Source organism: Thioclava sediminum (genome assembly GCF_002020355.1).
Classification (GTDB): Bacteria; Pseudomonadota; Alphaproteobacteria; order Rhodobacterales; family Rhodobacteraceae; genus Thioclava; species Thioclava sediminum.
Genome location: NZ_MPZV01000005.1, coordinates 110049 through 166257, shown reverse-complemented (window position 1 = coordinate 166257; position 56209 = coordinate 110049). Strand labels below are relative to the sequence as shown.

The following is a 56209-nucleotide window of genomic DNA, read 5'->3' as shown; positions in this document are numbered from 1 at the left end:
GTGGCTCGCAGGTGCGATTGACGGGGAGGTGCTCTGGCTGACCGCGATTTCCGTGCCGCCGATGGCGCTGGGCACCTGGGCGGGCACGGCGGCCTTCGCGCGGCTCGATCATGCGCAATACCGCAAGATCGCGATCGGGGTGATGGCGATCTCGGCGGTGCTGGCAGGGTGGCGGGGCCTCTCGGTCTATCTGTGATCGGCCCCGCGTAACTTCAGTCGCGGTGGATCTGGAACGGCGCCCAGCTCTGGCTCACCGGCATGATCTCGATCGAATTGATATTCACATGTGCGGGCAGGGCGGCCACCCAGTAGATGCTCTCGGCGATATCCTCGGGCTGCAGCGGATCGGCCCCTGCATAGAGCTTGTCATAGGCCGCCTTGTCGCCCCCGGTGCGCACGAGGGTGAATTCGCTCTCCGACAGGCCCGGCTCGATCGAGGTCACGCGCACGCCGGTGCCCGACAGGTCCGAGCGCAGCCCGAGCGAGAACTGCTGCACGAAGGCTTTCGTGCCGCCATAGACATTGCCGCCCGGATAGGGCCAGTTCGCCGCGATCGAGGCGAGGTTCACGATCAACCCCCGGCGCGCAATCAGCCGATCCAGCGTGAGCCGCGTCATCACTGCGAGCCCGGTGATATTGGTGTCGATCATCGCGCGCCAGTCATCCAGATCGCAGTCCTGCGCAGGCGCGGTGCCGCGCGCGAGGCCCGCATTGTTGATCAGCGCGTCGATCTGCGCGAAGCCTTCGGGCAGGCTGTCGAGCGCTGCACGCGTCGCCGCCTCGTCGCGGATGTCGAAGCACAGCGGATGCGCGACCTCCGGTCCGCCGAGCGCCTCGACCAGCGCGTCGAGCCGTTCCTGACGGCGCCCGGTCACGATGACCTTCCAGCCCTCATGGGCGAAACGGCGGGCGATGGCGTCGCCGAACCCTGCGGTGGCTCCGGTGATGAGGGCGGTTTTAGTCATAAAGGGGCCTTCCTGTCTTGCTGCCTGTCGGGCCGCGCATCTCGGCACGGCGGTCGCGGCCAGTCTGTCTTCGTGGTCTGCCGGTGCGACAGGGCCAGTCGGGGATTTCCCATGGGGCCAGTCCTGCGCGCCCGCGCACCGCTTGCCGCGGCACGATAGGGGCAGGGGGCCGGAACTGCAATTTCACTGGCGCGTGACTGCGACTGTGTGATCCGCGTGGTGGCGGTCCGTTCTCGGGAGGCGGGGCTGCCGAACGGATCGAAGCGCACCGCGCTAGTGTGCTATCCTCAAGTTCGGGACGGCGCGCAATTGGCGCCTCGCGGATCGGACATGGAAAGGGAGAGACGCTGCATGGCTCTTTGGGTTCTGGCCATTGTCGCCATCGGGCTTTTCGGTCTGTTCGCAAGGCGACGTCTCGACCTGCGGGCAGATCGGGCCGAGATGGCGCGCCTGAGTGCATTTCAGCCCACCGATCCGCCGCGCTTCTCCGCCGATATGGTCGCCGATCTTCCCGAGCCCGCGCGCCGGTTTTTCACCTTCGCCATCGCGGAAGGAACGCCGCTCTACACCGTCGCCCGGCTGAAGATGCAGGGGCAGTTCGGCATGGGTGACAAATCCGCCCCCGGCTACATGCCGATGCGCGCCACGCAGGTGCTCGCCGCGCCGCACGGCTTCGTCTGGGCGATGTCGGGCGAGTCCGGCGGGATGCGTCTCAGCGGCTCCGACAGCGCCAAATGGACCCGGTTCTGGATCGCGGGGCTCGCCCCCGTGGCCCGGTTCGGCGGCAGCGCGGATCACAAACGCTCCGCCTTCGGGCGCTACGTGGCCGAGGCGGTGTTCTGGACGCCCGCCGCCGTGCTGCCGGGCCCGAATGTGACGTGGGAGCCGATCTCGACGAACATCGCCCGGATGACGATGCGCCATAACGGGCTGGAGCAGGCGGTCGATCTCACCGTCGCCGCGGATGGCCGCCCTGAGCAGGTCAGCTTCCAGCGTTGGAGCAATGCGAACCCGCAAAAGCGCCACCAGCTTCAGCCCTTCGGCGGCTTTCTCTCGGAGTTTCGCGAGGTCGAGGGCTTCCGCTTGCCGACCCATGTGAAGGCGGGGAACAACTTCGAGAGTGAGGCCTATTTCCCGTTTTACATCGCCGATGTCACCGACATCCGCTTTCCCAGGTGACGGCGCCTACCCGTGCCTCATAACCGCGCTTCACCGGGGATCACTTCGGTCACGGCGCCTTCGCGCGTGAACATCATGTCGCGCTTCCACCAGACGACGATCGCGGCGACGCCCACCAGAATCCACGTGTCCCAAGGCTGCGCATCCGGCCAGAACGGATTGATGAGCTGCCAGTGGAACAGCATCGGCAACAGCAGGCTGCCGCGCGTCGCGTTGAAGATCGGCGTGACCAGAACCGCGAGGGTGATGTTGCCGATGAAGAAGGGCAGGAAGCTCCATTGCGCGAAGACCACCCCGGCGAGGTAGAAGGCGGGCAGGTGCCAGACGCCCCAGATCGCGCCGATTAGCACGCCCGCCCAGAACGGGGCGACATGGCGCTGCAACAGCGGTTGCGCGACGCCGCGCCAGCCGAACTCTTCGATCGGGCCGAGAAGTAGCATCATGAACATCACGCTGACCATCGCGCCCACGCCCTCGGGTGGCATCGGCGCAAGCAGGGGGCCGCCCTTGATCAGCGAGCCCGCCATGAAGACGAGCGGGATCACGAGCAGGATGAAGCCCCACCACGGCGCGGGGCAGCGCCAGATCAGAAGGCGCGACAGGAACCGGCGCAAGCCGCCTAGTCCCGCGGTGGTTTCAACCACCGTGAAAGCCGCGATGGCCGGGGCCCAGGTGGCCAGAAAGAAGAGCGGATGCGCGCCGCTGACCTGGCCGAACCGCGCGGCCATGGCGTCAGGCCAGAAGATGTAGCTGCCGATCACGCCCCAGGTGATCGCGAAGGTCAGCGCGAGAAAGGCAAGCAGGGCGCGCGCCGTGGATTTCGGGGTACGGTATTCGCGCGCGACAGACATTGGGTTGGCCTTGGAGCGTGACGTCAGGAAACGCGTCACCGTCGCCGCTTTTCGCGCGGGTTTCCTTGTTCTGGGTCAACCGGGTCGATCCTCGGACGCCCACGACAGGCTAAGGGGCCATGAAGCGCCGCCGCGCCTCTACCGCGATGTTATAGCGCTGCTCCAGATCGGCGATCAGCGCCATCGCGACGCGCTTGGCATCGTCGCCCTCGGCCTCCCGGTAGCTCTCTTTGGCGGCCTCCAGCAGCTTCTTGAGCTTGAACTCCTCGGGCAGCGCGCCGGCTTCGGCCATGATGCGCGACGCCACGGCCGTCGCCATATCGGTGAACGCCTCGCCCGAGCGATCCGGGAGCGGTTTGCCCTCGCCGGAAAGCCCGCTCAACTGTCCCTCCGCGAGGGCCTTCTGGATTTGCCGCTCGACGAGGCGGTTCAAGGATTGGGTCATGCGACGGTCCTGCCTGTTCCGGCGCCGCGAGAAGTGCGGCACTGCCGCGAGCATAGCGCGCTTGTGGCGATGCGAACACTCAGACTTCTGTGCGAAACCTGTGAAAGGACGGTGCGCGGGCTCAGGCCGGTCGCGCGAATTGCGGCAGAACCCAAAGACCGTCCGAGGCCGCCGCGCCGACCTGCAACTCGCATCCATAGGTGCGACTGAGGACCGGCCCGCGCATCACCGCCTCGGGCGACCCATGCGCCTCGATCCGGCCTTCGCGCATCAGCACCATCTCGTCGGCGAGCTGCGCCGAGAGGTTGAGGTCATGCATCACCGCGACCACGCCGCCGCCCGCATCGGCGAAGCGCCGCAGGATCGCCATCACCTCGAGCTGATGCGCGATATCGAGGCTCGCGACCGGCTCGTCGACCAGAAGCCAGCGCGGCCCCGCATGGCTGACCGGCTGCCAGACCTGCGCCCGCACCCGCGCCAGATGGGCGCGGGCCTGCTGGCCGCCCGAAAGCGACTGGATCGGGCGATGGGCCAGATCGCTCAGCCCGACCTCGGCCAAAGCGGCGGACACGATTTCGGGGTGACCCGCCTCGATCCCGGCATGCAGCCCCATCCCCACGACCTCGGCCACGGTGAAAGGAAAGGCGACGCTGTTCGATTGCTCCAGCACGGCGCGCAGCGCGGCCAGACGCCAGGCGGGCGTCTGCGCGATCTCATGGCCTTGCAGAGTGATCCGCCCGCGATAGGGCAGCGCCCCCGAGGCCGCTTGCACCAACGTCGACTTGCCCGAGCCATTCGGGCCGAGGATCACCGTCACCGCGCCCGGTTTGGCGGTCAGCGAGAGGCCCTGCAACACGTCGCTACGCCCCCGCGCGACATACAGGTCGGAAATCTCCAGCATAGTCAGACCCCTCCCAATCCCTGACGGCGGATCAGGATCCACAAGAAGATCGGCGCGCCCAGAATGGCGGTGACGATCCCGATGGGCAGTTCCGCAGGCGCGACCACCAGCCGCGCGATCAGATCGGCCAGCACCAGAAGCGCCGCGCCGAGGAGGGCGGCATCCACCAGCAGCGTCTTGTGATCCGGCCCGCCCGCGATGCGCAGCAGATGCGGCACCACGATGCCCACGAAGCCGATCCCCCCCACCATCGCGACCGCCGCCCCCGCCAGCGCCGCGACGCCGATCACCGCGCGATGCTTGAGCCGCTCGATATCGTGGCCCATATGCGCCGCCGTCGCCTCGCCCAGTGCCAGCGCGTTCAGTCCGCGCGCAAGCCGCGGGATCAGGATCAGCGCAGGCCCGATCAGCAGCCCGCCGACCAGCAGCTTCATGTCGCTCGCGCCTGCCAGCGAGCCCATGCCCCAGAAGGTCAGGTCGCGCAGCTGCGTGTCATCGGCGAGGTAGGTCAGAATGCCGGTCAGCGCGCCCGCCAGCGCGGCCAGCGCGATCCCCGCCAGAAGCAGCGTCGCGATGGAGACTTGGCCGCCCCGGCTCGCAACCCGATAGAGCAGGAGCGTGGCCGTCCACGCCCCGCCGAAGGCCGCGACCGGCACCAGCCATGTGCCGAAAAAGGCGGCGATGGCGGCGGGGAGAAATCCGCTCAGCACGATCATCGCGACGGCGCCGAGGCCCGCACCTGCGCCGACGCCGATGATACCGGGATCGGCGAGCGGGTTGCGAAACAGCCCCTGCATCACCGCGCCCGCCACCGCGAGCGCCGCCCCGACCATCAACCCCATGACCAGCCGCGGCAGCCGGATATCGAGCAGCACGACGCGGTCGCGGGTCGAGATTTCTTCGCCGGTCAGCCATTGGCCCAGCACCTGCGGCAGCGAGACCCCCGCAGCCCCGGTCCCGAGCGACAGGGCCGCCGCGATCACCAGCAGCGCGATCAGCCCGAGCCGCAGCGGCGGGCAGGGTCGGCGCATGGCGTCGGGCAGGGCGAGGGAGGTCATCGCCATCGCCTCAGCCCTCGGCCTCGGGATAAAGCGCTGCATGCAGAGCTTGCGCGGCCTGCGGCGTGCGCGGCCCGAAGCCCAGAAGCAGCATCCCGTCCATCGCGACCAGCGCGCCGTCTCTGGCTGCGCGGGTCTGCCCCAGCGCGGGATGGGCGAGGATGTCGCGCTTTGTCACCGCCATCTCGCCCTCGCGATCCATCGTCAGGATCACATCCGGATCGGCGGCGAGGATCGCCTCGTCGGTGACGGGCTTGTATCCGGCGAAGCTCGTCGCGGCATTCACCCCGCCCGCAAGCTCGATGATCGCCTCCGCCGAGGAGTCTTCGCCCCCCGCCATCACGCGGCCATTCTGCAGAGACAGCACGAAGAGCACCCGCTTGGGCGTGGCGACAGCGCCCGCCGATTTGCGCACCGTGTCCATCTCGGCGTCGAAACTGGCGGTGAGCCGTTCGGCTGCCTCTTCGCGGTCAAGCGCGGCGCCCACGACCGCGATCTTCTCGCGCACGCCCTGCACGCTCGGATTGCCCGGCAGCGCGACGAAATCGACGCCCGCCGCCTTCAGCGTCTCCACCGCCTCGGGCGGGCCTGCCGTGGCTTCGGCGAGGATCAGGTCGGGAGCGAGCGCCAGCACACCTTCCGCCGAGAGCGCGCGGACATAGCCCACATCGGGCAGCTCGGTGATGCGCTCGGGATATTGCGAGGTGGTGTCGCGCGCGACGAGCCGATCTTGTGCGCCAAGCGCCACGACGATCTCTGTCACCGCCCCGCCGAGCGAGATCACGCGGGCGGGCTCGGCCAGTGCGGGGCCTGCAGTGAGGAGGGCGGCGATCAGGGCAAGGCGCTTCATGCCTGACCCTCCAGACGCGGCAATGCGCGGATCGTCGCGTTGAACGCCTCGACGCCGCCATCCTTGCGCGAGGCGAAGATCTGCGTGATCAGCGCGCCGTGCTTGTCGAAGGCTTCGAGACTGAGCGCGGGGCCGTTCTTCGTCGGCTTGTCGACCAGCCAAACCTCGGCGATGTGATCGCCGCGCAGATGCAGGTTGAAGCGCGGGTCGAGCACGTTGATCCACGGGCCCATCGGCTTCACCGTCTCGATCGTGCCGCCGTGGATCTCGATGCAGCCCGCATTGCCGACGAAGATCATCAGCGGCGTCTGATCAGTTGCGCAGCGGGTCAGCAGCGCCTCGACCGCATCGGGGGCCATCTCTGTGGCATAGGGCGTGCCCGCGATCCGGTAGGCGCCAAGCCGGTTCATCTTCAGTTTCGAGACCAGCCGCAGGAACTGATGCGTGTCGGTCAGCTTGTCCCATTCCGCGCGCAGGGTTTCGGTCTTCTCGGGCAGCGATTTCGCGGCCTCGACCTTGGTGCGGGGCGCAAGGTCGAGCTGATCCGACTGTTCGGGCAGGCGCAGCGCCGCGACCAGCGCGTGGAAGGCCGTCACGTCGCTCTCGGGTTTCAGATGCACCTTGTGGATCGCATCGCCCGCCCGGTCGAACACCTGGATCGAGCGTTTTTCGCCATCCTCCAGCGCGAAAGCAAAGGCCCAGTGCTGCGCGAAGAGACGTAGGTCGATCTCCTTGCCGAGCATCATCTGTGCATGCGCGCCCGAGTGATACTCTTCGTAAGTGCCGCGCCGCTCGATCACGCAGCTCTCGTTGCGGGTCAGCGCCATCACGTCTCCAAGCGCGGTCAGGCGCGGCATGATCGCATCGGGATGGGCTTCGATCGCGGTGGCGGTGGCGCCGATCTGGGCGGCGACCAGTTCGGCTTCCGCGATGCCATGCTGCGAGGCGAAATCGCGCGCGCGCATATCGGGGCGTTCAGCGCGCAGCGCGCGGATACCTTCGGGGGAAAGCTGTTGGGGCAGGGTGCCGTCTGCGGGCATGGGGGAGTCCTCTCGTCGTTTTCGCAAAGGGCGCGAATCTGGCGAGAGGGCGGGGCCTCGGGCTGGGCGCGGATGGGATCAAATATATCTCAGGAATATACTTGACTAGTTTTGTCGGATTCTCTAGCTGGTCAAATCATCGAAATCAAGACAGTTTCTGCGCTGCCAGCGTCACGCCAGCCCCATGCAGACCACGAAGGGGACAACCATGGCTACGACGCCTCGCGCCGCGCGGATGCGGCTTTTCACGACAGTTACCAGCCTCGCGCTGATCGCCGCCGCAGGTCCGGCACTCGCACAGGAAAGCGGGTCCGATGACGGCTACACGATGCTGGGCCGCCTGATCTATGGCTGGGGTACGCCGAAAGTAGCGATCGACACGCCCCAAGCGGTGACGGTGATCGACCAGCAGGACCTCGACAAGGAACAGCCCCGCACGATGGGCGACCTGTTTGCTGACGTGCCGGGCGTTCAGGCGGCGGGCGCCTCGGCGCGGATGCTGGGGCAGGCCTTCAACATCCGCGGTATCGGCAATGCCGAGCAGACCGGCAGCCAGAACCGCATCATCATCACCGTCGACGGCGCGGTGAAGTTCTTCGAGCAGTATCGCACCGGCTCCTTCTTCGGCGATCCCGAGCTTTACAAGCGCGTCGAAGTGCTGCGCGGTCCGGCTTCGTCCACGATGTATGGCTCGGGCGCGATCGGCGGCGTGGTGAATTTCACCACCAAGGACGCCACCGATTTCATCCCCGAGGGGCAGACCGGCGCGGTCCGGCTCAAGGGCGCGTATGACAGCAATGGCGACGGCAAGATCGGCACGCTGACCTATGCCCAGAAGCTGGGCGAGGATGCGGATATGTTGTTCAGCTATTCGCAGGGCACGTCCGACGACATGGAAGACGGCGCAGGCGAGACGATCCCGGCCACCGCAGGCGATCGCTGGTCGGCGCTGCTGAAATCGAACTACTATTTTGGCGAGAACCGCGATCAGCGCCTGACGTTTTCCGCCTCGCGCACCGATAGCGACCTGAAGGATGCGGCCGTCGCGCAGACCGGCGGGGCGCTGGCCTCGGCTTTCGGCACCTCGGATCTGCATGCGATCGACGACACGCTCAGCCTGACCTACGCCAATGAAGGTGTGGGCAACCCGTGGCTCGATCTCGAAGCGCAGCTGAGCTACTCGAAAACCTCGACGGAGCGGGACAATTTCTCGCTCGGGATGATGTGTTCGGCGGGCCGTTTCTCGGTGCTCTGCCCCAATACGGCGAGCTACGAGACCACCGCGCTCAAGCTCGAGAACACCGTCGAGATGTCGCGCGGCGCGTGGGAGAATTACCTCACCTTCGGCACGCAGCTCTCGCATCAGAACCGCTACGCGAATTCCTCGGTGGGCGAGCCTGCCTTCCACCCCGGCGGCACTGAGGACAAGCTGGGCCTCTATGTGCAGGGCGAATTCGTCTGGAACGACAAGCTGACGATCACGCCGGGCCTGCGCGTGGACCGGGCGTGGCTCTCGCCCGATGCGGCGGCGGCGGCCCAAGGCGGCACCGATCAGGACGGCACGGCGATCTCGCCTAAGATCGCGGCGCTTTATCAGTTCAACGACACTTGGGGCGTCTTCGGCTCGCTCGCGCGGACCGAGCGGATGCCGACGCTGGACGAGCTCTATCAGACCGACGGGATCGGGGCGGCGGGCCGCACCGCCAGCCTCAATCTCGACAAGGAGAAAGCCACCACGGTCGAGCTGGGCGTGACCTATCAGACCTCGGGCCTGCTCTCGGAAGGCGACAGCCTTTCCGCGAAAGCCACGCTGTTCCACAACGATCTGACCGATCTGATCGCGGCCAACCCCTCCGGCTCGGTCGGCGTGCCCTATTTCCGCAACGTCGATTCCGCGAAAATCTGGGGCGGCGAGATCGAGGCGTCTTACGAGGCCGATCGCTGGTTCGGGCAGCTCGCCTATTCCAAGGTGAAGTCGAAAGACGAGGCGACGGGCCAGACCCTCACCGACACGCCCGCCGAGAATATCGCGCTGACGTTGGGGGCGAAATTCCCCGATCAGGGCGTGCGCACAGGCTGGCGCGTGCAGGGCTTCAGCGGGATCGAGACGGCGTCCGCCTCTACCTCCGCGCCGGGCTACGCCACGCATGATCTCTTCGTCAGCTGGAAACCTGAACGGCTCGCCGGGATCGAGGTGAACCTGACGGTCGAGAACGTCTTCGACCGCGAGTATCGCAACAACCTCTCGCTCGACAACGCGCCGGGCCGGAACGTGAAACTCTCTGTCGCCAAGGCCTTCACATGGTGAGGGCGGCGTTTCTGACACTGCTTTGCGCGTGCCTCCCTAATGGCATCTCCGCGCAGGGCGCGCCCCGGCTCAGCTTGACGCTGGCCGGGGCAACCGAGGCCGAGGACGCTTGCCGGTTGAGTTTTCTGGCCGAGAACGGGCTGGGGAGCGATCTCGATGCGCTGGTGGTGGAAGCGGTGGTCTTTACCCGCGCGGGCGCGGTCGAGCGGTTGTTGCTCCTCGATTTCCGCGACCTGCCCGCGGGCAAGCCCCGCGTGCGGCAATTCGATCTGGCGGGGATGCGCTGCGAGGCGCTTGGCCAGATCCTGATCAATGGCGTCGAGAGCTGCGAGGGCGCGGACGAAGCGGCCTGCGCGAGCGCTCTGGAAACCGGCTCGCGCGTCGACGGAACGGAGGTGACGGGATGATCTCTCTTGCGGCAATCCAACAGGGTTTGAGCGATTTCGTCGCGCTCGGCGGCTGGGTCGTGGCGCTGCTGCTATGTGTCTCTGTGATCGCCGGGGCGGCGGTGCTGTGGAAGCTCTGGCATCTCGCAAACCTGCGGATCGGTGCTCACGCGCGGTTGGCGGCTGCGCTCGATCTGTGGCAGGCGGGCCAGCGCGGGGCGGCGCGCCAGAGCCTCGCGTCCGCCCGCGGTCCGCTGGCCGAGCTGACCCGCCGCGCGATGGCGGCCCCCGAGCCGCAGGCTCTGCGCTCGCGTCTGCAGACCGAGACCGAAATCCAAGCCGCGCGCAGCGAAGCCGGGATGCGGCTGCTGGACGCCATCGCGCAGACCGCGCCGCTTCTGGGCCTGTTCGGCACGGTTCTGGGCATGATCGAAGCCTTCCAGACCTTGCAGAGCGCAGGTGCTTCGGTCGATCCGGCGCAGCTTGCGGGCGGAATCTGGGTGGCGCTTCTGACCACCGCGCTCGGCCTCGGGATCGCGATGCCGGTCTCGCTGTTTCTGTCCTTCGTCGAGAGCCGCATCGCCCGCGAAAGCCAAACGGCGGCGCTGATGATCGAGGCGCTCTGCGGCCCGGCGCTGCCCGAGGGCGCACGTGCCCGGGCCGAACGCAATCGCGCCGTGCAAACCGCCGGGGAATGACATGCGCAAGCCGCTTCGCCGCCGCAGCCTGTCGATGACCTCGCTGATCGACGTGATCTTCCTGCTGCTGATGTTCTTCATGCTGGCCTCGAGCTTTTCGCGCATGACCGAATTGCCGATCGCGGCGCGCGGGGCAGGGGGCGCGGCTGCGCCCGAGAGCAAGCTGGCCTTCCTGCAGCTCGGACCAGAGCGGCTCAGCCTGAACGGCGAAGCGGTGGAGTTGGACGCGCTGGAGGCGGCCTTGCGGGACGATTTCGGACAGCCCCCGCCGCGCCTGCTGGTCAGCCTCGAGCCTGACACGTCGAGCCAGCGGCTGGCCGATCTGTTGGTGCGGCTGCGCGCGGTGCCGGGGCTGCAGGCGGAGGTGCTGGGATGAGCGCGCGTTTCACCCGCCGGCGGAGCGAGCCGATCCTGACCCTGATCAACGTCGTCTTCCTGCTGCTGGCCTTCTTCCTCGTCGCCGGCACGCTGGCCGCGCGCCCGCCCGCCGATCTGCAACTGGTCGCATTGCCGGAAGGCGCTCGCGCACCAGAGCCGGGCCGGGTGGCGCTGAGCGCGCAGGGCGATATTCTCTGGCCCGAGGGCGTCGCGGATGCGTCCGCCTTCATCGCGCAGCTTCCGCCCGAGGCAGGCGGCGTGGCCCGTATCCTGCCCGATCGCGCGGCGCCCGCGCCCGCGCTCGTGGCGCTGGCCCGCGATCTCAGCGCGGCGGGGGCGCAGGGCATCCGCCTCGTGGCGGAACGGGGAGAGGCACCATGAACCGGGGCGCGCTCATCGCCTGCGCGGCGCTTGCGATTTCCGCCGGGCTGCATGCGCTGGGACTGGCGCAGACGCCTGTCGCCGCGCCGGAGCTGCCGCCCGCAGGCGGGCAGGCCGCGCAGGAGGCCCCGCTTCTGGGCAATGATTTCGCCGATCTCGCGGCAGGACGCGCCACGCCTGTTACGCCGGAGCGCGCCGAACCGATTGCCCGAGAGGTCTCGCGCCCCGTACAGCCGGTGACGCCCGCCACACCAGATGCGGCACGCCCGTCCGCGCCCACAGCGCCAGACCGCCTCGCCGCCGTCACCCCTACGCCCGAGACTCTGCGCGCCCAGAGCACGCTCGCCCCGCAGCAAAGCCAGCGCCCCGAGGCACGCCCCGAACGCCCCGCGCCGCAGCAGGTCGCCAAGCCCAGCAAACAGGCCCAAAGCGAAGCGAGGCCCACACCCCCAAGCAACGCGGGAAATGCCGCCCGCGATGCCCGACGCGGCTCCTCGCAAGGCGCGACCAAGGCGCGCAACACCGCCGATAAAGGCCAGCCCGCCAAGGCCCCGAGCGCCGCCCGGTCCGGCCAATCGCCCCGACAATACGCGGCCTCGGTGATCCGCAAGATCCAGTCCACGCCGAAGCGACGCGGGCAGGGCCGGGGGCGCGCGGTGGTCGGCTTCGTGATCTCAGCAAACGGGCGGCTGAGTACGGTGCGCATCCTGCGCGGCTCCGGCTCCTCGGGCCTCGACGCGGCGGCGCTCGACCATGTCCGCCGGGCCGCGCCGTTCCCGCCGCCTCCGAAGCCGGGAATGAAGTTCTCCTTCGAATTTATCGCCCGCGGTTAAGGCCGCGGCCCTAAAACGACCCGGAGGGCAACTTGCACAGGTCAGTCAGAACCGGATTCATCCGGTAAAACAGAGCTTTGCGCGGCGCTCTTGCCAGCGCTTGAATTCCGTTTCGCGCGGTCGCATTCTCGACGGCAAAGGGTGGAAAGCCATGTCCGAGACACTGTCGGCACTGGGCGGAATCGGGTTGTTCCTGCTCGGCATGAAGATAATGACCGAGGCGCTGCGCGAAGCGGCTGGCGCGAACCTGCGCCGCCTGCTGGCACGGTTCACCACCACGCCGCTCAAGGGCGTGGCGAGCGGCTTGGTCACGACGGCAGTGATCCAGTCGTCTTCGGCGACCACGGTGATGACGGTCGGCTTCGTCGGCGCGGGGCTTTTGAGCTTCACACAGGCGCTCGGCGTGATCTATGGCGCCAATATCGGCACCACCGTCACCGGCTGGATCGTGTCGCTGGTGGGCTTCAAGCTGAAGCTCGGCGCGGTCGCGATGGGGCTTTTGTTCTTCGCGAGCCTGACGCTGTTTCTCTCGCATGGTCGCGCGGCGCGCATCGGGCGCGTGCTTGCGGGCTTCTGCCTGCTCTTCATCGGGCTCGACATGATGCAGCAGGGCATGTCGGGGGCTGCGGACTGGATCACGGTGGAGCGCATCCCCGGAACCGGGGTGGGCGGCTTGCTCGCGATGGCGGCGCTGGGGCTGGCGGTCACGGTGGTGATGCAATCCTCCTCGGCGGCGATTGCGGTGGTGCTGGTGCTGGTCAGCAATGGCGCGCTGCCGCTCATTCAGGCGGCGGCGGCGGTGATCGGGATGAACCTCGGCACCACCTTCACTGCGCTGATCGCCGCTTTCGGGGGATCGCGGGCGATGCAGCAGACCGCAATCGCGAACCTGCTGTTCAATTGCGGGACGATGGTGATCGCCTTCCCGCTGCTACAGCTGATCGCGGGCCCGCTGGAGGCGCTGGCCGCGCGCACCGGGGTGGATACCGCGCTGGTGCTGTTTCACACCGGCTTCAACCTGCTGGGGACGCTGGTCTTTCTGCCCGTCACGCGCCAATTCGCCACGCTCGTCGCGAAGCTGCGCCCCGATCTGGGCGGGCGCGCACCGCCCGAACTCGACCGCCACCTGCTGAGCGACGAGGGCGCGGCGATGCAATCGGCCCATGCGATGGTGATCTGGGCCGCGCGCGAGGTCTTCGCGGCCTATTCTCTGGCCATCGGCCCGGCGCGTGATCTGCGGCGGATGTCGGCACTGGGCCCGCGGGTCGGGATCGCGCTCGATGAGCTGAAGGATTACATGGCGCAGATTTCGGTCCCGCGCGACAAACCCACCGAGGCCGCCGCCTTCGCCGCGCTGATGCATCAGGCCGACCATCTGATGCGGCTGGTGGAGCAGGCCGAACATCGCGGCTACATCGCGATCCTGCTGCGCGGCAAGATCACGCCGCGGCCCGCGCAATGGTTCGCCGCCTGCCTGTCGCCCGAGCGTCCGCTCGATCTGCCGCAGATCGGGGCGCGCATGGCGCTGATGGCCGCGCCGGTGGCCCATCGCTTCGCGCGGCACCGGCGCGGGCTTCTGCTTGGCGAGCATGTCGGGCTCTATACGATGCAGGAGACGTTTCAGGCGACCGACGCGATGCGCTGGTTCACGCGGATCATGCACAACGTCCAACGCGTCGGGGAATATGAGCGCGAGGTTCAGAGCAATCTGGGCCATGAGGCCGTCTCAGCCCCCGAGGCCGCGCCGCCGCCTGCTGCCGAACTCGCTTGATGATATCCCGAAGCGGGCCGATCCGTCCGCTCATGCGGCATGGCGCGCGCATCCCACTGTGCCCCGTCACTTACCCACGGAGGGTTCGTCTAGGGGCTTTGGGGCATCCCGAAGTGGATGACGTATCGACCTGCCATCCAATAATTAGATCCACAACGTTCGTCGAGAATAGCCATATGCAGATCGAGCACGTGGTCCCGCGCTTTCTTCGCTGCAGTCAGCTAGGTCGAGGTAGAAACCCAATAATCGACGTGACGAAGCGCACGCTCGCGCTCCACGAGGGAGAGGAGCACCGTCAGAAATTCCGGGAAGAGCATCAGGATAGCCGTCTCGATGCCGCATGTTGGGCGATTGCTTCAACCTGCAACCCTCGGCATGAACGCTACCCGGGCGCCCGTCTCGGCCGGTTGGATGACCCGGGGCTGGTCAGCCAAGCGTTACTCCCGAGCGCGAGGGGTCAGCCAGCGGGAAGCAGTCTCAGCCCGCGGATCGGACGGCGTCGAGAATTCGGTTCTCCGCGTCTCTCAGGCCGCGTTGGGGCGATTTTCCGTTGAAGACGATGTCGTGGATTTCTTCCCCGAGCGTGCGTTCGATCAGGTTGAATTCCGGCACCGGCGGGCGCGCCCAGGTCACCAGCTCGTTCTTGCGCGCCATCCGGTCGACCATGCTGACGATGGGCGAGGAGGCCAGCGCCTCCGGGTCGGCGCAGACCGAGAAGCGCGGAGCCACGGGGAAGCCGTTCTTTACGTGCTCTTTCATCGCCTCGGGCGAGACCATCCATGCGATTGCATCGATGATCTGCTTCTGCCGCGCGGGCTCCACATAGGCGGGGATCGTCAGAAGGAAGCCGCCGATCGGGGCCGACACGCGACGCATCCGGCGCGACGGTGGGGGCAGGTAGGCGACACGTCGTGCCACCCGAGAGCTCAGCTCATGCTCGAAGCGCGCCGCGCGCATCGTCCAGCAATAGGCAAGCGCGGTCTGACCCGACATGAAGTAGTGGATCCGCCGTTCCCAATCCATCGTCGCGATGTCGGGGGGCGACACCTCGACGAGCTGCTTCATGTATTCGATCACTTCGAGCGCGTCTTCGGTGTCGATCTGAAGCTTCAGCTTCTCGAACGTGTCGAAGCTCCAGCTCTCCTGATTGCGCAGCGGCATGTCGATGACGGTAGTCCGGCAGGCCGCGAGGAAGAACATGAAGGAGTTCGCGATGGGCATGCCGCGCTGACCGTTCCACGCGATGCCGTAGAAGTCGTCCTGCGGGTTATGGAATTCCCGCGCGGCGGCGATCGTCTCGTCGAAGGTCTTTGGATAGGCGAGGCCGCGGCTCTCGAACAAATCCTTGCGGGCCGCGAGAATCTCGATCGTGCAATAGAGCGGGATGCCGTATTGCGTCCCTTTCCAGTTGCCGGTCCCCCAGACCGAAGGATGGAAATCCAGCGCGTTGATCGCGGCATCCGAGATCAGATCGTCCAGCGGGGCGAGCTCCCCACGCTCCGCGAATTCCCCGAGCCACGGCATGTTCATCGCGACGACGTCATAGCACGGCGACATTTCCGAAAGGGTGCGCCGCGTGTTGGCATAAAGGTCTGGCAGACGCTGAAGATCGAAGCTGCTGCGCTTGCCGAAATCGTTGCGGAAGTCGGACCACATATTGCGCATCGCGATGAAGTAGTTGTCGTCGTTCAGCAGGAACTTGATATCGCCAAGGTTGATCGAGGAGATGTCCTCCCCGCGTACGGGGGAGATGATCTGCGAGGCGAAATAGCTGCCGCCGAAATAGTATTCGCTGGTCTCCATCCCGCGCCGCAAACCGAAGGTCTTCGCCAGGTGCCCCTTCACGTAGCTCGCGTAGTCCATGAAGGTGTTGAGCAGGGTGTCGGAGGGTTCGAGGAAATGCGTCTTCAGGCCGTTGCCGCGCGGCACCTGCCGGATCAGGCCGTCCTCAATCATCTTCAGGATCATCCGGTTGCCGGTGCTGTAGGGCACATCGGCGAGGCTGATCAGGCCCGACTTGTCTATCGGGTTCACGCGCAGATGCGCATCGACCAGTTCGAGTGTGATGTTGAAATACACGTCCGGTTTGCCACCGGGCATGTTCGCGTCGAAAGGCGCACGAAGCTGCCGGAGGAAATCGACGATCCGGGACAACTCGTGACTTGTGAGTTCAGCATCCTGAGGTTGCATAGCCTCCGAATGCTGCTCCGCCAATTTCATCTTGTCGACAACTTTTCCTGCCATTTCACCAATGCGAAGAAATCTTCGTCCTGCATACCCGCGTTCGAGGCGCTTCTATAAAGCTCGAGGATCAGGCCGGTTGTCATCAGCGGCACGCTGTTGCGTCGGGCGGCTTCGCTGATGAGCGTGAAGTCCTTGATCATCTGAGACACTGTGAAAGCGGGCGTGAAGTCATCTTCGACGACCGGCTTCTGCTTATATTTGAACAGCGGCGAGGCCACTGCGCTTTCGCAAATTACATCCATCATATCGGCTCGGGTCAGGCCGCCGCTGGCGCCTATGGCCAAGGCTTCGGAGAGCACCGCGGAAGAGGCGCCGACCAGAGTGTTCAAAACGAGCTTCATGTAGCGCGCTTCTTCGCCATTTCCGAGGAAAAATTGCCGTGCAGAGAGTTTGCGGATGTAGGGGAGCGCTTCGTCCCAGCCCTCGCGGTCGCCCGAGGCGAGCACGGTGAGCGCGGCACTCGCCGCCATGTCTGTGCTGCCGGAAAGCGGCGCTCTGACATAGTTGATTTTCTTGGCTGCGAGAACCTTCGCAACGCTTTCGGAGCATTCGGGGGAGACTGTGCTCATCTCGACCAGCGTCGCGCCCGCGGGCAAGGTGGTTGCGAGGCCTGCGTCTTCGCCATTGCCGACGACATCCAGCAAAGCCTGATCGTTCGGCAGCGTCGAGAAGACGATACCCGCATTAGCAAAGTCCGAGATCGACGCGGCCTCGGATGCGCCCAATGCGGTCAGCCGATCGCGACTGTCCTTCGCCGGATCGGAGACAAGAAGTTTCGCGCCACTCGCTACGAGGTTGCGCGCCATGGGGCCGCCCATTTTGCCCACGCCGATCCAGCCAAGCGTCTGCTGCGTATCGATCTGATCAGTGTCTGCCACCTGGGTCTGGCTCATGCTTATATCTCCCACTTATGTGTTGGGCCGACATTACGTCGCCAAAACGGTGGTGATGGATGTAATTTATCCGAAGCGGAAATTTTTCTGCAGTGATGGCCGGATTGGTTTGTTACGAATCGTCGCAGCCAAATGGCGATCTCGATGTCGGGGTGATCCCGGCAGACCCAGAGGATCGCGAGACTTGGAAAGGGAGGAAAAGCTTTGAAAGCTGTTCGTTTTCACGGAGCGAAGGACATCCGCGTCGAGGATGTCGAAGAACCGTCGAGCAAACTGGCGCCGGATGACGTTCTGGTCGCGCCGATCGTGACCGGCATCTGCGGCACCGATCTTCACGAATATATCGCGGGGCCGATCGTCACCCCGTCCGAACCGCATATCTATACTGGCGCGTCCAACCCGCAGATTCTTGGCCATGAATTCTCCGCCAAGGTTCTCGCAGTGGGCGACGAGGTCAGCAATGTCTCGGTCGGCGAGCGCATTTCGGTTCAGCCTCTCGTGGCGCCGCGCAATGACTACTATGGCAAGCGCGGCCTCTATCACCTCTCGCCGCAACTGGGCTGCATCGGCCTGAGCTGGGCCTGGGGCGGCATGGGCGAGAAAGCCGTCATCAAGGATTACAACGCGCAATCCGTGCCCGAGGGGCTGACGGATGACCAGGCCGCGATGATCGAGCCGGCTGCGGTTGCGCTTTACGGCGTGGATCGCGGCGGCGTCGAGGCGGGCTCGACCGTTCTTGTCTCGGGTGCCGGTCCGATCGGTGCGCTGACGGTGCTGTCGGCCCGGGCGGCGGGTGCGAGCACGATCATCGTGTCGGAGCCGAACCCGAACCGTCGCCGGATCATCTCGGAAATCGCGCCCTATGCGCATGTCGTCGACCCGCGCAGCGGCGAGCTGCCGACCGTCGTCGGCGATCTGACCGAAGAGGGCGTCGGCGTCGATGTCGCGCTTGAATGTGTCGGGCTCGAAGCCTCGCTCAACGCCTGCGCCGAAGCGGTGCGCCGCCAGGGCAAGGTCGTGCAGGTGGGGCTGCACATGAAACCCGCCAGCATCGATGCGATGCTCTGGGCGCTCAAGGACATCTCGGTCGAAGCGACCTGGTGCTACCCGACGCAAATCTGGCCCCGGATCGGCCGCATGGTCGCCTCGGGCAATTTCCCGATCGAGAAAGTCATCACCTCGCGGATCGCGGCGGAAGATGTCGTCGACAAGGGCTTCGAGGCGCTTCTCGATCCTGCCGGGGAACATCTGAAAATTCTCGTCACCACCTGACGAAACGGAACTGCAAGAAAGGGGCGAAGACCCATGGCTGAACAGAATATTGCGTTGATTGTCGGGGCGACCGGCCTCTCGGGCAGCTACACCGCGCGCGAATTGAAATCTCACGGCTGGACGGTTGTGACGGTGTCGCGCAGCGATGTCGATCTCGAGTGGTCCGACCGGCACATTGCCGCAGACCTGACCGATGCGGAAGCCAGCAAGGCCGCGCTGGCTGCGGCCAAGGACGTGACGCATGTGTTCTATTGCACCTGGTCGCGTCAGGCCAACGAGGAAGAGAACGTCCGCGTGAACGGGATGATGGTGCGCAACCTCTTCGAGGGCATCGCAGGCGCGCCGATCAAGCACGGCGCGCTGGTGACGGGCCTCAAGCATTACCTCGGTTCGTTCGACGACTACGCCAAGGTCACGCCCTACACGCCTTTCCTCGAGTCGAGCCCGCGTCTGCCGGGGCCGAACTTCTACTACGCGCAGGAAGATGTGCTGCTGGAGATGGCCGAGAAATACGGCTTCACCTGGTCGGTGCACCGCCCGCACACGATGATCGGCTTTACCGTCGGCAACTACATGAACATGGCAGTGACGCTCGCGGTCTATGCCTCGATCTGCAAGCACACCGGCAAGCCGTTCCTCTATCCCGGTTCGCCCGAGCAATATAACGCGGTCACCGATGTGACCGATGCGCGCATCCTCGCCAAACAGTTCTACTGGGCCGCGACGACGCCGGAAGCTGCGAACACACCCTTCAACACCGCAAATGGCGATGTCTTCCGCTGGACGTGGCTCTGGGCGCGGATCGCCGAGTATTTCGGCCTCGAGGTCGCGGAATACCCCGGTCACACGACGCCGCTCGAAGAGCAGATGGCGGATGCGCCCGCAATCTGGTCGGAGATGGTGGCTCAATATGGGCTGCAGGACATCCCTGTGACCAAGCTCGCCTCGTGGTGGCACAGCGACGCCGATCTCGGCCGCGAGCTGGAATGCTTCACCGATATGACCAACAGCCGGAAGCTGGGCTTCGACGCCTATCAGAGCACGCCCGACAGCTTCTTCGACGTCTTCGAAGAGCTGCGCGAACGCAAGATCATCCCGGCGAAGTGAGGAGACTGAGATGCATTACGTAATCCATTGCCTCGACCATGACGGCGCCGTCGATAAGCGGCTGGCCAATTACGAGGACCACAAGGCCTATCTGGCCCAGGCACCGGTGAAAACGGTGATTTCGGGCCCGCTTCTGGGCGACGACGAAGAGACCATGATCGGCAGCTGCTTCGTCCTGGAGGCCGACAGCCTCGCCGAGGTCGAAGAGTTCAACCGCAACGACCCCTTCGCGAAGGTCGGTCTGTGGAAGTCCGTCTCGATCCGTCCGTTCTCCAAGCGCGTGGATAACCGCTGATGTCGGGGCCGGTAAAAATCGCCCTTGTGGGCATGGGTTGGTGGGGGCAGAAGATGCTCGCCGTTCTGTCGAGCGCCCCCGACGACATCACGGTCGTCCGCGCGGTGGAGCCGAACATGGACGGGGTGCGCGATCTCTGCGCCGAGAAAGGCGTGACTCTCAGCGCGGATTACGCCGATGCGCTGAACGATCCCGAGGTCGAGGCTGTCGTGCTGGCGACGCCGCACTCTCTGCACACGGATCAGATCGCCAAGGCGGTCGCGGCAGGCAAACATGTCTTCTGCGAAAAGCCGCTCGCACTCACCGCCGAAGAAGCCGCCCGTTCGGTCGCGCTTTGCGCCGAGGCCGGGTTGGTTCTCGGCATGGGCCACGAGCGCCGCTGGGAGCCGCCGATCGCCGAGATGCTGGCGAAGGCCGATGCAGGAGAGCTGGGCCGTATCCAGCAGATCGAGGCCAATTTCAGCCACGACAAGTTCGTCGGCATGGACCCGAGCAACTGGCGCGTTCAGGCGAGCGAAGCACCCGCAGGCGGCATGACCGCGACGGGCATTCACCTGCTCGATCTGTCGGTCCGCCTTCTGGGCCGCGCGGAAAGCGTGCTGTGCATCTGCGAGCAGCTGTCTTCGGAACTGCCGCAGGGCGACACGGTCGCGGCCTATGTGAAATTCGCCGGGGGAGGGACCTCCTACGTGTCGGCTTCTCTGTCGAACCCGTTCATGTCCCGCTTCACGGTCTATGGCTCGAAAGGCTGGATCGACATCCGCGACAAGGCGCATGTCGAGGCGCCGGATGGCTGGATCGTCACCTCGGCTATGGCTGGCGGGCCGATCGAGACCGTCGAGATCGGCAAGGCCGAGCCCGTGAAGGACAACCTGGTGAGTTTCGCCCGCGCCGTGCGCGGACAGGAAACCTACCCGATCACCGCCGATCATCTGGTCGACAATATCGCGCTGCTCGAGGCGGTCTTCGCCTCCTCCCGCAGCGGTCAAATCGAACGCGTGGCGCAACCCGCCGCAGCGAAAGTTGGAGCCTGACATGAAAGCCCTGATCTTCGACGAACCGAACAAGCCCATCGTGACGCAGGTGCAGACGCCCGGCATCACGGACAACGAGGTGCTAATCCAGTCGCGCCGCGTCGGGATTTGCCACTCGGATTACGAGCTGCTGGCCGGTCAATACATCATCCCGATTTCCTATCCGGTCGTTCCGGGCCACGAATGGGTCGGCGAAGTCGTCGAGGTCGGGAAGAATGTCGACGGGCTCAAGCCCGGCGATCGTGTGGTCGGCGAATGCGTGATCAACACGCCCGAGCGTATCCACCACTTCGGCTTCTCGATGGACGGTGCGGATCGCGAATTCTTCGCGGCACGTCCCGAATGGCTGCACAAGCTGCCCGATGCGGTGGACGACGCGAAAGGCGCGCTGATCGAACCCTTCACCTGCGGTTATTACGCGGTGCTGCGCCATGGTGGCGTCTGCGCGGCGGATACGGTCGTCGTCTCGGGCGGCGGCACGATCGGCCTCGTCTCGGCTGCTGCCGCGATCGGCATGGGCGCCCGCGTGATCGTGGTCGACCCGGTGCCGCTGCGCCGCGAGATCGCGATGAAGCTCGGTGCGGACGGCACGATCGATCCGACCGACGGCGATCCGATCGAAGCGGTGCAGGAGATGACCAAGGGCGGCGCCGATCTGGTGGTCGAATGCGCGGGCCATCCGGCCTCGCTGGCCAATGTCTTCGACTATGCCCGCGACGACGGGGATGTCTCGATGGTCGGCATCAATATCGGCCAGAAATTCCCGGTCGAGCTGGGCAAGATCCAGATCAAGAACCTCAACGTGAAAGGCTGCATCGGCTCGCCCGGCGTCTGGCCGGCGGCGATCCGGTTCCTGGAACGCACCGGGCTCGATCTCTCGCCGATCCAGACCCACAGCTACAAGATTGATGACGCGATGACCGCGCTGGATCTGGGCAAGTCGCCCGACAAGGCGGTCAAGGTCACCTTGGAAATCAGCTGAGACGCGACGCGAGGGAGGAGGAGAAAACATGGCTGAGACGACGCCGCATAGCTTCGGAGGTTCGATGGGACTTTCTTCGATGTCCCTGTCGAAGGGCTTCGTGACCATCGTCGCCTCGACGCTGGCGCTCATCCTCCTTTGCATCATCTTCGCACCCTCGGCGGTCACCGCCGGGTCGCTGATGGGCAGCCTGCCTTTCGCGGCGGTGCTTGGCATCGTCGGGCTCGGCCAGATGCTGGTGGTGCAGCAGGGCGGCTTCGATCTGTCGGTGCCGGGCTCGGTATCGCTCGCGGTGGTGATCGCGACCCACATGCCCAATGGCCAGGATGCGGGACTTCTGCCTGCACTTATTATCGCGGTCGGTTTCGCGCTCGCCGCGGGGGTGCTCAATGGCATCATGGTCGCTTATTTCCGCCTGAACGCGATCGTCGCGACCATCGGAATGAACGCGCTTCTGTTCTCGGCTGTCTTCGCGATCTCGGGCGGCGTGCCGCGGATCACGACGAACTTGCTGGCCCATATCGCGGGCGGTCAGACCCTGGGTATTCCCCATTCGGTGCTGTTCGCACTCGCCATTCTGGCCCTCGTGTCCTTCGGCCTGAAAAAGACGGTGGTTGGCCGTCGCTTCGAGGCGATCGGGGCCAATCCCAAGGCGGCCCGCGCGGCGGGGCTGAGCGTCAAACCCTATCAGGCGATGGCCTATGTGGCGGCGCAGATCCTTTACTGCACCGCGGGCATCCTGATCGCAGGGATCACCCGCGAACCCACGGCATTTCAGGGCAACAGCCTGCTTCTGCCCTCGGTCGCCGTCGTGGTGCTGGCAGGGACATCGCTTCTGGGAGGGCGCGGCTTTCCGATCTCGGTCGTGATCGCCGCCTTCTTTCTCAATCAGCTCAGCCAGTTCGCTCTGTCGATCGGTGTGCCTTACTCGGCGCAGACCATCGTGCAGGCGCTCGCTCTTGTATTCGGCATCGGGGTCTACTCGATCGAATGGACGACCCGTTTCAAGAAAGAACAGACAAGTTCTACAGAGGAGGAGAACCATGAAACTGTCTAACCTGAAAGGATGCGCTGCCTATATGGCGCTGGGGCTTGGAATTGCCCTTTCGGCCTCGGCGGCCAGCGCAGAGGACGCACCCTCCTGGTGCGGCCCGAACAAAGCCTCGCTGGCGCTGCTCGACGGTTTCGGGGGCAATAGCTGGCGTCTGGTGACGACCGCTTCGGGCAAGGAGGAAGCCGCGAAGTGTCCGAGCATCACCGACTACTACTATGCCGACGGTCAGGGCGACACGCAGAAGGCGATCTCCGACATCAACTCGATGGCGGCGCGCGGTGTCGACGCGATGGTCGTCTTCGGCGATGCCGGCCCGGCAATCCTGCCCGCGTTGACCAAAGCCTATCGCTCCGGCGCGGTCGTCGTGCCCTACCGCGTGAATGTTGGCGGTGAGGCTGGCAAGAACTACACCCGCTTCGTCGGTGCCGACTTCGTCTATGATGGCGAAAGCTGGGGCAAGTGGATCAAGGAGAACTTCCCGGACGGCGCGAACATCCTGTTCCTGTCGGGCCCGGCGGGCAACAGCCAGGGTCTGGACGAGCTCAAGGGGATGAAGAACATCCTCGACGACAGCTACAAGTTCCTGAACCCGGACCCCTTCGCGGTCACCAACTGGGATCCGTCCCTGACGCAGCAGGTGCTGTCGGCCGCCATCGCGCAGCATGACAATATCGACGTCATCGTGTCCGACTTCGGTCCGTCGCTCGTGGGCGCTCTGCCGGTGTTCGCGAATTTCGACCGCTCGATCCCGGCGCTCGCGACGTCCGACGGCAACTCGCTCGGCTGCTTCTGGGAGAAGACCCACGCGGACAACCCTGATTTCAAGCTCTTCACGGTCGCGACCGGCAACGACAACGTTCGTCTCGCCGTGCAATGGGCGATCGCAGAAGCGACCGGTGGCACCCCGCCGTCGGAAGAAATCTTCAAGGCTCCGAACTTCGAGGACTCGACCGATGGGGATCCCAACCCCGTCCAGTGTCGCTCGGATCTGCCCGGCGCGATCTATCTCTCTGCTCAGCTTTCGGGTGACGAGCAGGCGAAGGCCGTCGGCCAGTAACCTCCCCTGTCTCCGGGCGGCGCGATCCGCCCGGAGATACCCGCGCCAACCCCTCAGATCGGCGGAACTAAACGGATGATAGCATTGGCTGAAATCGAACCGATGGAGAAGGCGGACGGGCTCCGCGAAACGTCAACGGGCACCCCCGTGATCCGCTTGCGCGGCGTGTCGAAATCCTTCGGGGCGGTCCGCGCCCTGAGCGACGTGAGCGTCGACATTCACGCGGGCGAAGTGCACGCGATCCTGGGTGAGAACGGGGCCGGGAAATCGACCCTGATGAACCTGATCACCGGCGTTCTGCAGCCCAGCACCGGCCGGATCGAATTCGATGGGCGGGACGTGATGCCGCTCTCGCCGGAAAGCTCGTCGGCGCTTGGCGTCGCGATCTCCTATCAGCACCCGGCGATCCTGCCCGACATGACGGTGCTCGAGAACCTGCAGGTCTCGCTGCCTGCCTCTGTCTTCCAGGGCGACCGCAAGGACCGCGTCGGCCAGCGTCTGCTGGAAGAGGTCGGCCTCGAGGTGCCGCTGAACGCGCGTGTCGATACCCTGACCATCGCGCAGAAACACCTGCTGGAATTGGCTAAGGCGCTCGCCGTCCAGCCCCGTGTGCTTATTCTGGATGAACCGACGGCCGCGCTTGATCAGGACGCGACGGATATGCTTTTCGCGAAGGTGCGGGCGCTGAAAGCCTCCGGCACCGCCGTCATCTACATCACCCACCGTCTCGCCGAGTTGCGTCAGATCGCGGACCGCGTGACCGTGTTGCGCGATGGCCGCCACCGGGGCAGCGCGCCGGCGAGCGAGATCAGCAATTCGCAGCTTCTGGACCTGATCGTCGGGCGCCGTCTTGCCTCTGCCTTCCCGCCGAAATGCGCCGAGGCCAATCCCCCGATCAATTTCGAGGTCGAAGGCCTCAGCGGTCGCAAATTCTCGGATGTGGCCTTCGCCTTCGGACGCGGCCAGATCATTGGCGTCGCCGGTGTCGAGGGTAACGGCCAGTCCGATCTGATGCGCGCCTTGGTCGGCCTTCAGCCCTATCGCGGCGCGATCAAGCTCTATGGTCGCACCCTCTCGCCGAAAGAGCTGAAACACGCGGCGGCCTTCATGCCGTCGGATCGCCATACCGAAGGCCTCGCCGCGGATCTAACGATCCGGGAAAACGCGACCTTCGCCTCGCTCGACAAATATGCCTCGAGCGGCGTGCTGGATCGCGGCAAGGAAATGCAGAAGGTGCAGGAGGTGTTCTCGTCGTTGGCGGTGAAGGCCGCGGGCGTCGAGGCGAAGGTGTCCCAGCTTTCGGGCGGCAATCAACAGAAGATCGTGATGTCCCGCGCGCTTCTGTCGGAGCCGGGCTTCATCGTGGCCGACGAACCCACGCAGGGCGTCGATGTCGGCGCGCGCTTCGAGATCTACCGGATCCTGCGCGAAGTCTCCGATGCGGGCACCCCGGTGATCGTCAACTCCTCGGATGCGGCGGAACTGGAAGGGCTGTGCGACATCGTTCTGGTCATGTCGCGGGGCCGCATCGTCGAGACCCTGCGCGGAGACGACATCACCGAGGCCCGTATCGTGGGGGCTGCGGTCGAGGCAGATACGCATGCGCATCACGTGGCCGAGGAACGGAGCGCGAAAGAGGGCTTCGGCGCGAAGCTGCGCCATTTCGTGCAGACCGATAACGCGACGATCGTGCCGCTTGCGCTGGTGACTGTGTTGCTCGCGCTGTTCGTAAGCGCGCAGAACGAGAATTACCTGTCGTCCTTCAACGTCTCGAATATCCTGATCCTCGCCACCGCGCTTGGCTTCATCGCCCTGGGGCAGACCATCGCCTTGCTGATGGGCGGGATCGACCTGTCGGTCGGGCCGCTCGCCGGTTTCCTCGTCGTGATCGGGTCCTTCTTTATCAACGATGGCAGCCCGGCCACGACGATGGCGCTCGGTTTCGCGCTGATGTTCGGCGCGGCGATCGTCGTCGGCTTGATCAACGGCGTGCTGATCCGCTTCGCCAATTTCACGCCTATCGCAGCCACTTTGGCGATGTTCATCGGTTTGCAGGGCATGAGCTTCGTGCTGCGCGAAGGTCCGGGCGGCTACATCTCCTTCGACGTGATCGACACGCTCACCCGCAGCTTCGGCCCCGTGCCGGTCGCCTTCGTCGTGATGATTGCGATCGCCATCGCGATGGAGCTGGGCCTGCGTCGCAAGCGGGCGGGGTGGCAGCTTCGCGCTGTCGGCTCGCATGAGGAATCCGCGCGGCGGATCGGGATACGCACGGATCGGACCTTCGTGCTCGGCTATATCGCCGTGTCGCTGCTGACCGCACTTGGTGCGATCATGCTGATGGCGCAGATCGGCGTCGGCGATCCGGCGCAAGGCGTGAACTACACGCTGGGCAGCATCACCGCGGTCGTGCTGGGCGGCACCAGCCTTCTCGGCGGGCGCGGCACCTTCATCGGCTCGCTGCTGGGCGCGGTGCTTCTGACCGAAGTGCTCAACGCCGTGTCCTTCCTCGGTCTGTCGCAGGCCTACCAATACGGCTTCCAGGGGGTGCTGATCCTCGTGGCGGCGCTCATCTACACGACCGCGCGTCGGCGCCGCGAGGAGTAACCTCGTGGCCCACGCTGGCTCAATTCAACGCCTCGTCTGTGCGAGGCGCAGGGAGGAACCATGCCTGAAGCGTTCATCTACACATCCACTCCGGGGCGCATCGTCTTTGGCTCCGAGACCTTGGCGAACGTCGCCGAGGAGGTGGAGAGACTGGGCTGCGCCCGTGCACTGATCCTATCGACGCCGTTCCAGAAATCCGATGCCGAGGCGCTTGCGAACAAGCTCGGGGAAATGGCGGCCGGAACGTTCACCGACGCTGCGATGCACACGCCGGTCGCCGTGACCGAGGCCGCGCTCGAAGTCTATAACGAGACCAAGGCCGATTGCGTCGTGGCGCTTGGCGGCGGTTCGACCATCGGTCTGGGCAAGGCCATCGCCTGGCGCAACGACGCCCCGCAGGTGGTGATCGCGACGACCTATGCCGGTTCCGAGGTGACCGATATTCTCGGGCAGACCGAGAACGGGCAGAAGACGACCGTCCGTGATCCCAAGATCCGCCCGGAAACCGTGATCTACGATCCCGATTTGACGCTGGGCCTGCCGGTCGCGATGAGCGTTGCGAGCGGCCTCAATGCAATGGCTCATGCGGTCGAGGCGCTCTACGCGCCCGACGCGAACCCCGTCACCTCGCTGATGGCGGTCGAAGGTGTGCGTGCGCTGAAATCGGCGCTGCCGCGGATCGTCGAGACGCCGGAGGATCGCGAAGCCCGCGCCGATGCGCTCTACGGGTCGTGGCTCTGCGGCACCGTGCTGGGCGCGGTCGCCATGTCGCTGCATCACAAGCTTTGCCACACGCTCGGTGGCGGGTTCGACATGCCCCATGCGGAGACCCACGCGATCCTGTTGCCGCATACCGCCGCCTATAACGCCGGGGCGGCATCTGCCGAACTGGCGCGCGCGACCGAGCTGTTCGACGGCGACCTGGGTGGCGGACTCTACGACTTCGCGCGCTCCCTCGGGGCCCCGCTCGCGCTGGCCGACTTTGGCCTGAAGGAAAGCGATCTGGCGCGCGCCGCCGATATGGCCGTCCAGAACCCCTACAAAAACCCGCGCGAAATCACGCGCGACGGCATTCTCGACCTGCTGACCCGCGCCCATGCCGGTCAGCGGCCCATCACGACCTGATAGGAATGAATGACATGACCCAAGAGCCGAAGATCGCCTATTTCACCGAGGACGCCTCGGTCGAAACCGTCAACGCCCGGGTTTCGGAGAGCACCGATGCGCGCCTCCAGACCGTGATGGCGAGCCTCGTCCGTCACCTGCATGCTTTCGTGAAGGACGTCGAGCTAACCCAAGCCGAGTGGGATATCGCGATCGATTTCCTCACCAAGACCGGCCAGATCTGCGACGAGAACCGGCAGGAGTTCATCTTGCTTTCCGACGTGCTGGGCGTCTCGATGCTGGTCGATGCGATCAACAACCGCCGCCCGACCGGGGCGACCGAGAACACGGTGCTCGGGCCGTTCCATGTCGATGGCGTGCCGGAATACGAGATGGGCGCGAACATCACACAAGCGGGCGGGCGCGAGACCTGCCGCTTCTATGGCACCGTCACCGATCTCGACGGCAATCCGGTCGAAGGCGCGCGGATCGATGTCTGGTCGGACAGCGAGGACGGCTTCTACGACGTTCAGCAGCCCGACATTCAGCCGTGCAACAACAATCGCGGCGTGTTCACCACGGGGCCGGACGGGCGCTACTGGTTCGAGGGGATCAAGCCGGTCTCCTACCCGATCCCCGACGACGGTCCGGTGGGCAAGATGCTGGGCAAGCTCGGGCGTCACCCGTATCGCCCCGCGCATATGCATTTCATCGTGAGCGCCGAGGGTTTCGACCCGGTGACGACCCATACCTTCGTGGCGGGCGACAAATACCTGACCTCGGATGCGGTGTTCGGCGTCAAGGAATCCCTGATCGCCGAGTTCACCCCGGTCGAGAACGGCGAGACGCTGTGGGAGTCCAATTACGACTTCGTGCTGCATCGGACCGAGTGAGCGGGGAGGCTATCATGTCGGACAAAGACGAGATGGGAGGCGTCGTCGTCACGGGGGCCGCGCGGGGCATCGGCTTCGAAATCGCCCGGCGCGCGGCGGCGGCTGGATATGGCGTGGTGATCGCCGATCTCGACGACGTGGCAGGCGAGGGGGCGGCTAAGGCCCTCACCGCAGAGGGCGGTCGAGCGATTTTCTGCAAGACCGACGTCACCGACCGGGCGGCGACCCGGGCCGCGATCGCCGCCTGCGAGGCGGAGTTCGGCTTTCTTCATGCCATCGTCAACAACGCAGGCTTCAACCGCCCGCAGCCGTTCCTCGAGACGACCGAGGAGAACTGGACGCAGGTCATGACGGTCAACGGCATGGGCGTGATGATCGGCATCCAGGAAGCGGCGAAGGCGATGATCGCGGCCAAGCGGAAAGGCAAGATCATCAATACCGCCTCGATGGCCGGTCGCGCCGGCTTCGGTGATTTCGCCCCATATTGCGCAAGCAAAGCCGCCGTCATCAGCCTGACGCAGGCCGCGGCCCGCACGCTCGCGCCGCACGGAATCACCGCCAATGCCTTCGCTCCCGGAGTGGTGGAGACGGATCTCTGGACGGTGCTCGACAAGGACTTGATGGAAATGGGCGTCTCCTCCGAGCCGGGCGAGGCGCTGCGCAACTTCGCCGCCGGGATCCCGCTCGGCCGCACATCGACGCCGGCAGACGTGGCCGGAACGGTCGCGTTCCTGCTCTCGCCGGACTCCGATTACATGACCGGCCAATGCCTGCAGATCGACGGCGGGATGATCATGCAATGACCGCAACCGAGGAGACACGACCCATGACCAAGCATACCCCATTTCCCCGCATCGCCTTCATCGGAACCGGTGCGCAGGGTGCCTCCATCGCGGCGGATTTCACGCTCGCAGGTCTGGACGTCACCTTCATCGACCAATGGCCCGCGCATGTCGAAGCGATGCGGGCGAACGGCCTGACGGTCAATATGCCGACCCGCCAGCTGCACACGCCGGTCAAGGCGCTGCACCTGTGCGAGATCGCCGAAATTAAGGAACCTTTCGATCTCGTCTTCATGGTGGTGAAGGCCTACGACACGCGCTGGGCGGCGGAGATGATCAAGCCGGTTCTGGCGGAGCACGGCTTCGTCGTGGGGCTGCAGAACGGTATGACCCAAGAGGCGATCGCAGAGATCGTCGGCAAGCATCGCACGATCGGCGCGGTGATCGAGATCGCCTCGAACATGTGGGAACCCGGCATCACCACGCGCCAGAACGACACCGATGAAAGCTGGTTCGCGCTGGGCGCGCTCGACCCCGAGCAGCAGCCGCGCGTGGAGGAGGTCGCCAATATCCTGCGCCATTCCGGCACCGTCGAAGTCGTGGAGGATATCCACTCCGCCAAATGGATGAAGCTCGTGGTGAATGCGGCGGAGCTGATCCCCTCGGCGATCATCGACACGGCACTCAACGATGCCGCGCGCCAGCCCGAGTTTCTCGAGGTAATGCGCAAGGCAGGCTACGAGGCGATGGACGCGGCGCTGGCCGACGGCGCCACGGTCATGCCGATCATCGGGATGCCGCCGGTCATGAGCAACCACCCAGAACGCTTTGTCGACGAGATCTTCGACGAGGTGCTGCGCACTTTCTCGCGCGAAGACACGCTGACGACCTCGCTGCAGGACTGGCGCAAGGGCAGGCGGGCCGAGGTCGACGAGGTGAACGGGCTCGTTGTCGATATTCTCGAAGCCAAGGGGAAAGCCGCGCCGATGAACCGCAAGGTCGTCGAGATGGCCAAGGAGATCGAGGCGGGCAAACGTGTTCTCAGCCCCGCGAACTCGGACGAACTGGTGGCGCATTACCGAGGGCTAGTGCAGTAGGGACGTGTCTGCTCAGCTCGTAAACCCTTCGGCAGCTTGCATGAGGCTGCGCCGTCGCCGGTGGTTTTTCGGTATCAAAGGTTGTCGCACGTTCAGCGGATTGCGCCTGAATTCGGATAAATTGCTTGGATGATGCCTCGCGCAAGGCGATAAGCGGAAGGCAATGGCAATAGATCGACGCGCGACGTGAAGATACATAAGTTCGATATCAGTGGACATCCCGGGGAGACTGTCGGTGACATCACCCACCGACGCCTGCGTGGCGACATCGTGCATGGGCGGTTCAAACCCGGGCAGAAGCTGAAGCTCGATCTGCTGCGCAAGAAATACGATATCAGCGTGACGACGCTGCGCGAACTGCTCAGCAGCCTGACGAATGAGGGGCTCGTCACCGCTGAAGGACAACGCGGCTTCGAGGTGGCGCCGATCAGCAAGGCCGACCTGCGGGATCTGGCCGACCTGCGTCTGCTGCTCGAGACCCACGCTCTGCGCCAGTCCATCGCGAATGGCGATATCGAGTGGGAGGCGGGGGTCGTCTCGTCGCATTACAAACTGGAGACGATCGAGCGCGAGCTGATCGCGGGCGGCGACGGCCCGGTGCAACCTTGGGTGCGTCACGACTGGGATTTCCACTTCGCGATGATCGCGGCGTGCGACAGGCCGAACCTGATGCGCACGCATTCTTCGGTCTTCGATCGCTTCATGCGCTATCACATGATCATTCTGGAATTCCGCGGCGAGAAGGCCAAGGAAGATCACATTCGCCTGCGCGACCTGACCTTGGCCCGCGATGCGGATGCGGCCGTAGAGTTGCTGATCTCCCATGTCGAAAGCGGCGTCGACCACATTCTGGCGACCGGTCGCGTTCCCTGAACTCTTTGAACGACGGCGTCTGACAGTCGGCAAGCGGGTGGAGAAGAACACCCGCTCGTGATTTTGTACGTCAAAAATAAAAATGTATGATATTTTTAAAGTTGACATATGAAATTTGAGATGCCGAATTGAATGAGCCGCTCTCGATGCGGCGAAAGGGAGGAACTATGACCAAATTGACTCGCCGCAGCGTGCTGGCGACAGGGGCCGCTGGTGCAGCCGCGACCCTGATGGCAGGCACTGCATTCGCTCAAGATCGCAAACGGCTCCGCCTGTCTTCGGTGGTGTCGAATAACGACATTCGCGCCAAGGCCTTCGCCCGCATTTCCGAGGATGTCGCCAAGGATTTCGACCTGCAGGTCTACAACCAGTCGACGCTTGTTCCCCAAGGGGGCGAACTGACCTCGATCCAGCGCGGAACGCTGGAAATGGGCCTCGTCGCGCCGCAGAAGCTGGCCGATCAGGTGCCGGAATGGTCGATCCTGACCGCCGCCTATGTGCTGCGCGATGCGGCCCATATGAAAGCCGTGTTCGACAGCGACGTGGGCAAGCAGCTGAACGATCTCGCCGCGCAGGCCGGGCTCCATGTCCTCGCGCCGGTCTATTTCGGCGCGCGTCAGGTCAATCTGAAGCCCGAGAAGAAGATCAACACGCCCGAGGATCTGAAGGGGATGACCCTGCGCATGCCGGGCGGCGACGCGTGGCAGTTCCTTGGCGAGGCGATCGGCGCCAGCCCGACGCCGCTGGCCTATTCCGAGGTCTACACCGCGCTCCAGACTGGGGCGATCGACGGTCAGGACAACCCGCTGCCGAACGACTACAACATGAAGTTCTATGAGGTCACGAGCCAGATTGCCCTGACCAGCCACCTCGTCGGTTTCGACGTGCTTGGTATCTCCAAGAAGGTCTGGGACGATATGAGCGCCGATCAGCAGAAGTTGCTGAAGGACTCCGTGGACAAGGAAATCGCCGCCAGCACCGAGGAGCACCTCAAGCGCGAGCAGGAACTGGTGGACTTCTTCAAGGAACAGGGCCTCGAGGTCTACGAACCCGACCGCGCCGCTTTCCGGGACTACGCCCAGAAGAAGTATCTCGCCAGCGACTTCGCCAAGAGCTGGCCCGAGGGGATGCTCGAACAGATCAACGCGATCCAGGCCTGACCCCCGGACACACTGAGGGCGGGGGGCCGTGTCGGCCCTTCGCCCCTCGAAAGGCAAACCGATGCAAAACACGAGCCGCCGCTGGCGGAACGTAGCGCGCCGTCTGGCCGACGCCGTTCCGGCGCTGCTTCTGGCCGCCATGTTCCTGGCCTTCATCGTTCAGGTCTTCATGCGCTATGTCCTGAACCACCCCGTCGGCTGGACGGTCGAGCTCTGCGTCATCGCGTGGCTCTGGGTCGTGCTGTGGGGGCAATCCGTCTCAGCGCGCGAAGAAGACGAGATCCGCTTCGACATCATCTACGGCGCGGTCCGGCCCAAGGTGCGCCGCGTGTTCCGCATCCTGTTCTCGCTCTTCATCGTCGGGATTTATGCGGCCTCACTGCCGGATGTCCTCAGCTACATCTCCTTCATGAAGATCGAGAAGACGGCCTACATGAAGATCCCCTTCAGCTACGTCTTCTCCGTTTTTGCAATTTTCACGGCGGTCACGATCCTGCGCTATGGCTGGATCCTGATCAAAGAACTGCGCGGTCAGGGCCCCGAAGATGACAATCCCGACCTGACGCATGTCGCGCGCAAGGATTTCTCCGAATGAGCTGGGAATTCACCCTCGCCGTGGCGGCCATCGTCGCCACCGCCATCGTCGGCCTGCCGATCGGGCATGCCATGCTGGGGGCCTCGATCCTCTATCTTCTGCTCGAACAGCAAGACATGAGCATCGCCGCCGAGCAGGTTTTGCGCGGGCTCTACGGCTCCTATGTCCTGCTGGCGATCCCGCTCTTCATCTTCGCGGCCGACCTGATGAATATCGGCTCGCTCTCCGACCGGCTGCTGGATTTCTGCCGCGCGCTGGTGGGGCGCTTCCGGGGCGGGCTGGGCCATGTGAACGTCGTGTCGTCGCTGATCTTCTCGGGCATGTCGGGCTCGGCTATCGCCGACGCGGTCGGGATCGGCAAAATCATCATCCAACTGATGACCAAGGACGGGAAATATCCCCCGGCCTATGCCGGAGCGATCACCGCCGCCGCCGCGATTATCGGCCCGATCATTCCGCCCTCGATCCCGATGGTGCTCTATGCGCTCGTCTCCGACACCTCGATCGGCTACCTCTTTCTCGGCGGCGTGGGGCCCGGTCTGATCCTCGCGCTTCTGCTGATGGTGATGAACGCGATCCAGGCTCGACGTCACGGCTTCCCGGTGGAAGTGCCCGTGCCTGTGCGCGAGATGCCCCGCATCACGCTGCGCGCCGTCCCCGCCCTGCTGATGCCGGTGATCCTTCTGGTCGGCATCTATGGCGGCATCACCACGCCCACCGAGGCGGCCGCGCTCGCCGCGCTCTATGCCTTCCTGATCTCGACCTTCCTCTACCGCTCCGTCAGCCTGCGCGCAGCCTATGAGACCGTGTGCCAATCCGCGCGATCCACGGCGAGCGTGGGCATCCTGATCGCCGGGGCGCTGGCTTTCAACTACGTGGTCACGGTCGAGCAGATCCCGAACGAGATCCGCGGCGCATTGGGTGACATGCAGCTCGACCGCGTCACCTTCCTGCTTCTGGTCAACGTGCTCCTGCTGGTTCTCGGATGCCTGCTGGAAGCCAATGCGATCCTCCTGGTGATCGTGCCGATCCTGCTGCCCACCGCGGTGTCGCTCGGCGTGGACCCGGTGCATTTCGGAGTGGTCGTCGTGGTCAACACGATGATCGGGCTCGCGACGCCACCCTACGGGTTGCTGCTTTTCGTCGTCAGCGGGATCACCAAATCCCCGATCGGCCAGACGATCCGGCATCTCGTCCCCTTCCTCATCATCATGATCGTCGGACTCGCGATCATCACTTTCGTGCCGGGCACCGTGCTGTGGCTGCCCCGGCTTTACGGTTACGGCGGCTGACAGGCCGCAAATCAGGAGACCTCACATGGCCCAGAAAGACCTTCCGATCCTGGTCATCAATGGCCCCAACCTGAACCTGCTCGGCACGCGCCAACCCGAGATCTACGGGCACGACACGCTCGAAGATGCGGAGCGGTTGAGCCGCAACGCAGCGGCCGCGGCGGGGATGGAAATCGACTTCCGCCAATCCAACCACGAGGGCGAAATCGTCGACTGGATCCAATGGGCCCGCACCAACGCCTGCGCCATTCTGATCAACCCGGCAGGCTTCACCTCGACCTCCATCGCGATCCTCGATTCCCTGCTGATCTTCGACGGGCCTATCTTCGAGGTTCACGTCTCGGCCCTGTTCCGGCGCGACGAATTCCGCCACCCGTCCTACGTCTCGAAAGCGGCGACGGCGAAGATCGAGGGCTTCGGCATCGCGGGCTACGGCTTCGCGATCACCCGGATCGCCCAACTCGTGAAAGGCGCCAAGTAATGCCTGCCCCGGTAAGCCCTTCTGAGACAGCGTCGGACGACGCGGTCATCCGGCTGGGTCTGATCGGCGACAATATCGCCGTCTCGCAGGCCCCGCGCCTGCACCGGCTGGCCGGGCTGCAGAACGGGCGCAAGGTGACCTATGACCGGCTCGTGCCGCGCGAGCTTGGTCAGGATCACGCGACGATCCTCGCCAACTGCGTCGCACAGGGTTATCGGGGGCTCAACATCACCTATCCCTACAAGGAGAAGGTGGCGGCGCTGGTCCGCATCTCCGACCCGATGGTCCGGCGACTGGGTGCCGTGAATACCGTCCTCTTCGAACCCACCGGAGCGGAGGGCCACAACACCGATCATTCCGGCTTCATCTCCGCCTATCGCGCCGCACGCGGCTCCACGCCGCCCGGAACCACCCTGCTTATCGGCACCGGTGGCGTCGGTCGGGCCATCGCCTTCGCGCTGGTTGCGCTCGATGCCGCCGAGATCCGCCTTGCCGACCACGACATCGAGAAGGCCGAGGTTCTCGCGTCGGAACTGGAAGCGGCGAAACCGGGACTTCGCGTCACCGTGGGGCGGGACGCCGCCGAGATGTCCGAAGGCACCGAAGGGCTCATCAACGCAACCCCGGTCGGCATGACCGGCCATCCGGGCTCGCCACTTGAGGCATCCGCAATCACCGGCGCATGGGCCTTCGACGCCGTCTACACGCCGGTCGAGACCGAGTTCCTCACCACTGCACAGGCGGCGGGCCTGCGGGTCATCTCGGGTTACGAGCTGTTCATCTGGCAGGGCGTCGATGCCTGGAAGCTCTTCACGGGTCTGCCGCTCGACGTCGCCCGCTTGCGCAGCGATCTCGCGAAAACCGACCCGGCCACATCCTGAAAGGAGGCCTCCCATGAAAACCGCTATCGCCACTGTCTCGATTTCGGGAACGTTGCAGGAAAAGCTGGAGGCGATTGCTGCAGCGGGATTCGACGGGATCGAGATATTCGAGCAGGATTTCATCGCCCATGACGGCGGGCCGCGCGAAGTCGGCCAGATGGTCCGCGATCACGGGCTGGAAATCTTCCTCTTCCAGCCCTTCCGCGATTTCGAAGGGCTCCCGGCTCCACTGCGCCATCGAGCCCTGAAACGCGCCGAGCACAAGTTCGAGCTCATGCGCGAGCTCGGCACCCGCGACATGCTGGTCTGTTCCTCGGTTCATCCCGAGGCGCTTGGCGGGATAGATCGCATGGCTGGCGATTTCGCCGCCTTGGGCGAGCTTGCCGCAGGCTACGACATTCGCGTCGGCTTCGAGGCGCTCGCGTGGGGGCGCCATGTCTGGGACCACCGCGACGCGTGGGAAGTGGTGCGCCGGGCGGACCATCCCAATGTCGGCCTGATCCTCGACAGCTTCCATTCGCTCGCCCGCAAGATCGAGCCGGATACGATACGGCGGATCCCGGGCGACAAGATTTTCTACGTCCAGCTTGCCGATGCTCCGGCGATCGATATGGACCTGCTCTATTGGTCGCGCCACTTCCGCAACATGCCGGGCGAGGGCGATCTGGATGTCACCGGCTTCATGCGCGCCGTGATGGCCACCGGCTATGACGGACCGGCAAGCCTCGAGATTTTCAACGACCAGTTCCGCGGCGGCCCGACACGGACCATCGCACGCGACGGCTATCGCTCACTGGTGGCGCTGATGGATGACGTCCGGCGCACCGAGCCCGGGCTGGAAGACAAGATCAGCGAGATTCCGGCGCGCGTCGCCGTGGACGGGGTCGAGTTCATCGAGTTCGCGGCGCAGGGCACGGAGGCGGAGGCGCTGAAGACGTTGCTCACGACTCTCGGCTTCCGCATGTCGGGGCGGCATCGCAACAAGATGCTGGAAGTCTGGCGTCAGGGCGATATCCGCATTCTTATCAATGCCGAGACAACGGGCTTCGCAGCGTCCACTTGGACCGCGCGCGGCACCAATGTTTGCGACATCGGCCTCAAGGTCGCGGATGCGGCCTCGACGGTCACGCGTGCGCGAGCGCTCGGCGCCAAGACCTTTTCGCAGCCCGTCGGGCCGGGGGAACTGGACATCCCGGCGATCCGTGGGCTTGGGGGCTCGGTGCTGCATTTCGTGGATGCCTCGAGCGGTCTCAGCGAAGTCTGGGACGTCGAGTTCGAGCCCGCAGAAGACATGTCGAACCGCGACGCTGGCCTGACCTCCATCGACCATGTGGCGCAGACGATGGAATATGACGAAATGCTCAGTTGGGCGCTGTTCTACACGACGCTGTTCGACATGCAGAAAGCCCCGATGGTCGACGTGATCGACCCGGACGGTCTCGTTCGCAGCCAAGCCATCGCATCGCGCGCGCGCCCCGATGGAAAGGGTCTGAAGGTTACGCTCAACGGAGCCGAGACCCATCGCACCCTCGCGGGCGATTTCCTGACGCATGGCTTCGGCGCTTCGGTGCAGCATGTGGCTCTGAGAACCGACGATATGCTCAAGACCGCCGCCGCGCTGGCCGATCTGGGCTTCGACCCGCTGCCGATGCCGGCCAACTACTATGCGGATCTCGAAGCGCGCTTCGACCTGTCGCCGGAATTTCTGGAGCGGCTGCGCGCGTCGAACATCCTCTATGACGAGGATGCGCATGGCGCCTTTCTTCAGCTTTACTCGCGGCCCTTCGCAGGGGGCATGTTCTTCGAAATCCTCGAAAGGCGGGGCGGCTACGAGGGGTTCGGTGCGGCCAACGCCCCGTTCCGGATCGCCGCGCAGAAGCGGTTTGGCCGCGTGAAGGGCATGCCCGACCTCTGAGTGACGGCGACTCGGTGAAATGTCCCCAAGTGTCTTGGAGACGGGAGCAGGGAGACGCCGAACTCGGCTTGCCGCTGATCCTCCATTCTCCCGCGTACTGTCCGTTTTTCCGTTTCGCAGTGAAATGGCGGCATGCTCAGTCTCTGGTGTGATTTTCACCAGAAATCAGTCTCTTACGATTTCGAGTAAGCTGGAGCGGGTAGCGGGAATCGAACCCGCGCGTTCAGCTTGGGAAGCTGACAGGAATGCGTGCAAGTGATTGTTTTTCAAGGGCGTTTCTTGGCGCTTCGGGAGGGTTTTCGGGAGGCGTTGTTGGACAACGCTGAAAACCCATCGATCGCATCTGCCAGATCTTCGTCCAAGACGTGTGCATAACGGCTTGTCGTCGTGATCTCTGAGTGACCCAAGAGACGGGATACCATCTTGATGTTTTTCGTCTCCCGAAGCATCCGTGTCGCAAAGGTGTGGCGCAGATCATGGAAGTGAAAGTCTTCAATGTCGGCTGCGTTCACAGCTTTTCGGAAATGCTCGAACGCGGTCGAGTTTTGGAGAATGCGCCGACGTGCCGCTCTCTTTCGATTATGGACCCGAAATGTGAAGACATAAGGGGCGTGATCGGGATCGTCAGATTTTTCAAGCGTCGCGAGCATTGCCTTGATCTCCCGGCTCATCGGAAAATTCATCGACTTTGCAGATGTGCCGGTGTCGGTCTTCATCTTGAACTTCATTCGTCCGGTATCGACGTCAATATCACGCCAGCGCAGTTGGCAGATTGATCCCTGTCGCGCGCCCGTCATGAGTGCGAACTGGACCAGCGGATGCAGGTCGCGGCGAAGATGTTCGAACAGCCGTTTCTGCTCGGCGATCGTCAGTTCCCTGACGCGTTCTTTCGGCTCGGGCAGCCTCGTCGCGCTGAAATTGAGGTTTGGAACTGCGGCGCCGTGCTTGTTCTCCATATGCCGAAGGGCGCGAGCAAGCGAGGCGAAAGTTCGGTTTACAGTCGCGTTTGATACCTCTGAGCGCCGGCTGGACCGGAGCCGCATAAGGTCTGCATCAGTCAACTGGGAAAGAGGTGTCGCAGGTTTTATGACCGTGAGGATCGATCTGAACTGACTTCTCGTTGTCCTAGCGCTTGGCTGGTCTTGGCTGACATCCGCGAAGTAGGTTCCGAGTGCTTCGGACAGCGTGAAGTTTCGCGTAATTTCGGGAGCGTTTCGCGCGGCGACCCGAGCTTCTGCCTCTACTGCCTTCGCTTCCTCGAAGTCGTCGGTCCCGCAAGATCCATGAAATCGACGACCCCTGATTTGGAAGTCGTAGTGCCAGTTGCGCGAACCTTTGGGTCGATAGGGCATTTCGGTTCGATCCTTTTCGTGTTCCGTCCGACAAAGTCGGCGAGATCGCGTGCGTCGTAGCGGATTGATCCACTTGTGAGGGTGATGAACGGCAGGCCAGACGCGCGGAGGCGCCGCAGCGTTTTTGTGGAAACGCGCAGCCGGTCCGCTGCCTCTCTCGGGGTTAAGAGTCTCGGAATATCATCCATTCCACCCCCCGAAATGTCGGGGAGAGAAGCGGACCCAGTTTCTATCTTTGTCTTGCCTTGCCATAGCCGCATCGCTCGGTTGCATCCCCGCAAGCTCACGGGGACCGCTGATGCATCAATTCTAAGCTATGTCTCTGGCCTAAACCGCGTATTTGCTCGCCAGCATCGTTCGAAGATGTTGATAACTCAGGATAGTTGCGATTTTTTCGCATCTACGAACATCATGCGTCGAGCAATTCCGCGCAACATCGCGAATTCCATCATTTGGGTTTGAGATGGGTGTCCAGAATTTTCCTTCCCAGTCGGGTGGAATGCGGAAACACTCGTGATGCGAGATCTTGCAAGCGGTCTGCCTCGAGCTCCCGGTGTTCGAGCAGCGTATTTTTGAGGAATTCGAGCGACTGCGTATTTTCCGCGATCAGATTTGTCGCGGCGCGATGTGCCTCATCGAGAATTCCGACGACGTGAGCGCGCAGTTGCTCAGGCAGAGACACGAGTTGATCACTCTTAACTGGTGCCCAGAATAGCTCTCCTCCAAGCAATCCCATTTTCGTCACGGTATCGAGGGCGAGGCGGGTGGCGACGCCGAGATCGGAGTGTTCCGACCCGCCGGCGCCGCTCGAAACCGATCCTAGCATAACCTGTTCCGCAGCCCGCCCCGCGAGACCAACAGTAATCGCGGCACGAATGTTGTTCTCGGTGAGCAATGGCGCATCGGCCCCTTCGATGTATCCGCCGAACGGCCCGATCACGACACGTGTAGGAAGCGTCGGCAACAGGCTAAACGCCGCAAGGAGATGGCCCGCTTCATGGATTGCGATCCGCTCGAGTTGGTCAGTCGCGGCGACCGGCGCGACCTCCAGCGCGGCATGCCAAATGTCGTCAGAGGTGACTGCGCGTCCGAGTTGCCGAGCAATGCCAAGCGCGGAGCGCGCGACGCTGGCAGCAGTCGCACCACTAGAGCCCAGCAAGAGATCCGCGCCTTGCGTCACATTGAGATCCGGTGCGCCAAGCGTATCGCGCAAGATCGCCGAGATACCGGCTCGATCCGGGTAGCGCATCCTCAGGTGCAGATCGAGCCGCCCTGCGCGCCGCAGCGCCGGATCGATAACGTCTGGATGGTTCGTTGCTGCAAGCACCATCACGCCCGACGTCTCGGCCAGCCGCGTGAGTTGAAGCAACATGGCATTGACCACCTGTCGTTGATATTCGCTGTTTTGGTGGTTGGTGCCGCGGCTCGTGAAACTGTCCATTTCGTCGATGAAGAGCACGCACGGCGCCTTCGAGATCGCTTCCAAGACGACTTCGTCAAGAGCTGCGAGCATCTGTCCGAGGTGTCCGGCCTTTTGGCACTCAGCATAGCTCGTGGCCACCAGCGGAACGCCGAGCTCTTCGGCGACTGCCCGCGCTAGCATTGTTTTGCCGCAGCCGGTTGGCCCCGAGACCAGCGCACTCGTGTTGAGTGCTGACCAGTCGGCCTCGCCAGATTGCCAGTTGCTAAAGCCTGCAAGTAGGCGATCGAGCTGCGGACGGATCGGCCCAAGACCCTGCACGCGATCGAGCGCGCGGACTTGTTTCGGTGCACACGCTGCAGAGTAATTCATCAGCCTTTGGGCAACTTCGGCTGCCGTTGCTGCCTTGAAAGCCGGCGTTAGCAACGGGCCATCGAGACGGCGAAGTGCATCGTCGGAGGGCAGAGCGTCGTGAAGCGCCCACCAAGACCTCTCTTCGGTTTCGGGATGCGTGATGCGCAGGAGCTCGAGGATCAGAGCGCACGAGACGGGCGGCAATTTAAGGGGGGCCGGACAGATGGTCCGGGCCACGCTCGTAAAAGCAGCAGGGTCGGCTGCGACGGCCAGAAGCGGATCGCCGAAACTGATGGCTTCGTCTTGCGTTTGCCGGAAGCGTTGGTGTTGGCGCGCGCGTTCGGAGGCGGACGCACCGCGCGACGAGGCGTCAACACGCGCAACAAGTCTGACGCCTTCCCTGCGGCGCAATCCGAGGAATTTGCTCAACCGAGGGAGGAGGCGCGGCAGATCGGCCATCGCCAGCACGAGATCGCGTCCGGGGCGCACTTGAACCAGCGTGCAGCTGCCGTCTTCGTGCATCCGCCGAGCGGCGGCCTCATCTCCAAGGAGATGCGCAAAACGAAGCGCGAAAGCGAGGGTCTCGATCGAGAAGGCGGACATCTCCGCCTGCTCGTCGTCGAGCTCCTCTGGATCGGAGGCCGATGGAGGCTCGCAGGGCTCCATTAGGTGGCGGAGAAATTTCTCCGCGAAAGCGACCTTTCGGTCGGAGTTGAAGAGTTCTTTTAAGGGGGAAGAAGTGGTGGGAAGGGAGTGGGGCATGAACGGATCCTCGGTGGAGCTCGGTAAGGAAGAAGACACAGCCCTCTCCCGCCCGGCGGCGGGAGGGGGCGCAGAGACAAGTCAGGAGTCGCGCATGCGCTTCGAACGCGACCGTTGCCGAGCGAAGCTCTTGGCGGCGGCACGCGCTTCCTTCCGCGCGATCCGATCGAGCAGGCGCAGGATCACCGGTTCGAGCTCGGCGCGATAAAGCTCGGATTTGACCCGGAGATATGCGGCAAAATCCGAATGCGGCAGCTCCATGCCGGGGTGCTGCGTGGCGAGCCATTTGTGGGCGCGTTTCTCAATTCGCTGCGCGTGGCGCCCCGTGCGCATCGGCACCTTGCAAAGCAGCTCGCGCGGCAACTCCGGGTCGCGGTGCAGTTGATAGTTCAACCGCGACTCCGGAATGCGCGAGTAGCCCAGCTTGACGGCGTGCTTGCCAGGCTGCAGCTCGAAGCGCATCGCGTAGAGATAGCTCGGCTCGGTCGACCATCCCTCTCCGCAGCCAGGACAGGTGAAACGCCCAGTGACGATATTGCCGCGTGTGATCCGGGACAGCGCGCCGCAGCCATCAGCGTGGCGGTAAATCCGGTAATTGGCCTTGCCTTTCGGGTCAGCGCCGACCAGATCCCAGCCCCTGGCTCGCGCGTCTTCACGATCGCGGGCCTCTTGGCAGGCCTCACATTCGGGCCCGAACTCGCCACGCGCGACACGCAGCACAGAGCCAAACTGCCGCCGCACCTCATGGCCGCATGGCGCCCTGTAAAAGGCATAGTGCCGGTTCTGGGGATCGCGACGCAGCAACTCGAAGCCAGCTTCGCGCGCCGTCTCTTGCCACCTCGCCTCAACGCAATGCGGGCATTCGGGCTGGAAATTCATCAGCACGTAATATCGGCTCGCATGAATGTTGCCGCAGGTCTCGCATTCGAGCGCAAGGGTGTTCTTGTCCTTCACCCGTGCGACAACGCGGTAGCCCTTGGCCTTTGCCGCGTCATGCCATTTCGGATGGATTTTGCCAGGCTGAATCGGAAGCTCTTCGCCGCGGATGATGAGCGAGCCGGAGGTGTTCTGGGTCATGATGAGACCCTCCTTTGGAAGAAAAGCATGGGCCCGGCGCAAGAAAGCAACGCCAGGAAATTCCAGAGATGCGCGCAGGAGCAATGAGGCCGGTCAGGCGACCGGGTTTCTTGCTGCGTTGCGTGTGTTGGGGATCAGTGGGCCGTCGGAGCCGCGACGTCGTCGATCAGTTCGAGCGACATGAAGCTATCTAGCGTGCGCAGGACTTGCTCAATTCGATCGTTACAGAGACGGTCGAAATCCGTCTCCTCGACGATCAGGAAGTCATGGCTACGCTCGCGCACAAGCTTTCGGAACGCGGCGAGCTTGTGCCCGCTATCGGCAGCCTGCGCGAGCTTGAAGAGATATACCGAAAGCCTGAGGGACTTCTCGACCGGCACACGAGGCTCTTCGCCGAGAATGGCCATCTGGAGATCCAGAACGTGATCCTGCGCATTCTCCGCCGCGGTAAGCCAAGCCGAATAGGCAGGATCCCAATAATCGACGTGGCGGAGCTCACGCTCGCGCTCCACGACGGCGAGGAGCGCCTTCAGAAACTCCGGGAAGAGCATCAGGATCGGCGTCTCGATGCGCGCATCTTCATTCGCGCGAATGCGCGTGATAGAGGGGGTGTTAGCCATGGTTATCTCCTTGGGCGAGATGGCTGTGGTTAGAGCGAGGGCGAGAGTTGGCGCTCTTGCCTTCGCTCGAACAATGTGGCTTTATGGGCCCATAAAGTCAACCGTGGATTTGATGTCATGACCGAAAAAAAGATGGGGCGTCCGCGCACCGACACCGAGGCAGTCACCGTGCGGCTTCCGCGCGAGACGATCAGAGCGCTCGATGAGCTACGAAAGCTCGAGGAAGATCTCCCGACACGACCCGAGATGATCCGGCGGATCTTGGATGCTCATCTGAAGCAGAATTAGCGCGGATTGCTGAAGTCCGTCGGAATAAGGTTCTTAGGCCATTTTCGCAGCTTGGAGTTTTGGACCGGTCGACCGGTTCATCACGACGTGCTCGCGTCTTCTGCAAGAGTTATGCGCTAACAGTTCTGCAAGCTCGCGAACTTTTGCAAATGGTGAGTAGGGCGGGGAACGGTCGTTCGCTGCGGTCTGCGCAAACGGTAGCAAGGCGAAGCAAGAAGACGTAGCGAAGTCGTTTTGTTGGCGCCTCCCTCGACAGGGCGCAAGCCGCAGCCGCTGATCTATTTCGACGCTTCGTCTGTATCCTCATCTTCATCATACTCAGCCTTGAGTTGATCAATAAATTCCTCGGTGATCCATTGAAAGCCCATCAGTGAAACGTGCCGATAGTGCCTTTCCTTGAATGAAGCGAGGGCTGACTTGAACTGCACCATGACAAGAACGCCGTCACTGACCTGCGGCAAGTCATCGTCGTCTAGAGCCTCAAGATATTTTGCGTCTGGCTGACCTTCGAGCACCACCAACAGATTTTCAAGAACGCGGTTCACGATCTTGACTTTGCCTGCACTCATAGTTGCGTCTGGCTTTTTCTTTGAAAGCTCTTTCACTTCGTCGAGCAACGACGAGAATACGTCGTGACTCGCTTCATACTCAGCGACCTTTGCGTCGGTCGTGATATTGGGAAAATAGTAGTCGTCTTCAAATGCCATTATTTTCTCCCGATCTTTGTCGGCGGGCCAGATCGAATCTCACTCGCCTCTCCATTCACGACATATTTCCAAACGCCGTGGGCATATCGAACGTTGTCGGAGCGAAATCGCTCGGCTTCTTCCATATATTGAGAAATCACCATAGTCACGTCGCTGGTTGAAGGCGCGTCGTCAGCATCGAACTGATCAAACTCCTCAAACGGTTTATATTTATCGCCAAGAACTTCGTTGCCCATCGCAAGCACACGATTGATCAATTTGAGCTTAAACGGGTTCACAGCGTCATTGGGGCTCTTTTTTGCGAGAGTGCCAATTTCTGCATAAAGCCCTTGGAGTTGCCCTACGAGCTTTTCAAGCCGTTCCACATCTTCTTTGCTGTCCATGATCCCTCCTATGGGCAAGCGCGTCGAAACTCGAGGTATTTCTTGTTCAGAATGTCGAGTGGTGCGCGTTGTTTACTGTCGAAGACCTCGACCATCTGCTCTAGGTCTGCGTCGGTGAGAGTGATAACAGCTTTTCGTTGCCCACCCCATAGATTGATCGTACGCTGGAACTCCGCACGCTTGAGCGGCTTTCTCGTCACGAAGACCCCGAACTTGCCAAGTTCGTCTGTCAGGTAGCGGTTGATCTGGTCGATATGCGTTCGCTCTATCGCCGCCACGTTCTTCATCTCAAAGGTGATCTGTCGCGACCCGTAGTCGTTCATCAATTCTCGAAGAAGTGGCGTCGAGCGGGTGTTGTAGAAGATCAAGTCGCGGATGGACACGCCGTCGTCCGTTCGCGCCTGCTCCTGAGCAAAGTCAAGGTTCGGATAGAACAGTGAGGGGAGTAGCCGCCCAACCAATTTCTCATACTTCGCGTCTGCGCCGTTGGTTTTCCCTGTCGGCAACTTCTTTATCTCTGCAAAGACCCGTTTTGCCGAAGTGACGGGGAGTTGTGAGAAAAGTGGATCGTTCGCGCAATCGTCTGCCGTGCGTTCCTTTAACTTGATATACTCATCGATGACGCCGTAGTTTTGGCGGTTATAGCTGAGAACCTTAACCCGCGTCAGTTCGTCAGGCTTGTGCGAAATCTCGTCCTGTGGGCAGTGCTTTTCAAAGTACTCATCGTAGCTAATCCACGGAGCAAACCGTAGCCACCGCTTCGGCACAACGATAATCGGCGAGCCATTTTCAGGGTTCACGGGCAATGGCACGCCCTTTTCCTTCTTAAACGTGCCTGATCGAGCGTCATAAACATGCTCGACGGTGCAATCCTGAGTTGGAACGCCGAGTTTATGGCATTGCTCAATCGTGAAGTCGATCAAAAACGATTTCAGGAAATTGCAGCCAATATCGGAAATGCGGTCCTTCGATACTCCTTCGATAAAGAACTGAATCTCCTCGAAGTGTCGAAACCCGCTCTGCTGATAGCGCGGAACCGCTTTGAACAGGTCAATGATCTCGCGAGCTTTATCTGCGCCAATCCGCTTTCCTTTTCGGGTCAGGGATGTGCCCAAGCCGACCTCGTCGCACTCGGATGCAGTGATCAGTGTTTCGATTGCCTGCGCTTCTTTGCCTTGCGCGGCGAGAATTCCAAGATGATTGAATGCGTTGATCAGGCCTGTGTGTAGCGCCTGATCCTGCTGAGAGGGCGACCGCCACAGCATGAAGGGGTCAAGGTATAGAGGAATGTCCTCGTCCAAAAATGGAATCGCAAAGTCGAGATCGGCCTGTGCAGCGTGAATTCCATGATAATCTGTAAGACGAGGACGAATAAGCAATTTGGCCGCCGTATGCTGGGGGAGGTTGCTTTTCCGATACCAAATATTGTGCGCCATTGGCAACTAAAGGTTGCCGAAGCGTGATGTGCGCGCGGTCGCTCTTTTGGGGTCTTCCCCACGTTCTGACGGTCCGCTTTTGCGCTGGCTTCGAAGGCGCATGTGGCCAAGGCAGTCGGCTTTGGTCGCTGCACTGCCGCAAGTCCGGTTTGCCTGGACTGAAGAATGCGTGCCAAGCGGAGATAGCGCGTTAGGAGATTGGCTGCGTCGCGGCGGCCATTTCTCGGCAGCAGCGCGCCGATTATTGTCTCGTATCGGATGCGTCCATCTGGGCACGCAACAATGTCAGGTCGAGGTCTGATCGGCCCACGCCGATGGCGTCCAACCTTTTGAGAGAACCGTCATTTTGTAGGAACTGCTTATAGGCTCTACGCCTCTGCCAACCTCGAATCCAGAACTTGGGTGCCTTTAACGGGCCCGCAGCCTCCTCTTTTACGCGTTCCCACTCCCCCTTCAGCACCCATTGCGCATGGCGCACCATGATTTCGTCCGCGAGAATAACCGCTGCCGGGCTATGCAGTCGAGCAGCTGCGTTCAGTTTTCTCGCCGCCTTTAGCAGGTTGAGCGCCTCGGGCTCAGTTGGGTTCAACCGAAGCATGAGGTCAGACAAAAGCCTGTGAAGCTCTTGCGTGTCAGTTGCCCACTCAACGCTTTCTGCATAATCGCTGGTTTTTGTCTTTCTTAAAGTGACGACACGATCAGCAACCGCAGACATCTTCGCGATAGTGCCTCGCAGCATCTCAATCCATTTTGACCGCTCAGCCGTCACGGCATTGATGTAGGCCGAGCGGCGCGACACCATCGTTGACACAACTGCACTGATGATGACGCTGATAATCGCTGCTCCACCGGTGAACCAAGCGACTACCACACCCACTCGGGCTGGATCCTCCAGTATATCAAGCAACCAAGCATACATCGGCACCATCCTCCTATATTGGGTGCGGCTTCTATCGGTATGCAGGTCGGAGAATAAAAGCCGCTTATGTACCGACCCGTTGAATAGCTATTTGTCGTACGCTCCTTCATGTACAGCACCGAAGTCCGCTCAGCGATCATCCAAGCCGAGAAAATGCTGCGCAAGTGGACGAGTGGCCGGTTCGGTGAAGCCGCTCTGCGGCGTAGCATGCTCCGCCCAACGTCAGTTCTGGGCCGTTCGAAGACCGAGGAAACACCAGTCGCTGAAATATCATCGCAAATTTGGGATAGGCAAACCCCAAGCGCTCTATATCTCTCGCTACCGATACACGTCTTTCATGCCTCATCGTACTTTCGTGGTAGGTTGAAGAATGAAATGAACGTGCGAACCATGTCCGGGGCACCCGTGATCTGCACACCCACCGTTTCGGGGGCAGCTCCACCATAGAAGACGGCCGCAAGCGGAGGAGCGGCAGGTGCTTCGAACCGCAAGTCGGGCTCTTTCGCATCACCACGCATGACGGGCATCGCACCATTGGCGAGCCGGGCGGTGAATTGCGCGGTCCCGATGGTAAAGAGCACCTCCGCCTCCATGTCCCGCGCCCTCTCGGCATCGAACATCGTTCGAAGCGACAGCATGAAGGAAACCGGTGACAGGGGAAGCGTCGGATCGTGCAACGGTGACGCGGCGGCCCACCGGCCCAGTTCCTGAATGACCGGTTCCGCGGCATAGCCCCATTCGGTCAGGCCGTAGAGCTGCGCAGGTGCAGGTTCGGGCGCGGTCGAGCGCAGGACCACGCCGTTTGCCTCGAGCCCGGCGAGCCGCTCGGTCAGCACCTTGGCACTGATCCCTGGCAAGTTTGTGCGAATGTCGCTGAAGCGCCGCGGCCCCAACATCAATTCGCGCACGATGAGAAGCGACCAGCGTTCTCCCAGAAGCTCGAGGCCGAAAGCCGTGCCGCAGGCATCGCCGTACCAGCGGCCATGGGGGCTTTTTGCCGATTTGGTTTCATTTTGTAACGCCATAGTTGCTTTTTGTAATCTCATTCTCGTAGGCTGTCCATATCGACGACGCGACTCAGGAGGAAACGCGATGTCACAGATGATCTTCATAAACCTGCCGGTGGCAGACCTCGAACGTTCCATGGCGTTCTACGAGGCGATCGGTTTCATTAAGGATACCAAGTTTACCAATAATCTCGCTGCGAGCATGGCTATATCCGATGAGATCCGGGTGATGTTGCTGACCCACGAGTTCTGGTCGAGCTTCACCGACCGGCGTCGCGTGGACCCCGCGTCCGAAGCGCAGGTGTTGCTTTGCATCAGTCGTGCAAATCGTGAGGCGGTAGATGCCATTACCGACGCCGCCGTGGCGGCAGGAGGTACGGGCGATCCCTGCCCCGTGCAGGATCACGGGTTCATGTACGGGCGCAGCTTTGCCGATCCCGACGGTCACATCTGGGAGCCCATGTGGATGAGCGCCGAGGCGATCGAAAAGGGGCCCGCGGAGATGCCCCATGCCGGTTAAGGCGGGCGCCGCGATCACGATCACCGCCTTCGACTGGGTGCCGGATTTCGCCAAGGGGCAAGTGCGTGACCTGCGTGTTCGCTGGGCGCTGGAAGAGGTCGGTCAGGATTATGCCGTTCGCTGTCTTCGGCAGGGGCAGCAGAAGGAAGCCGCTCACCGTGCCCTGCAACCGTTCGGACAGGTGCCAACCTACGAAGAGGGCGACCTGACGCTGTTCGAAAGTGGGGCCATCGTCTGGCATATCGCCGAGCGGTTTCCCGGCCTCATGCCCGAGGACCCCGTCGGTCGGGCGCGGTCGCTCGAATGGCTTTTCGCCGCGCTGAACACGCTGGAGCCGCCGATCATGGATCGCTCCATGGCGACGATCTTCGAGGCCACCGAACCCTGGTCGGCGCCGCGTTTGCCGGGGATCGACACGCGGATCGAAGGACGGTTGAAGGAGGCTTCGGATCGGCTCGGGACGGCGGAGTGGTTCACGGGCCGCTTCAGCGCGGGGGACCTGATGATGGTCAGCGTTCTTCGGATCATCGAAGGCGAAGGGCTGATCGAAATCTTCCCCAACCTCGCTGATTATGTCGCGCGGGGCACCGAACGGCCCGCCTTTCAAAGAGCACTGGCCGCGCAGATGGCCGGTTTCACGGGCAAGCCGCCGCCCGGTTTCGACACATGAATTGCGGCGTTTCAAGCCATGCAAGGAGAGACGACATGACTTACATTGCCGGCTTCCTCACCCCCGTCCGGAATGGGAACAAGGAGGCCTATATCGAAAGCGCCCGCAAGGCCTGGCCGCTTTTCAGGGAGTACGGAGCCTTGCAGATCATGGAAGCCTGGAGTGACCAGATCCCTGAAGGCAAACACACCGATTTCAATCGCGCGGTGGCCCTGAAGGACGGTGAATCGGTCTGCTTTTCGTGGATCGTCTGGCCGGACAAGAAGACGCACGACAAATGCGGCGCCAGCATGCAGACCGATCCGCGCTGGCAGGAGATGGACATGCCCTTCGATGGCAAGCGCATGATATGGGGCGGCTTTATCCCGATATTCGAGGAAACCGCCTGAACTGTGATCGATGCAAGGGCTGCCGAACTGACGGACAGGAGTTTTGACAGGGCGCCGGGCGATCTCCCGCCGATAGCTGTGCATCCCCGGCGCACTGTCCCCATTGCCTCTGAAAGGAGAAAGACGATGACGAAAAGAAAGGCTGCCGTGTTCCTCTGGTTCGATACCGAGGCCGAAGCGGCGGCGGAGTTCTACGCCGCCACCTTCCCGGACAGCCATGTGGACAACGTGATCTGCGTGCCCGAAGGGGCACCGAGCGCGCCAGCCGGGACCGTTCAGGTGGTCGAGATGACCCTTCTCGGCCTGCCTTATGCGCTGCTCAATGCCGGTCCGCATGTGCAACCCAACGATGCCTATTCGTTGCAGATCTATACCGAGGACCAGGCCGAGACGGATCGGCTCTGGGAGGCTATCGTGGGTAACGGCGGAGAGCCCATCATGTGCGGCTGGTGCAAGGATCGCTGGGGCTATCGTTGGCAGATCACTCCGAGAGTCCTGATGGAGGCGCTGTCGCACCCGGACCGGGCCGCTTCGGCCCGCGCACAGGCGGCGATGATGGAGATGCAGAAGATCGACATCGCGGGCATCGAGGCGGCGTTGCAGGGCAAGACCTGAGATAGGAGGTCAAATTGCCAAGATATCGCGATCGCCTTGGCACCCAGGATATGCGACCCAGAAACCTTGGATACAGCGGTTACATGGGAGAGTGCGTCCACCCAGCAGATCGTGAGGAAAACAGCCGCTCTGCAGAGCCTGCAAACTGAACGAATGCCAGCGAAGGTTAGTGTCGAACACACGATCTCCCACGGCAGGGTTGGCGCTGCGAGCGGGGAGCTGATCCAGACGAATGGCGAGACGTCACGCTTCTGTCACCCACTCAAGTTCATGACTAATCGTGCCAATCATGTCGCGAGAATAAAGAGTTATGATTAACCGCCCAGATCATTGCTTTGTCACGCATTTTTCACATCGAACATAGGTTCGGTTTCGCGTTCCCGGCTAATGATCGCTAGACAGCCTTCGGGCGCAGCATTCAGCGATTGCACTTAAGGTCGACTTTGAGCCGGGAGCACCGGCCGCTGCTACCTTTCAGGAATATGCCCGGCCGCAGCGCCGCACGACAGCCCCTCAGTAAGAAATGGTCTTGCTGCACGACTACGTGGCGTCCACCTTGAGAGATCCGCGTCAGGGCAATCAGACTGCACTACGTGACGGACGGCTGCTGGCGGCAGAAGTCCTCGACGAGACCGGGTTCCCACAGTGATTTCGAACCGAACCGGCTTCCGTGTCTTGCTCTGGATGATCGAAGCTCGTTCTTTCAGTTGCCCAGCGGCGAAAACGCCAGCGACCTTCAACGTCACGAGATCGCATCCACGGAGCTTGCTGTCGATGGCGAGGTTGAAAGGCGCTAGGTCGCGCGCTTTATTGGCGATTTCAAGGCGCACGCGGATCGCCGAGACGTGCTTTGGCGGAAGTGGTCGTTTCTGTCCAACGATGCGCCCCCTGTTCCAAGCAGAACGGCGGGAGCGAACGACAGGTAGGTTTTCAATTTGCATGGTAGTTTTCCCTGCCCACCATCGACCTCAACGCGCTCGCCCAGCTACGTGTCGTCTGGGTTTTCCGCCGTCTGCGGCAGAGACCGCCCGCCAGCAAGCTCCAAACGGTGGTCTGGTGAGCGCGGCAGGTCGTGAGCAAGGCTGCGAGGCGGAGGTGCTGCTTTCACCAAAACGCACCGTGATCGGCGAGCCGGGTAGGTCTCACAGCCCCGGCCCCCTGTCGGTCTCGGGCTGCGCCTTATCCGGGCCGCCGCCGATGGCCGTGACGACGCGTTGCAAAAGGCCTGCGAAGCGGATGACCATCTTCTGGACAGTGCTGCGTTCGCCAGGCTCTGTCGCTGCGATCTGTTGCAGAAACTTCGGGGCCCGATGGAGGAACTGATCCGGTTCATTCATCTCCAGAAAGCGCCCATCCTCGACCATGCCCAGCATGTCGCGCATCGTCTCGAGACCGTCCTCCGACTCCTGAAGCTTCCGCGTCGCGGCCTGCTCGCGGCGTTCTGCGGCGCGCTCCCGTTCGGCAATCTCGTCTTCTTTTGCATCGACCTTTTGCTTTCTCCGCACGAGCTCTTCGTTCTCCGTTTCGATCCCTTGCAACCTCTCCTTCAAAGTATCGACCTGTTTGCCCAACGCCTTTTCTTCTTTCTCCAACCTTTCCGCTTTGGTCCTGTTCGAAAGATCCAATTCCCGCTGTGCGGCTTCAACCTCCGCAATATGGCGTGCATGCGCCTTGCGCTCCGCATATTGAACTGTAGAGAGCCGCTCGTTCCGGGGGCCGTGGCGCAGCAGGCCACAGGGTTTGCCGACGGCCTCGTAATAGTCGTCCTGAAGGGACGCCATCGCGGCCTCATAGGCTGCCTTTTCAGAGTTCTTCTCAGTTTTGTTTTTGCGCGCCTTGTGCAGGTGACGGTCATTCTCGAAGGTCCAAGTCGCGAGAGCCTCGGAGTTTTGCCGCTCGATCTCGGCGCAGCGCTCCTGCCACGCAGCGATCTGCTCCTCATAGAGGCTCATGCGCCGGGCCTGCGTCACACGGTTCTTCGACGGCTTCGGGCGCTTGGGTTTCAACGGTCGCGAAAGAGGCTCCGGACGGGGCAGGGAGGTGAGTGCCTCAGCAGGACCATGGGCGGTGCGCAATGCTGCGGCTGCGACCTTGCCCACATGCAGCTTGTTCGCGCTGAGTTTCGGATCTGTCAAATTGACGGCGAGGACGTGGATATGGACATATTTCTCGTCGAGATGCATCACCGCCGAGGCGGAGAGGCCTTCAGGCATTCTTGCCCGGAAATCCCTCAGCAGGCGATCGGCCCATGTCTCGATCTCGGCGATGATCTCTTCCGAGCCGGCAAGATACTCAGCTGAGGTGATCGGGTGGGAATGGATTTCCGTGTAGAGCGTCGGTGCGTCCGTCTTCAGCCCCCGCTCGTAGCTGCCACCGCCTTTCTTGCGCACGGTTTCCCGGATCTCGGTCCGATGCGCATCATGGAGACGACGCAGCTCAGCCGGGGCGATCAAGCCGAAGCCAGTCAGGATCTGAGGCGGGCGGGGCGTCGCGATGTGCCTGGAATATCGCTGGTCTCGCAGCGCCTCGCCGAAGACCTGATTGAGGTCGTTGTAGTGATCCTTCGTTCTCTGAACCAAGGTCGGCTTGAGGCTGTAAGTCTGAATATGGACGAACTGGTAGGCCACGGCGCACCTCTTCAATTGCGATCATGGCTGCTCATTTATACAGGCCCAGCGAAAATCCGAAACGGAATCCGATCCTCTTGAAGCGAAGGTGGGGATAACCTAGGATGCTGATAACGTTTGCGAAATTCTATTTCGGAAACGGCCCCGGTGTGGGCTAGATACAGCGACAGACTGTAGGTAGCTAAAGCTACCATCGTCTGCCCCTTACGCCGGGGAGGCGCTCCGTCGGGTCGAAATCCGCTGGCGCAGGATCTCGACCCAACTGCGCGGATGGCACGCCATCCTTGCCAAAGCGTCGCACCAGCGCGCGACGAGATGCAAACGGCCGCCCGGGGGCACGCCGCAGACGAGGCGATGTGCTGGGATGGGATCGGTGTGCTGGACCTATGCGGGCGGGTTGGCTCGAGAGGGGTGGCGGTCAGAGACCCATCGCGACGCCCTCGCATTCGCGCCGGATTTCGAGCAAGGCTGGCAATCCACCTTCGATCGCGACATCGACCGGCCGCGCGCCTGCGAAGAGCGGCCCGGCATTGGCCCGCGTCATCCAGAGGCGCGCGATCGGATCCTCGAAATAGGTGCCGAGCGCCTTGTAGATCCCGAGAACCGCCGAGAGCCGCAGCACCTGATCTTCGGTGAGGCTAATGGTCTCATCAGGATCGCGCGCCCGGCCCAAGTCAGCCTCGTTCAGCCCGACGAGCGCGGCGGCCTCCGGCGCGGACAGCCCCCATTGCGCGATGATGCGACCATAGGCCTTGAGCCCGACAGCTGCCCTCTGATCTGCGGCGGTCTCAGTCATGGGGGTGACCTCTCTCGGTGGGCGCGGTGTCGCCTGTGGACTGCGGCGCGGTCTGCGGCAGGTTCGTTGAGCCGCAGTCTGGACCGATCTCCGATCTCACGCAATCTTTGCCAAGGCCGCGCCGGTGACAGCGGCGCGTTGATCGCTCAGTCCTGAGCCAACGCATCCAGCCGCGAGATCCGCCAGTCACCCGCGTGGCCACGCTTCAGATAGGCCGCGACCAGCTGGAACCCGCTCTGCGGCCAATCGCGTGGCGTGTCGATCAGCACCAGCTCCGCGATCCCGAAGCCATGGTCGCGAAGATCCCGCAGCCGGGCCTTGGTCGTGATGTTCACGATCGGCACCAGCCAGACGATATGATCGGCCAGCGTCATCGCGTGTTGCGTAAACGCTCGGATCTTCGACCAGGGCGGGTTGGTGATGATCCAGTCGACCGCTGTCTCCCAGTCAAGGAAATCCCGCCCGTCTTCCAGCTCGCACCACGACCGGTCGAGGTGCTCGGGCAGCTGATCGTAGAATGCCCCCGCACCCCGCGCCGGATCGAGCATCTGTCCTGAGATCCGATCGGCGAAATGCGCGATGATCGCGGCGGCGAGGGCAGGGGGCGTCATCACGCGATCCCGCTCCGGCGCGTTGCGCATCGGCACGAGCCCGGGCTTGCGGGCACGCGGTAGCTCTCTGACCGCTGTTCGAACCCCCAGCACGGCCAAGACCCGGAGCAATGTCTCGAACCGCCCCGTCAGGTCGCGCTCCAGCGCATGGATGGTTGGCCGCGAGCACCCGACCCGGATAGCCAGCGCGCTTTGGCTCAGACCGGCGGCGCGCCGCCGCTCCGCCAGCGCCGGTCCGACAGCCGCTCCCGTCCCCCAAGACCAGTGCAGATCGAGACCCGGCAACACCCGCGCAAGCGAGCCGATCGCGCCGCGGCCGGCCTCGAGGTTGCGCAGGGCCGGGATGCTGATGCCGGCCGAGGAGGCGACAGCGGCCTGAGTAAGGCCGAGTGCGCGACGGCGGGCACGTAGAGGGAGGGCAGGGAGTGTCAAACTATGTTTCTGAAAGTGACGTTGGAAATAAAACGATAGTTTTACATGGATCGATTGCCGTTCGCCAGATCGTAAGACGTTGGTGACGAGTCGGATACGATAGCCGTTGGTGAGTAGAACTGCAGCGCGAGGCTGTTCTCGGCCCTTTGCGGTCATTCATCCTGCCAAGTGCCCGTTGCGGTGCGGCCCGCCCAAGCGGACATTCGCCGCTCGCGCATGATCCAAATTGATTTGAACTTGGTGCCGCTGATCGTGCTGTAAGTGTCGGCGGTTTTATCGACCGAGCATTAGCGCGATTCCCAGCAACACCTCGTCTCGCTCGAGGAATACATCAAACCTGCGGAGAAGCCGGGCCGTATGCGGTCAAGAAACCTATTTCGTCGTGCTCAGGATTTCTCCAATTTTGAGCGCTTTCATAGGATTCCCGTCTACTTTTAGTTGGCGCATCATAAACGCCTTTGCGGGGTTCTTTACTCCCATTGCTATGTCGTAGAACACGCTAGCTTCGGCCGTCAGAGTTATGTCAGCGGCCCGATCGCTCTCAATTGCTCCGGTTTCGTCCACATAGAGCGTCGCAGTGCCCGGCATCTCTAGCCGCACACTGCCCTTTATCCGATTTTTTGCGCGATCGCTCACGAGGTCTACGATGTCAGCCTTACTTGGTTTGGTCACGTTGGTCTCCTTCGCCCTGCATGGAGACTGTTTTCGATTGGTCTGTCTAGTTTGACGCTGGGTCGAGACTGGAGAATTGCGCTTCCGGCCCTCAGCCGACCTTGGGGCCGGACGGCCTCGCCGCAGCCCGGTTTCACCGAAGCGGCCATTTGTGGTTTGTGCAGCGTAGTCGAACGATGAGGGTCGGCAGCGTGGACGAAGGGTGAACTCGCTGCGCCTGTGCTACAGCCCGCATTTGATTTACATGAACTGCCACGTGGGTATGGCTGGTTAGGAAAGCGCGACCAACTCCTTGAAGTCGGTCTCGCGGATGATGCGCAGTTGTTGACCTGCTTCGACCAGTTCTTCCGCTTTCCGGTGCTTCGATGACTTGTTGTGACCCGCGAGCTTCGTCACATCCACATCCCCCACGACGAGCATGGTTGTCTTCTTGGTGACGCTGTTCGCCACATTGCAGCCTACGGAAGCCGCAAGATCTGCGGCCTCCCGGCGCGGAATGTCCAGCGCGCCCGTGAACACGATCACATCACCTGCAAGCGGGCCGTCTGGATTCCCCTCGCGCGTGATCGCAGCGGCTCCGCTCGACAATGGGTCGATGGGCTGCAAGACGCGTTTCTGGATCGCGTCGATATCGAGACCGCTTTCCTGCATCGCAGCGAGCATGACGTGTCCCGCAGCTTTTGCATCTTCAAGCGCGTTGTGATGCTCGAAGGTGTAACCGATCATCTTGCAGACGTTTGCGAGGCCGTAGCCCGATTTTGCGCATTCCGCCCATGTTCTCCGGGCGACGCGGGCCGAGTCGAGCCAAGTGCAGGTTGGGGTCGGGATTGCCCAGCGGCCCGCCGCTTGATGCATCGCAACACGGTCGAAATGTGTGTGGGTTACAACGA

General features: G+C 63.0%; 57 protein-coding genes and 1 pseudogene (2 of these 58 only partly in view). 33 read left to right on the top strand and 25 right to left on the bottom strand.

All coding sequences use genetic code 11. From position 1 onward, the window contains the following. A protein-coding gene (locus tag BMI91_RS18455) for a sulfite exporter TauE/SafE family protein (protein ID WP_078542767.1) crosses the window boundary here: on the top strand, positions 1–196 show its 3' end. The gene continues 545 nt to the left of window position 1, outside the view; the window shows 196 of its 741 coding nt (coding positions 546–741); its start codon lies off the left edge, out of view; its stop codon occupies positions 194–196. Positions 197–212: 16 nt separating this feature from the next. Here the strand turns inward: BMI91_RS18455 and BMI91_RS18450 are convergent, their stop codons facing one another. After that, on the bottom strand, positions 213–965 hold the full coding sequence (locus BMI91_RS18450) for an SDR family oxidoreductase (RefSeq protein ID WP_078606190.1): 753 nt from the start codon (positions 963–965) through the stop codon (positions 213–215). Between the two features lie 351 nt (positions 966–1316). On the opposite strand from BMI91_RS18450, the gene BMI91_RS18445 reads away from it, so the two are divergent. Beyond that, the gene (locus BMI91_RS18445) at positions 1317–2144 is read left to right on the top strand and encodes a DUF6544 family protein (RefSeq protein WP_078606189.1); all 828 of its coding nucleotides are present in this window, start codon (positions 1317–1319) and stop codon (positions 2142–2144) included. A 17-nt stretch (positions 2145–2161) separates the two neighbouring features. On the opposite strand, the gene BMI91_RS18440 is transcribed toward BMI91_RS18445, so the two are convergent. The 6 genes from BMI91_RS18440 to BMI91_RS18415 all read right to left on the bottom strand — a co-directional run bounded on the left by BMI91_RS18440 (position 2162) and on the right by BMI91_RS18415 (position 7289). Then, the gene (locus BMI91_RS18440; RefSeq protein WP_078606188.1) at positions 2162–2995 is read right to left on the bottom strand and encodes a CPBP family intramembrane glutamic endopeptidase; all 834 of its coding nucleotides are present in this window, start codon (positions 2993–2995) and stop codon (positions 2162–2164) included. A gap of 109 nt (positions 2996–3104) precedes the next feature. Next, positions 3105–3440: a DnaJ family domain-containing protein gene (locus tag BMI91_RS18435; RefSeq protein WP_078522970.1), complete on the bottom strand. Its 336-nt coding sequence runs from the start codon at positions 3438–3440 to the stop codon at positions 3105–3107. A 121-nt stretch (positions 3441–3561) separates the two neighbouring features. Continuing rightward, the gene (locus BMI91_RS18430) at positions 3562–4341 is read right to left on the bottom strand and encodes a heme ABC transporter ATP-binding protein (RefSeq protein WP_078606187.1); all 780 of its coding nucleotides are present in this window, start codon (positions 4339–4341) and stop codon (positions 3562–3564) included. 2 nt (positions 4342–4343) lie between these two features. Beyond that, positions 4344–5399 carry a FecCD family ABC transporter permease gene (locus tag BMI91_RS18425; protein ID WP_078606306.1) on the bottom strand — a complete coding sequence of 352 codons (1056 nt, stop codon included), beginning with the start codon at positions 5397–5399 and terminating at the stop codon, positions 4344–4346. Positions 5400–5409: 10 nt separating this feature from the next. Then, positions 5410–6249 (bottom strand): heme/hemin ABC transporter substrate-binding protein, encoded by an 840-nt coding sequence (locus BMI91_RS18420; protein WP_078606186.1) that lies wholly within the window; start codon positions 6247–6249, stop codon positions 5410–5412. Then, on the bottom strand, positions 6246–7289 hold the full coding sequence (locus tag BMI91_RS18415; protein ID WP_093477281.1) for a hemin-degrading factor: 1044 nt from the start codon (positions 7287–7289) through the stop codon (positions 6246–6248). Before BMI91_RS18415 ends, BMI91_RS18420 begins: the two co-directional genes overlap by 4 nt. 208 nt (positions 7290–7497) lie before the next feature. On the opposite strand from BMI91_RS18415, the gene BMI91_RS18410 reads away from it, so the two are divergent. From BMI91_RS18410 to BMI91_RS18380, 7 genes are all read left to right on the top strand, one after another. After that, positions 7498–9597 (top strand): TonB-dependent receptor domain-containing protein, encoded by a 2100-nt coding sequence (locus BMI91_RS18410; protein WP_078606185.1) that lies wholly within the window; start codon positions 7498–7500, stop codon positions 9595–9597. Positions 9598–9671: 74 nt separating this feature from the next. Further along, complete coding sequence (locus tag BMI91_RS18405) at positions 9672–10004, top strand: hypothetical protein (RefSeq protein ID WP_146684156.1); 333 nt, start codon at positions 9672–9674, stop codon at positions 10002–10004. Further along, positions 10001–10681: a MotA/TolQ/ExbB proton channel family protein gene (locus tag BMI91_RS18400; RefSeq protein ID WP_078606183.1), complete on the top strand. Its 681-nt coding sequence runs from the start codon at positions 10001–10003 to the stop codon at positions 10679–10681. Before BMI91_RS18405 ends, BMI91_RS18400 begins: the two co-directional genes overlap by 4 nt. A 1-nt stretch (position 10682) precedes the next feature. After that, positions 10683–11057, top strand: coding sequence for an ExbD/TolR family protein (locus BMI91_RS18395; protein ID WP_244176684.1), 375 nt, complete (start codon positions 10683–10685; stop codon positions 11055–11057). After that, complete coding sequence (locus tag BMI91_RS18390; RefSeq protein WP_078606182.1) at positions 11054–11440, top strand: ExbD/TolR family protein; 387 nt, start codon at positions 11054–11056, stop codon at positions 11438–11440. The genes BMI91_RS18395 and BMI91_RS18390 overlap by 4 nt, the downstream gene beginning before the upstream one ends. After that, positions 11437–12273, top strand: coding sequence for an energy transducer TonB (locus BMI91_RS18385; RefSeq protein ID WP_078606181.1), 837 nt, complete (start codon positions 11437–11439; stop codon positions 12271–12273). Before BMI91_RS18390 ends, BMI91_RS18385 begins: the two co-directional genes overlap by 4 nt. Positions 12274–12424: 151 nt before the next feature. Next, positions 12425–14044 (top strand): Na/Pi cotransporter family protein, encoded by a 1620-nt coding sequence (locus tag BMI91_RS18380; RefSeq protein ID WP_078606180.1) that lies wholly within the window; start codon positions 12425–12427, stop codon positions 14042–14044. A gap of 477 nt (positions 14045–14521) precedes the next feature. On the opposite strand, the gene BMI91_RS18375 is transcribed toward BMI91_RS18380, so the two are convergent. Both BMI91_RS18375 and BMI91_RS18370 read right to left on the bottom strand, forming a co-directional pair. Beyond that, complete coding sequence (locus BMI91_RS18375; RefSeq protein WP_078606179.1) at positions 14522–16288, bottom strand: extracellular solute-binding protein; 1767 nt, start codon at positions 16286–16288, stop codon at positions 14522–14524. Further along, positions 16261–17181: an NAD(P)-dependent oxidoreductase gene (locus tag BMI91_RS18370; protein ID WP_078606178.1), complete on the bottom strand. Its 921-nt coding sequence runs from the start codon at positions 17179–17181 to the stop codon at positions 16261–16263. The genes BMI91_RS18375 and BMI91_RS18370 overlap by 28 nt, the downstream gene beginning before the upstream one ends. A 204-nt stretch (positions 17182–17385) precedes the next feature. On the opposite strand from BMI91_RS18370, the gene BMI91_RS18365 reads away from it, so the two are divergent. The 19 genes from BMI91_RS18365 to BMI91_RS18275 all read left to right on the top strand — a co-directional run bounded on the left by BMI91_RS18365 (position 17386) and on the right by BMI91_RS18275 (position 37662). Next, on the top strand, positions 17386–18453 hold the full coding sequence (locus BMI91_RS18365; protein WP_078606177.1) for a 2,3-butanediol dehydrogenase: 1068 nt from the start codon (positions 17386–17388) through the stop codon (positions 18451–18453). A 33-nt stretch (positions 18454–18486) separates the two neighbouring features. Next, on the top strand, positions 18487–19560 hold the full coding sequence (locus BMI91_RS18360) for an SDR family oxidoreductase (protein ID WP_078571707.1): 1074 nt from the start codon (positions 18487–18489) through the stop codon (positions 19558–19560). Positions 19561–19570: 10 nt separating this feature from the next. Continuing rightward, the gene (locus tag BMI91_RS18355; RefSeq protein ID WP_078606176.1) at positions 19571–19855 is read left to right on the top strand and encodes a YciI family protein; all 285 of its coding nucleotides are present in this window, start codon (positions 19571–19573) and stop codon (positions 19853–19855) included. Further along, positions 19855–20889, top strand: a complete 1035-nt coding sequence (locus tag BMI91_RS18350; RefSeq protein WP_078606175.1) for a Gfo/Idh/MocA family protein — start codon at positions 19855–19857, stop codon at positions 20887–20889. Before BMI91_RS18355 ends, BMI91_RS18350 begins: the two co-directional genes overlap by 1 nt. A gap of 1 nt (position 20890) precedes the next feature. Then, entirely contained in the window at positions 20891–21871 is a 981-nt protein-coding gene (locus tag BMI91_RS18345) for a zinc-dependent alcohol dehydrogenase (protein ID WP_078606174.1), read from the top strand. 28 nt (positions 21872–21899) lie between these two features. Continuing rightward, a complete protein-coding gene (locus BMI91_RS18340; RefSeq protein WP_208607997.1) occupies positions 21900–22928 on the top strand; it encodes an ABC transporter permease in 1029 nt (342 codons plus the stop codon). Then, a complete protein-coding gene (locus tag BMI91_RS18335) occupies positions 22915–23982 on the top strand; it encodes a substrate-binding domain-containing protein (protein WP_078522954.1) in 1068 nt (355 codons plus the stop codon). The genes BMI91_RS18340 and BMI91_RS18335 overlap by 14 nt, the downstream gene beginning before the upstream one ends. Positions 23983–24066: 84 nt before the next feature. Continuing rightward, positions 24067–26589 (top strand): ATP-binding cassette domain-containing protein, encoded by a 2523-nt coding sequence (locus tag BMI91_RS18330; RefSeq protein ID WP_208607996.1) that lies wholly within the window; start codon positions 24067–24069, stop codon positions 26587–26589. Between the two features lie 60 nt (positions 26590–26649). Then, positions 26650–27714 carry a maleylacetate reductase gene (locus BMI91_RS18325; protein WP_078606172.1) on the top strand — a complete coding sequence of 355 codons (1065 nt, stop codon included), beginning with the start codon at positions 26650–26652 and terminating at the stop codon, positions 27712–27714. 14 nt (positions 27715–27728) lie between these two features. Continuing rightward, a complete protein-coding gene (locus tag BMI91_RS18320; RefSeq protein ID WP_078606171.1) occupies positions 27729–28586 on the top strand; it encodes an intradiol ring-cleavage dioxygenase in 858 nt (285 codons plus the stop codon). A 14-nt stretch (positions 28587–28600) separates the two neighbouring features. After that, complete coding sequence (locus BMI91_RS18315) at positions 28601–29389, top strand: SDR family NAD(P)-dependent oxidoreductase (protein ID WP_078606170.1); 789 nt, start codon at positions 28601–28603, stop codon at positions 29387–29389. 23 nt (positions 29390–29412) lie between these two features. Further along, positions 29413–30465, top strand: coding sequence for a ketopantoate reductase family protein (locus tag BMI91_RS18310; protein ID WP_078606169.1), 1053 nt, complete (start codon positions 29413–29415; stop codon positions 30463–30465). Between the two features lie 186 nt (positions 30466–30651). Further along, positions 30652–31338 (top strand): GntR family transcriptional regulator, encoded by a 687-nt coding sequence (locus BMI91_RS18305; RefSeq protein ID WP_078522949.1) that lies wholly within the window; start codon positions 30652–30654, stop codon positions 31336–31338. Positions 31339–31505: 167 nt separating this feature from the next. Next, positions 31506–32498, top strand: a complete 993-nt coding sequence (dctP, locus tag BMI91_RS18300; protein WP_078522948.1) for a TRAP transporter substrate-binding protein DctP — start codon at positions 31506–31508, stop codon at positions 32496–32498. A 61-nt stretch (positions 32499–32559) separates the two neighbouring features. Then, a complete protein-coding gene (locus BMI91_RS18295) occupies positions 32560–33093 on the top strand; it encodes a TRAP transporter small permease (protein ID WP_078542688.1) in 534 nt (177 codons plus the stop codon). Then, the gene (locus BMI91_RS18290; protein WP_078606168.1) at positions 33090–34385 is read left to right on the top strand and encodes a TRAP transporter large permease; all 1296 of its coding nucleotides are present in this window, start codon (positions 33090–33092) and stop codon (positions 34383–34385) included. Before BMI91_RS18295 ends, BMI91_RS18290 begins: the two co-directional genes overlap by 4 nt. A 25-nt stretch (positions 34386–34410) precedes the next feature. Continuing rightward, positions 34411–34866: a type II 3-dehydroquinate dehydratase gene (locus tag BMI91_RS18285; RefSeq protein WP_078606167.1), complete on the top strand. Its 456-nt coding sequence runs from the start codon at positions 34411–34413 to the stop codon at positions 34864–34866. Continuing rightward, positions 34866–35747, top strand: a complete 882-nt coding sequence (locus BMI91_RS18280; RefSeq protein ID WP_078606166.1) for a shikimate dehydrogenase family protein — start codon at positions 34866–34868, stop codon at positions 35745–35747. The genes BMI91_RS18285 and BMI91_RS18280 overlap by 1 nt, the downstream gene beginning before the upstream one ends. Positions 35748–35760: 13 nt before the next feature. After that, entirely contained in the window at positions 35761–37662 is a 1902-nt protein-coding gene (locus tag BMI91_RS18275) for a bifunctional sugar phosphate isomerase/epimerase/4-hydroxyphenylpyruvate dioxygenase family protein (protein WP_078606165.1), read from the top strand. A gap of 266 nt (positions 37663–37928) precedes the next feature. Here BMI91_RS18275 and BMI91_RS20100 read toward each other — a convergent pair whose 3' ends face one another. From BMI91_RS20100 to BMI91_RS18250, 5 genes are all read right to left on the bottom strand, one after another. Then, entirely contained in the window at positions 37929–38618 is a 690-nt protein-coding gene (locus BMI91_RS20100; RefSeq protein WP_158522198.1) for a tyrosine-type recombinase/integrase, read from the bottom strand. A 284-nt stretch (positions 38619–38902) separates the two neighbouring features. Then, positions 38903–39202: a helix-turn-helix domain-containing protein gene (locus BMI91_RS20385; RefSeq protein ID WP_158522197.1), complete on the bottom strand. Its 300-nt coding sequence runs from the start codon at positions 39200–39202 to the stop codon at positions 38903–38905. A gap of 260 nt (positions 39203–39462) precedes the next feature. Continuing rightward, positions 39463–41550 carry an AAA family ATPase gene (locus BMI91_RS18260; protein ID WP_146684154.1) on the bottom strand — a complete coding sequence of 696 codons (2088 nt, stop codon included), beginning with the start codon at positions 41548–41550 and terminating at the stop codon, positions 39463–39465. 81 nt (positions 41551–41631) lie between these two features. Further along, on the bottom strand, positions 41632–42711 hold the full coding sequence (locus BMI91_RS18255; protein ID WP_208607994.1) for a GIY-YIG nuclease family protein: 1080 nt from the start codon (positions 42709–42711) through the stop codon (positions 41632–41634). Positions 42712–42761: 50 nt separating this feature from the next. After that, a complete protein-coding gene (locus BMI91_RS18250) occupies positions 42762–43247 on the bottom strand; it encodes a hypothetical protein (RefSeq protein ID WP_078606161.1) in 486 nt (161 codons plus the stop codon). 117 nt (positions 43248–43364) lie between these two features. Here BMI91_RS18250 and BMI91_RS18245 point away from each other — a divergent pair, with 117 nt between their 5' ends. Continuing rightward, positions 43365–43535, top strand: a complete 171-nt coding sequence (locus BMI91_RS18245; RefSeq protein ID WP_078606160.1) for a ribbon-helix-helix protein, CopG family — start codon at positions 43365–43367, stop codon at positions 43533–43535. Between the two features lie 278 nt (positions 43536–43813). Here BMI91_RS18245 and BMI91_RS18240 read toward each other — a convergent pair whose 3' ends face one another. The 5 genes from BMI91_RS18240 to BMI91_RS18220 all read right to left on the bottom strand — a co-directional run bounded on the left by BMI91_RS18240 (position 43814) and on the right by BMI91_RS18220 (position 48026). Next, positions 43814–44242 (bottom strand): hypothetical protein, encoded by a 429-nt coding sequence (locus BMI91_RS18240; RefSeq protein WP_093477276.1) that lies wholly within the window; start codon positions 44240–44242, stop codon positions 43814–43816. After that, positions 44242–44625 carry a hypothetical protein gene (locus BMI91_RS18235; protein ID WP_078606159.1) on the bottom strand — a complete coding sequence of 128 codons (384 nt, stop codon included), beginning with the start codon at positions 44623–44625 and terminating at the stop codon, positions 44242–44244. Before BMI91_RS18235 ends, BMI91_RS18240 begins: the two co-directional genes overlap by 1 nt. 8 nt (positions 44626–44633) lie before the next feature. Further along, complete coding sequence (locus tag BMI91_RS18230; RefSeq protein ID WP_244176683.1) at positions 44634–46061, bottom strand: hypothetical protein; 1428 nt, start codon at positions 46059–46061, stop codon at positions 44634–44636. Positions 46062–46302: 241 nt separating this feature from the next. Beyond that, a complete protein-coding gene (locus tag BMI91_RS18225) occupies positions 46303–46980 on the bottom strand; it encodes a hypothetical protein (protein WP_078606158.1) in 678 nt (225 codons plus the stop codon). A 335-nt stretch (positions 46981–47315) separates the two neighbouring features. After that, the gene (locus BMI91_RS18220; RefSeq protein WP_244176682.1) at positions 47316–48026 is read right to left on the bottom strand and encodes a winged helix-turn-helix transcriptional regulator; all 711 of its coding nucleotides are present in this window, start codon (positions 48024–48026) and stop codon (positions 47316–47318) included. A gap of 46 nt (positions 48027–48072) precedes the next feature. On the opposite strand from BMI91_RS18220, the gene BMI91_RS18215 reads away from it, so the two are divergent. From BMI91_RS18215 to BMI91_RS18200, 4 genes are all read left to right on the top strand, one after another. Further along, positions 48073–48507: a VOC family protein gene (locus BMI91_RS18215; protein ID WP_078606156.1), complete on the top strand. Its 435-nt coding sequence runs from the start codon at positions 48073–48075 to the stop codon at positions 48505–48507. Then, a complete protein-coding gene (locus BMI91_RS18210; RefSeq protein ID WP_078606155.1) occupies positions 48497–49177 on the top strand; it encodes a glutathione S-transferase family protein in 681 nt (226 codons plus the stop codon). The genes BMI91_RS18215 and BMI91_RS18210 overlap by 11 nt, the downstream gene beginning before the upstream one ends. Before the next feature lie 35 nt (positions 49178–49212). Beyond that, positions 49213–49566, top strand: a complete 354-nt coding sequence (locus tag BMI91_RS18205) for a DUF1428 domain-containing protein (protein ID WP_078606154.1) — start codon at positions 49213–49215, stop codon at positions 49564–49566. 126 nt (positions 49567–49692) lie between these two features. After that, positions 49693–50181 carry a VOC family protein gene (locus tag BMI91_RS18200; protein ID WP_078606153.1) on the top strand — a complete coding sequence of 163 codons (489 nt, stop codon included), beginning with the start codon at positions 49693–49695 and terminating at the stop codon, positions 50179–50181. A 629-nt stretch (positions 50182–50810) separates the two neighbouring features. Here the strand turns inward: BMI91_RS18200 and BMI91_RS20260 are convergent. The 6 genes and pseudogenes from BMI91_RS20260 to BMI91_RS18170 form a co-directional block, all read right to left on the bottom strand. Further along, positions 50811–51122 (bottom strand): annotated as a pseudogene (locus tag BMI91_RS20260) (site-specific integrase); the annotation flags it as partial. A gap of 201 nt (positions 51123–51323) precedes the next feature. Further along, a complete protein-coding gene (locus BMI91_RS18190; RefSeq protein ID WP_078606152.1) occupies positions 51324–52808 on the bottom strand; it encodes a plasmid recombination protein in 1485 nt (494 codons plus the stop codon). Positions 52809–53226: 418 nt separating this feature from the next. Further along, positions 53227–53604 carry an antitoxin Xre-like helix-turn-helix domain-containing protein gene (locus BMI91_RS18185; RefSeq protein WP_078606151.1) on the bottom strand — a complete coding sequence of 126 codons (378 nt, stop codon included), beginning with the start codon at positions 53602–53604 and terminating at the stop codon, positions 53227–53229. Positions 53605–53750: 146 nt separating this feature from the next. Beyond that, complete coding sequence (locus tag BMI91_RS20095) at positions 53751–54647, bottom strand: helix-turn-helix transcriptional regulator (RefSeq protein WP_208607993.1); 897 nt, start codon at positions 54645–54647, stop codon at positions 53751–53753. 372 nt (positions 54648–55019) lie between these two features. Continuing rightward, entirely contained in the window at positions 55020–55319 is a 300-nt protein-coding gene (locus BMI91_RS18175; RefSeq protein WP_078606149.1) for an SCP2 sterol-binding domain-containing protein, read from the bottom strand. Between the two features lie 270 nt (positions 55320–55589). Then, a protein-coding gene (locus BMI91_RS18170; protein WP_078606148.1) for an exonuclease domain-containing protein crosses the window boundary here: on the bottom strand, positions 55590–56209 show its 3' portion. The gene runs 241 nt beyond the window's last position; 620 of the gene's 861 nt are visible here — the last part of the coding sequence; the start codon falls outside the window, past its right edge; it ends in the stop codon at positions 55590–55592.

Bases quoted from the DNA above. Each gene is read 5' to 3' on its own strand.
- BMI91_RS18385 (WP_078606181.1), top strand. From the start codon at position 11,437: ATGAACCGGGGCGCGCTCATCGCCTGCGCGGCGCTTGCGATTTCCGCC.
- BMI91_RS18215 (WP_078606156.1), top strand. From the start codon at position 48,073: ATGTCACAGATGATCTTCATAAACCTGCCGGTGGCAGACCTCGAACGT.
- BMI91_RS18205 (WP_078606154.1), top strand. From the start codon at position 49,213: ATGACTTACATTGCCGGCTTCCTCACCCCCGTCCGGAATGGGAACAAG.
- BMI91_RS20100 (WP_158522198.1), bottom strand. From the start codon at position 38,618: ATGGAGAACAAGCACGGCGCCGCAGTTCCAAACCTCAATTTCAGCGCG.
- BMI91_RS18335 (WP_078522954.1), top strand. From the start codon at position 22,915: ATGAAACTGTCTAACCTGAAAGGATGCGCTGCCTATATGGCGCTGGGG.
- BMI91_RS18395 (WP_244176684.1), top strand. From the start codon at position 10,683: ATGCGCAAGCCGCTTCGCCGCCGCAGCCTGTCGATGACCTCGCTGATC.
- BMI91_RS18200 (WP_078606153.1), top strand. From the start codon at position 49,693: ATGACGAAAAGAAAGGCTGCCGTGTTCCTCTGGTTCGATACCGAGGCC.
- BMI91_RS18245 (WP_078606160.1), top strand. From the start codon at position 43,365: ATGACCGAAAAAAAGATGGGGCGTCCGCGCACCGACACCGAGGCAGTC.
- BMI91_RS18425 (WP_078606306.1), bottom strand. From the start codon at position 5,399: ATGACCTCCCTCGCCCTGCCCGACGCCATGCGCCGACCCTGCCCGCCG.
- BMI91_RS18275 (WP_078606165.1), top strand. From the start codon at position 35,761: ATGAAAACCGCTATCGCCACTGTCTCGATTTCGGGAACGTTGCAGGAA.
- BMI91_RS18350 (WP_078606175.1), top strand. From the start codon at position 19,855: ATGTCGGGGCCGGTAAAAATCGCCCTTGTGGGCATGGGTTGGTGGGGG.
- BMI91_RS18445 (WP_078606189.1), top strand. From the start codon at position 1,317: ATGGCTCTTTGGGTTCTGGCCATTGTCGCCATCGGGCTTTTCGGTCTG.
- BMI91_RS18390 (WP_078606182.1), top strand. From the start codon at position 11,054: ATGAGCGCGCGTTTCACCCGCCGGCGGAGCGAGCCGATCCTGACCCTG.
- dctP (WP_078522948.1), top strand. From the start codon at position 31,506: ATGACCAAATTGACTCGCCGCAGCGTGCTGGCGACAGGGGCCGCTGGT.
- BMI91_RS18290 (WP_078606168.1), top strand. From the start codon at position 33,090: ATGAGCTGGGAATTCACCCTCGCCGTGGCGGCCATCGTCGCCACCGCC.
- BMI91_RS18375 (WP_078606179.1), bottom strand. From the start codon at position 16,288: ATGGCAGGAAAAGTTGTCGACAAGATGAAATTGGCGGAGCAGCATTCG.
- BMI91_RS18250 (WP_078606161.1), bottom strand. From the start codon at position 43,247: ATGGCTAACACCCCCTCTATCACGCGCATTCGCGCGAATGAAGATGCG.
- BMI91_RS18415 (WP_093477281.1), bottom strand. From the start codon at position 7,289: ATGCCCGCAGACGGCACCCTGCCCCAACAGCTTTCCCCCGAAGGTATC.
- BMI91_RS18235 (WP_078606159.1), bottom strand. From the start codon at position 44,625: ATGGACAGCAAAGAAGATGTGGAACGGCTTGAAAAGCTCGTAGGGCAA.
- BMI91_RS18435 (WP_078522970.1), bottom strand. From the start codon at position 3,440: ATGACCCAATCCTTGAACCGCCTCGTCGAGCGGCAAATCCAGAAGGCC.
- BMI91_RS18210 (WP_078606155.1), top strand. From the start codon at position 48,497: ATGCCGGTTAAGGCGGGCGCCGCGATCACGATCACCGCCTTCGACTGG.
- BMI91_RS18185 (WP_078606151.1), bottom strand. From the start codon at position 53,604: ATGACTGAGACCGCCGCAGATCAGAGGGCAGCTGTCGGGCTCAAGGCC.
- BMI91_RS18380 (WP_078606180.1), top strand. From the start codon at position 12,425: ATGTCCGAGACACTGTCGGCACTGGGCGGAATCGGGTTGTTCCTGCTC.
- BMI91_RS18295 (WP_078542688.1), top strand. From the start codon at position 32,560: ATGCAAAACACGAGCCGCCGCTGGCGGAACGTAGCGCGCCGTCTGGCC.
- BMI91_RS18355 (WP_078606176.1), top strand. From the start codon at position 19,571: ATGCATTACGTAATCCATTGCCTCGACCATGACGGCGCCGTCGATAAG.
- BMI91_RS20385 (WP_158522197.1), bottom strand. From the start codon at position 39,202: ATGGATGATATTCCGAGACTCTTAACCCCGAGAGAGGCAGCGGACCGG.
- BMI91_RS18310 (WP_078606169.1), top strand. From the start codon at position 29,413: ATGACCAAGCATACCCCATTTCCCCGCATCGCCTTCATCGGAACCGGT.
- BMI91_RS18340 (WP_208607997.1), top strand. From the start codon at position 21,900: ATGGCTGAGACGACGCCGCATAGCTTCGGAGGTTCGATGGGACTTTCT.
- BMI91_RS18430 (WP_078606187.1), bottom strand. From the start codon at position 4,341: ATGCTGGAGATTTCCGACCTGTATGTCGCGCGGGGGCGTAGCGACGTG.
- BMI91_RS18225 (WP_078606158.1), bottom strand. From the start codon at position 46,980: ATGTATGCTTGGTTGCTTGATATACTGGAGGATCCAGCCCGAGTGGGT.
- BMI91_RS18220 (WP_244176682.1), bottom strand. From the start codon at position 48,026: ATGAGATTACAAAAAGCAACTATGGCGTTACAAAATGAAACCAAATCG.
- BMI91_RS18325 (WP_078606172.1), top strand. From the start codon at position 26,650: ATGCCTGAAGCGTTCATCTACACATCCACTCCGGGGCGCATCGTCTTT.
- BMI91_RS18410 (WP_078606185.1), top strand. From the start codon at position 7,498: ATGGCTACGACGCCTCGCGCCGCGCGGATGCGGCTTTTCACGACAGTT.
- BMI91_RS18420 (WP_078606186.1), bottom strand. From the start codon at position 6,249: ATGAAGCGCCTTGCCCTGATCGCCGCCCTCCTCACTGCAGGCCCCGCA.
- BMI91_RS18400 (WP_078606183.1), top strand. From the start codon at position 10,001: ATGATCTCTCTTGCGGCAATCCAACAGGGTTTGAGCGATTTCGTCGCG.
- BMI91_RS18315 (WP_078606170.1), top strand. From the start codon at position 28,601: ATGTCGGACAAAGACGAGATGGGAGGCGTCGTCGTCACGGGGGCCGCG.
- BMI91_RS18285 (WP_078606167.1), top strand. From the start codon at position 34,411: ATGGCCCAGAAAGACCTTCCGATCCTGGTCATCAATGGCCCCAACCTG.
- BMI91_RS18440 (WP_078606188.1), bottom strand. From the start codon at position 2,995: ATGTCTGTCGCGCGCGAATACCGTACCCCGAAATCCACGGCGCGCGCC.
- BMI91_RS18260 (WP_146684154.1), bottom strand. From the start codon at position 41,550: ATGCCCCACTCCCTTCCCACCACTTCTTCCCCCTTAAAAGAACTCTTC.
- BMI91_RS18320 (WP_078606171.1), top strand. From the start codon at position 27,729: ATGACCCAAGAGCCGAAGATCGCCTATTTCACCGAGGACGCCTCGGTC.
- BMI91_RS18370 (WP_078606178.1), bottom strand. From the start codon at position 17,181: ATGAGCCAGACCCAGGTGGCAGACACTGATCAGATCGATACGCAGCAG.
- BMI91_RS18360 (WP_078571707.1), top strand. From the start codon at position 18,487: ATGGCTGAACAGAATATTGCGTTGATTGTCGGGGCGACCGGCCTCTCG.
- BMI91_RS18240 (WP_093477276.1), bottom strand. From the start codon at position 44,242: ATGGCATTTGAAGACGACTACTATTTTCCCAATATCACGACCGACGCA.
- BMI91_RS18230 (WP_244176683.1), bottom strand. From the start codon at position 46,061: ATGGCGCACAATATTTGGTATCGGAAAAGCAACCTCCCCCAGCATACG.
- BMI91_RS18280 (WP_078606166.1), top strand. From the start codon at position 34,866: ATGCCTGCCCCGGTAAGCCCTTCTGAGACAGCGTCGGACGACGCGGTC.
- BMI91_RS18450 (WP_078606190.1), bottom strand. From the start codon at position 965: ATGACTAAAACCGCCCTCATCACCGGAGCCACCGCAGGGTTCGGCGAC.
- BMI91_RS18345 (WP_078606174.1), top strand. From the start codon at position 20,891: ATGAAAGCCCTGATCTTCGACGAACCGAACAAGCCCATCGTGACGCAG.